Genomic DNA, 49216 nt, shown 5'->3' with positions numbered 1-49216 from the left:
GTCTAGGCCTTGTTCTTTGGCTTGGGTGATGAGGTTTTGGGCGAGTTGGTGTTCTGTTGTCATGGTGTTATTTTCTCATGTTGGGGTTGGGAGGGTTTACACCGTTTTCCTGACAGTCCCGCCACATCTTGCGCACACCATACACGCCATAATTCTCTTCATGGATTTTCACCAGTTCAGGAATCAGAAGTTGGTCCTTCAAAGTACGTGCTGCAGGAACACGAGCCTTAGCGGCGCGGTAGCCGCGTGAGGTGATGAAACCACCAGCGAGGTTTTCTTGTAGTGCGGTGCAGATGTTCTCAACCCCGAAACGGTTCCTATACCTATCGATATAGCGGATCATGATCGGGCTGGACGGTCGAGTTCTGCCGCGAAAAAAGCTGATGCTGTTCGTAGAATCTCGTTGGTTCGCTTGAGCTCGGCGTTTTCTTTGCGCAGGCGTCGGTTTTCGGCTGCCATATCAGTGGTGGTGCCGGGGGTGTTACCAGCATCGATTTCGGCTTGTTTGTGCCATTTTCGTAAGGTTTCAGGGCCGATGCCGAGGCGTTCTCCGATGTTTCGGCAGGCGGTGTAGATGCCTGTGTCGGGGTTGTTTTCGAGGTGGTCGGCCAGTAGGCGTAGGGCTCTTGTTTTGAGTTCTTGGGGGTATTTGGTGGGCATGGGTGAAGTTCCTTTGCTCTTTTTTGTTTGTTTCCAATGTACGGGGTCGGAACTAAACCCAGTACATATCAGTCGATTGAGAGACAGCAAAAAGTTCTGCGAGGAGTTCTTCGGTGAGGTTGTGGCGGTGGTAGAGCAGGGTGATTTTGAGGGCTTGGGTGAGGGTTAGCGCTGGTGGTCTTCCGCCTGGTTTTGACCAGGTGAGGTGATGGGTGAGGGCTGTGTGTAGTGTGGCGAATTGCGTGGCTGTGAGGCCGGTTGTACGCTGGTGTAGCAACGGTCTTGTCCGGTATGGCTTGAGGTTATTTGTAGAGATTTAACGCTCATATTTTTGCCGCGGGTGGGGCCGTTGTCTAGTTGGTGGGGTTGGGGTGCGTGCCTACTTTTGAATAAGCCTCATTGTTTGTGCTCAGTCGACTTTCCAGGGTTGGTCTCCCAGCCCTTTTTTATCTCTTCCATAATTTATTTGCTACCTCGCATAGAGAATCTGTTTCTAGTTACTATGAAAATACTGCTGGGCGGGCAGCAGCCCCTCTTTAATCAACATATCCGTGGCATCTGCTGCATTAGAAATGAAGAAAGGAAGATCCTTCTTCTCCGCTGTTGTGAAGGGCTTCAGCACAAAATCGGCGGTCTGCATCTGGCCCGGAGGGCGACCAATACCGGTACGCACCCGGTAGTAGTTCTTAGTCCCCAGAGCCTTGCTAATATCGCGCAAACCGTTATGGCCGCCCTCTCCCCCACCGATTTTCAGCTTGATGGAATCAAAGGGAATATCAAGCTCATCGTGCACCACGATGATTTTTTCGGGGTCGATGCCGTAGAACTGAGCAAGGGCAGAGACGGGCCCGCCCGATACGTTCATGTAGGTCAGGGGCTTTGCCAGCACAACCTTCGCGCCCCCCACGCCCAGGCGTCCTTCTAGGACCTGGGCACGGGCCTTGCTATGCTTCTTGAAATTACCGCCCACTGTGTTTGCGAGCTCATCGAGCACCATCTGCCCAATGTTGTGACGGGTTGCAGCGTACTCGGGGCCGGGGTTACCCAGACCAACGATAAGCCAAGCATCTGACATATTTTCGCCCTTCCTACGGCGCAAGAATGCGGTAAGCATGTAAAGAGTTTATCGAGTGAAGAAGGCCCGCACCGTCGTTGACTACGGTACGGGCCTTACAAAGAGGTGAGGTAGCTATAGAGCTTACTTAGCTTCGTCTACCTGAGCGTCAGCTTCTGCGCCCTCGGGAGCGTTCTCGCCTTCTTCGCCAACCTCGGGTACGTCGAGTTCCTCGGGCTCGGAGATGTTAACAACCAGCAGTTCTGCATCTGCTACGAGGGTAACGCCGGCGGGCAGTTCAACGTCGGAAGCGTGAACGTGGGCGCCTGCTTCGCGGCCTTCGATGTTAACAACGAGAGCTTCGGGAGCCTTCAGAGCGTCTGCTTCAACAAGCAGAGCGGTTTCTTCCTGGTTTGCAACAGCACCAACGGCGGGTTCACCCTCAACGTGTACGGGAACCTCGATCTCAACACGCTCGCCGCGCTTAACAGTCAGCAGGTCGATGTGCTGCAGTTCAGGGCGGATGGGGTGGCGCTGGATGTCCTTGATCATGGCCAGGTGTGAGTCACCTTCGATGTCGAGGTCGAGGATAGCGTTGGGGACGCGGGCTGCCAGGGTGGTTGCGTGGCCGGGCAGTACAACGTGCTTGGGCTCTTCACCGTGGCCGTAGATGACGGCGGGGATGTCGCCGGCCATGCGGATGCGACGGGCGTAGCCCTTACCGAAGTCGGTGCGGACGGTTGCGGCAATCTTGATGGTCTCTGACATGAGGGCCATCCTTTCTGTGGTTAGTTATCGATGCGCCAAGTGGTGTAGTGAACTGGCGCCAGAAATCGCTTTCTAACCAGCCACCGTCAGTTCCGGACCTACCGGGGTTTCCCACCGGCATTCCACTGCCTTGGCTAAAATTAATATTAACTCAGCCTGCACCCTAAACGCAAGAGTCTAGATATTTTTTCTCAAGAAAACTCTATCAAGATTTCATTTTGGTTGAATCCAATGCAAAAGAATAAGCCTCGTGAATTCCTCTAAACATTTTTGCAAACGAAAATTGATAAGTATAGTCCTCATATATCGCTGAAATCTTTCCATAATTATTATCGCTAACATAATTGGGAATTCCAAGCATGCATGCAAAAATATGACCATGAAGTCTATTGGTAACAATAGTATGAGACTTTTTATACATAAAAACAGCCGCCGACATATTCAAAATCCTAACAATCTCACTCTGAATATGATTTGTTAAAATCAATAATTTAGTTGGAATTTTGTCATTCCTGGTAAATCTGTTCATAAAAGATGGAAGTTTCTGCCATAAAATTGAATTCAGAGGTCCAAACTCCCAGTCACCTATAATGTCTTCAGATCGTCCGATAATTGGCTTATCACAACTTTCAATATCTTCCCTCTGGATTACACGAAGTTTCTTTTCCACGACAGGAATCAGAGCGCAAAAAGCTTTTAATTTTCGATAACTAATTCCTAGCGCACTATCCGGACAATAGATAATTTCATTGCTGGGAAACATATCTTGCACTTTATCTATTTGCCCAGAATCCCTAACCATAATAGTAACATTCGTATTTTTCGAATACACCTCTTGCGCTTTATTCTTATTGATTTCAGATTTAAAATAAATAGTTTGGGGAAGAATTATGATATGGCGATTAGGATAAAGCTCAACCACATCTTGGCGAAATTTTTCGTGCGCAGGCCAGAGGTCCCCCATATTGCCACCACCATGCAATAAAATAGGAATGTCAGGGCTCAAAGAATTAACAACCCTCTGCTCAATATAGGGCTGGCTTGATCTATATACAACTTTTACGCCCAAACGTTTCAGAGTATCCAGCTGCCCTTGCCAGATAAAAGTATCTCCCAAATTTCGATGGAAGGGCTGATCAAGAAGAATAACTTGAGTAGCCCCTTTGAGTGCTCTTCTATAAGAATCATCAATCTGTGATTGAATTATTTCGCAAACCGACATATCGTCTACCTATCTATTACTTTAGATTTTCGGAGGTGAAATTCTAAATAGTTCTATAAAGTTATAGCTACAGATTTTCTAAAATTAAATTTCTAAACCATCATAGACCGACAATCTAATTCTAATATAACCCACAACACACTCCATTCATACTGACAGAAAATAAGAAAATTAGATTAATATAAGCAGTTATGAGCGACCTTGGAAGAACATTTGCACCTCAAATAGTATAATAGAGGCTTATTCAAAAATCCAACCCACCAACTAGACAACCGCCCCACCACGCGGCAACCTAAAGGATAAAACGCCAGTAATATTCTCAGCACCGCACCGAAGGAACCGTTGCGCCACCACCGTACCACCGGCACAATCTCACCGAAGAACTTCTTGCCGAGCTATTCACTGCCTCCCAACCAACCATTTCACGGGCCATCAACACCATTGAAAAATCACTCGAAACAATCCTCAAGCCGCTCAACAAGCCCCTGAAAGAAAGCCTGAAAGCACCCGGGTCCTTAGTAATTGACGGGACTCTGATACCCACCTGGAACTGGCGCTTATTAGGTAAAACAAACTGAGGATTATTCATAAGGGGTACCCAGCCACAAAGAAAATCAACCCACGAACCACCGAAAACACCCGCGAATACGAACCCAACGGCCGCCTAAACCCCGTATGCAACACCCGCCAAGTCTTGATATTCCCAATCACCCGCTCAACCACTGACCGGAACCGGTTAATCACCCGATTATTTCGCTTTTGTTACATAGCTAACTTCTGACCAGGCTTACGCCTAGTTGGGGTAGCTAACCCCAGCCCCACATAGCCCTTATCAGCCAGAGTCGAAGAGTCCAGAAACCGACCCAGCTCATGCTTCCTAAAAGCATACGTATCATGCCGAGCAGCACCAGGCAACGGATCAGTGATAGCTAGAAGTTTCCCCTCAAGGGTGCAAATCACCTGGTGATTGAAACCAGTTCTCTTGTGCTTACCTGAATAGTTCGTTTTTTCTTGTGAGCGCCAATTCCAGGTGGGTATTATTGTTCCGTCGATTACAAGGGAACCTGGTGTCTTCAGGCTTTCAGTGAGGGGCCTGTTCAGTGGTTTGAGGACTTGGGTGAGTGCTTTTTCGATGGTGCTGATGGTTCGTGAAATGGTGGGCTGTGAGATGCCGAAGAGGTGGGCTAGGGTTTCTTGGGTGATGTTTTGTCGGTAGCTGAGCAGGGTGATTTTTAGGGCCTGGGGCAGGGTAAGTTTTCGGGGTTTTTCTGCTGGTTTGGCCCAGATGAGTTGTTCGGTGAGGGCTGTGAGGAGGGTGGCGAATTGCGTGTGGGTAAGGCCGGTTGTACGCTGGTGTGGCAACGGTTCGTCCTGGTGCGGTTTGAGTATATGTCTGGCGATTTATCCTCAAGGTTGCTGCTTTGGTGGGGCCGTTGTCTAGTTGGTGGGGGTGGGGTGTCGCCCCCCCCTTATGAATAACCCTCGCTATAGGAAGTACGCTTTAATTCATAGGAGTGGGTGAAACAGACTCGCAGTAAAGCTGTTGAGGGCTCGAGGGCTGATTATGAATCGCCTGTGGGCGAAACGAACCAGGGCAAGAAGACAGGCAGCAATCATGAACCTATGGGACTCCTTACAGATACCCTTCAGTATTTTTGAGAGTAGGACTCTACGTAGAGAACATATTTTTTCCTAACTATTTTCGGAGAATCTAGACACTAGGTGTTCCATACGAAGAGACACATTTTTAGAATATAGATTGTTAGACATATAATCTATTGCATTTCGAGAAGTATTCTCAAGAATTTTACGATTCTGATTAACCCAATATATCTTTCTAGCCAATGCTTCCGGATTTTTTCGCTCTACTGACCATCCACACTTCTGAGACACAAGATAATCCAGTGTAATATTAGAAAAACCTACCAGCGGCACCCCCCTCCCGAGAGATTCAAAATACGTCATCGATGGGTCACCTTGCACATACAAGAACGCCATAATATTAATATTTTTTTCTACGAAAGGTTCCCATTCTTCTTTATAAGGCATGAAACCTTTATATTTAACGTTCGGAGCCGATTCATTGATTATGAGTTCTCGATGCTCCCCATCTCCCATTATGTATATCTCAATTTCAGGATCTAATTCATAAAGAAATTTAGATAGTGCCGGTATATACTGAGCGCCTTTAATATCAATAAGGCGCCCCGAGATTCCAATCGAAAGACCTTTTGATAGAGATTTACTGGCAGTATTATTAGCCACACTTTCTACTCGATGGTCAAAAAATATAATCGATTTAAAACTATATTTCGAATACAGAGATTCACCTAGAACTCCATTAAATTGAATACCAGAGCATGCGCGCAAAGCTCGGCGAATCAGGAACTCATTTTTGGTCAATCCGACGATACTTCGTATTTTATTTATGCTACCTTTAGTTGCTGAAGACATCATCAAGAGTTTGTTTCGGAAATCATTCTCAACCAAGAATACTGTCTTAATCTTACCCTTTAGTTTCGCTTCAGATAAATAAAGTAAATCAGGGCGACATAGTGAGAGAATAACAATTTCCTCAGATGCATCCTTATCGATTATTTCATCTATCCAGGAAGATAGCGCATTTTCATTTATATTGATATCAGACGCTTTAAACTTGTATAAAGAATTTAAATTATTCAAACCTTTTTGGACGCCAGATACTGAAATAACTTCAAATTTTATATCGGGGTGATGTTTTTGAAGATAATCCTGGTATGCCTTGTATCCTAAAAAGCTTCGCTCTTCAATAAAATACTCATCTCCAGATTTAAAAAAAGATCCCGGCTCTACTGCTACAATTCTCTTATTGATTTTCACGATTTGCCTAATAAATAAAATTTCAGAGATTCTTGATACTCACGCGGTGTGAATCCTGCTTCACTAATTTTTAATAAGTCTAAAGCTGAATTAGCAGGGCGAGGAGAAAAAACTTCAGCATTTGAAAAGTATTCAGCCGTGGGCACCGGAGTCACTCGATCCGCTGAGTGGCCAGTACCTTCGAATACCATTTTCGCCAAGTCTGCCCAGGTCACTACCTCACCAGTATTTGAAATATGGTAAGTACCAAACTCACAGTTATTGTCCACCAGGTGCAGAATCGCTCCAGCAAGGTCCTCCGTGAAAGTGGGGCGTCCGTATTGGTCGTTAACTACGGTGGGATTCACTCCGCGCTCAGCCAGCGACTTCATAATCTCAATAAAGTTCTTGCCATCGCCCATAACCCATGAGGTTCGCACGATGTAGTGGCGCAGTACCGAGCGAACAGCCATCTCACCGGCAGCCTTTGACTGGCCATAAACTCCGAGGGGAGCCAGCGGGGCGTCCTCTGCATACTCTTCGCCTAACGGCAGGGAACCATCAAAAACGTAATCTGTCGAAACGTGGACCAACGGGATACCGGCTTCGTCCGCCACCCTGGCCAAAGCCGCAACGCCGGTCGCATTGACTGCCCAGGCGCCCGCGCGCCCTTCGGGCGTCTCAGCCTGATCAACCGCGGTGTAGGCTGCAGCGTTGATAATGCCGCGCAGCGAACGCCAACGGTAGGCAGAAGCCCAGCTATCAGGACGCGCCAGGTCAAGTTCTGCACGAGTAGCAGCAAGGTAGGGGGTACCGGATGCGTCAAGCTGCTTGACCAGCTCACGACCCAGTTGCCCGTTCGCACCGACCACCAGCAGGGGAGCTGGGGCCAGGGGCTCGACGTCAGCGAGACGGGGGTGGTTCTTATCCTTCTCAGAGAGTTCTGCCTGCTCCAGAGAAATCGGCCAGTCAATCGATACGGTCTCATCGGCGAGGTTAAGGAAGGAGTACTCCCCCTGGGCGTCCGCTGACCAGTGGTCATTGACCAGGTAGGTGTAGGCGGTGTTGTCTTCCAGGGTCTGGAAGGAGTTGCCCACACCGCGGGGAACAAAAACAGCGGTGTCGGGGCCAAGCTCGACAGTTACGGTCTTGCCGAAGGATTCTCCGGCTCGCAAATCAACCCAGGCTCCGAAGATACGGCCAGTGGCTACCGAGACGTACTTGTCCCAGGGTTCAGCGTGGATGCCGCGGGTCGTACCTGCGGTTGCGTTGAAAGAAATGTTGTTCTGTACAGGGCCGAAGTCTGGCAGACCCGCTGCAACCATTTTCTCGCGCTGCCAGTTTTCCTTGAACCAGCCGCGGTTATCGCCGTGCTGGGGAATATCAATAACAAGTAGACCGGGGATATCCGTTGCGTGAACAGCCAATTTTTTGGGCATTACTGGCCTGCCTTTGCGTACTTGGCTTCAACCTCTGCCTTGAGGGGCTCCCACCAGGCGCGGTTGTCGGTGTACCAGGCGATGGTGTCTGCCAGACCTGCCTCGAAGTTGGTGAACTGGGGTTCCCAGCCGAGCTCTTCACGCAGACGGGTGCCGTCGATGGCGTAGCGCAAGTCGTGACCAGGACGGTCTACGACGTGCTCAAAGGCGTCCTCGGGCTGACCCATAAGGCGCAGGATGGTGCGCAAAACGGTGATGTTATTTTCTTCCCCGTTAGCGCCGATCAGGTAGGTTTCACCGACCTTACCCTTTTCGAGGATGGTGTGCACCGCTGAAGAATGGTCAGAGGCGTGAATCCAGTCGCGCACATTCAGACCTTCGCCATAGAGCTTGGGCTTAATGCCGGCCAGGATATTGGTGATCTGGCGGGGAATGAACTTCTCAATGTGCTGGTAGGGGCCGTAGTTATTGGAGCAGTTAGAAATCGTTGCTTCAATACCGAAGGAACGAACCCAGGCACGAACCAGAAGGTCTGAGCCGGCCTTGGTTGAGGAGTAGGGAGAGGACGGGTTGTAGGGGGTAGTTTCGGTGAACTTAGCGGGATCGTCTAGCTCGAGATCACCAAACACCTCATCAGTTGAGATGTGATGGTAGCGAGTCTTATGCTTGCGCACAGCCTCAAGCAGAGTGAAAGTACCGATGAGGTTAGTATGGATGAAGGGGCTAGGGTCGTTAAGTGAGTTATCGTTGTGTGACTCAGCTGCATAGTGGACGACCGCATCTGCCTGTGCGACCAGGGGGTCGACGACGTCCATGTCAGCGATATCGCCCTTGACCAGTTCAAAACGGTCAGAAGGAAGCCCTGCGAGTGACATTTCATTGGCGGCGTAGGTCATCTTATCGAGCACTGTGACCTTATGGTCGGTGTTATCTACCAGGTAGTGGACGAAGTTAGAACCGATGAAGCCGGCACCGCCGGTAACAAGAATATTTCCCATATCTCTAACAGTAGTGGCAAATCACCTTATTTTGGGTTTCTACTAGCACCAAAAAATGTGGTGTTCATGCCAGAATGGGAGGTATGAAGGGAATTTTACTCGCAGGTGGCACAGGCTCACGCCTCCACCCCATCACACTCGGCATCAGTAAGCAGCTCACTCCGGTTTACGACAAACCGATGATTTACTACCCCATTTCAACCCTGATGTTGGCAGGTATCCAAGATATTCTGATTATCACCACGCCTCAAGACCAAGAGCAGTTCCAGCGGCTTCTTGGCGATGGATCTCAGTTTGGCGTTAACTTTACTTACAAAGTTCAGCCCTCCCCCGACGGCCTCGCACAGGCTTTTATCCTGGGTGAAGAACACATCGGAGATGATCCAGCGGCTCTTGTTTTGGGCGATAATATTTTCTATGGCCCGGGCCTCGGCAACCAGCTCCGTAAATATAATGACGTAGACGGAGCTGCTGTCTTTGGTTACCGAGTAGCAGATCCTACTGCCTACGGTGTTGTCGAGTTCGACGAAAGCTTTAAGGCTATCTCAATCGAGGAAAAACCGGCACACCCCAAGAGCGACTACGCGATTCCCGGCCTATACTTTTATGACAACGATGTGGTCGAATATGCGAAGGCTATCAAGCCTTCGCCCCGTGGTGAGCTTGAGATTACTGATCTTAACCGCGTCTACCTCGAGCAGGGGAAACTCCAGGTTGAAGTCCTTCCCCGTGGAACAGCTTGGCTGGATACTGGCACATTCGATTCGTTGGCTGATGCCACGAACTTTATTCGCACTGTACAGGCACGTCAGGGACTCTCCATTGGCTCGCCAGAAGAGATTGGGTGGCGTATGGGCTGGATAGACGATAGTCGCCTCGAAGAACTAGCTCAGCCCCTTGTCAAAAGTGGCTACGGAGCCTACCTGCTCGGCCTGCTTATATAGGGCCAACTTCAAGTGCGCTTAGACAAGCGTCAACAACACGACTTCTTCATTCTCTACCGCTGGTAGAATCATTCCGACTGTTGTCTCAGGAACAGTCTGGTTTTCACTTTTAACCTTTTAGGGCTTATATGACTATCCTTGACTTTTTGCGCATGCTCCGCGCCAACCTCAAGCTACTAATAATTGGCTTGGTCGTTGGTGCGCTCTTGGGCTTTGGCTATTCCCTTATGCAGCCTCGCGTCTATGCTTCTAGCTCTACGGGCTATGTAACTGTTGGTAACGGCGCAGGAATCGGTGACGTTATCTCCGGCTCAGCTGCTGCCAAAGAGAAGGCCGCAGCTTATCTAGCTCTAGTGAATTCGGCAGCAGTAGCCGATGAAATTATCGCAGCAAACCCAGAACTTAACATGAGCCGTGGGCAGGTACAGGGTAACCTCTCAGCCTCAGTTGATGCTAATTCTGCACTCATCAATGTTTCCGCACATGGTTCGACGCCTGAGCAAGCACAAGCTCTCGCAAACTCATCTCTAGAAGCCGTAGCTAAGGTAGTCAATGACCTTGAGGGGTCAAGCTCCGTACGAGTTATTCCGCTGGAAGACGCGACCCTGAACAACACTCCCATCAGCCCTGATGTGCAGAAGCTAGTTCTAATTGGTGCTGGTGCTGGTCTCGGTCTCGTACTTGCAGCAATCTTGCTTCGTCGCACTGTCGATACTAAGTTACGTACCCGTGACGATGCTACTAAAGCAACAGAAGCTGGAGTTCTTGGCGTCCTTCCTGTCTCTGACGAACTCACCGAAGAAAATATCCTTCGTACTAACAGCGACCACGTTGCACAAGAATCAATCCGTCAGATGCGTACCAATCTACGCTTCGTCAACGTTGATAACCCGCCTAAGTCGTTTATTGTTACTTCGGCTGAGCCTGGTGAAGGCAAATCAACAGTTTCAACTTCTATTGCGCGGGCGCTGGCAGATGCTGGTGAGCCGGTCATCATTATCGACGCGGACCTCCGCCGACCCACTATTGCTAAAAAGTTTAAGATTGATTCTAAGATTGGTCTGACTCAGGTACTCGCAGGTCAGGTTGAGCTTGCCGATGCTGTGCGGCAGTTCGAAGATACCCAACTCTTCATCCTGCCCGCCGGCCGTATTCCCCCTAACCCCTCAGAGCTTCTTGGGTCTGACAAAATGCGTCAACTTATTTCAGAGCTTTCCGGCGAGTTTACGGTTATCGTAGACGTCCCCCCGGTGCTTCCTGTCACTGACGCTGCTCTGCTATCTACTGCCGTCGACGGTGTTGTTCTCGTAGGTACCGTGGGGAAAACCCGAAAGGAAAACCTCGCTGAAGCTGCTACTAATCTACGCAAGGTAAGCGCCAACCTATTGGGTGTGGTCATCAACCGTGCACCTCGCACTGGTCTGGGTAACTCCTACTACGGCTTTGCCTATAGTTCTGCTGGTGGCTACACAAGCTACTACGGTCAAGACGATAAAAATACCAAAAAATCAAAGAAAAAGAAGAATACCAAAACTTCAGTTGAATAAACTAGTAGTTTGATGATTTATGCCAGTTCTGCTGCCTCGCAGAACTGGCATAAATTATCCTTACTTCACAAATCTTTTAGATTGGTACTATGACAGATTCAGTTTCGCAGCTTCAAGATGTTCCTCTTCCCATTCGAATCCAGCTGTCCCACGCCTATTTTCAACATCTTGCTCTTTCACACGGGTTAGATATCTTGCATATCAAAGGCTATGCTTTTGCCCAGGAGGTCTACCGTCTAGGGCGCACCAGTACCGATGTAGATATTGTTGTGCGTCCCAGCCATATAGACCGTTTAGTAAGTCTTGCGACATCAGATGGATGGGAAATCCTAGCTCATTTTGAAACCGGCTCAATTTTTGAACATGCGATGACCCTCTACCACAGTTCGTGGGGACTAGTTGATATCCACCGCTATTTCCCGGGGTTAGGCGATCCAGACGGGTCGGCTTTCGACACTCTCTGGAAGCAGCGCAGAACTAAACTCATCGCCAATTATCCATGTTTTGTCCCATCACTTATTGATTCCCGTATTACAGTAGTAGTACATGGAGCCCGATCAGTCGCTCGCCATAATCCTGATATCTCATATCTCCAAGAAACACTCCTCCCCAGTGATTGGGAAAAAATGCAGGCGAGAGTACCAGAACTACAGGCAGAAATAGCCTACGCTGCGGCGCTTGGTCATCTAGAACAATTTAAAGAACACCCTGACTACCTCCTCTGGAAGTCGATTTCAGAAGATACACCCGATTATCTACGGTGGAAAGCCCGGTTCGCCCATGCTCAGGGTTTACACCAAAAGTTTAAAGTAGCTCTAAGTATTTTGCTGGTCAACAAGGACCATCTTGCGATGGAGCTGGGGCATACTCCCAGCAAAACAGAAGTACGCGAGAAGTTTTTCAGTCGATTTACCCAGCTACCAGGGATAGGAAAAAAATAGGCATGAGTATCGTATATATGCGTGCGCCGCATACTGCTTTCGTCATGGGATTCGAGAGTGATGCTTCCCCCGATGATACTTCCTATATCGCCAACCTCAAAACCTCAGAAATAGCGGTTCTTAAGGGACCAAGCGCCGTTATCTGGGAAATTTTAGCACAACCGACAGGTTCTGAATCTCTGATTTCTGAGATAAAAGATATATATGGAGTCTCGCGAGAAACAGTAGCTCCTAGTGTTCTGGCTTTTCTTCAAGAGCTACAAGAGCAAGGGCTAATTCAGCTAGATACAACTACTATAGGTTAAGTTGCTCCCTAATCTGACCGATAAACCGTTCTTCGTTAAATTTTTGCACATGCGCTTTGATATCTGATGGGGTATAGTCATCAGTTCTAAAATGCACTACTGCATTTCGGATATCAGCAGCTCTCGGTGTTGTGATAAAAGTACCGTTCACGCCCTCAGAGATTGTGTCAAGGAAGCCACCAGCCTGTAGAGCGATAGTGGGTTTTCCGAATGCGCCAACTTCCAGAGGGGTAATTCCAAAGTCTTCATGGGATACGGCTAGCAAAGCTGTCGTACGGGCATATGCATACTGCATTTGTTCATCTGAGATATTAGAAGCAAAAGCTACATTTTCTGTGCTCATTGCTTTTAGCTCTTCCAGCATCGGCCCTGCACCAATGACCAGCAATTTCTGGTTCAAACCGGCAAAAGCTTCAATTGCATGCTGCACGTTCTTGTAAGGTAGTAGCCTTGAGACAATCATGAAATAGCCATCTTCCATGAACTTTTCTAAGCCTGGAAGAGGTTCTTGTTTACCGTGGTGGCCCACTGAGTATGGAGGGAAAACTACCTCCACTTTTTTCCCGTACACATCCAAAATCCGTTGCTGGATAGCGGTGGAGTTAGCTACATAGCGACTCTGTCGAGCTGCCGCCTTCTGATCCCAACGACGAAGAAAGGGACGCATACCTTTAAAGAGCCAGGCAACTATTTTACTGGCTCGCTTACCCAAGTATTGATCTGTCAGATATATCCAGCGAGCAGGTGAGTGACAGTAGATAAAACTATTTTGTGGAAGGTTAAAACCGTGAGCCCACCCGGTAGATGAAACAATTGCTTGTTCTGCCTCAACTTTTAGTCTGCTCGAGAAAAAGGGAAGCAGAGGTAGCGCCAGCCGATGATCTTTACGGAGCAGGGGTATGCGGTTGAGCGGAGATGTGATGATATTGCAGTTTTTAAATTCAGGGTAAGTTTTTTCGGGGTCGTATAGAGTAGTGTAGATGGGTGCATCCGGGAAAGCTTTGTGAAGGGACAGCACCACGCGCTCAGCACCACCACGTTGAGTGAGGTAATCGTGAGCTATGGCGATAGGGTAACGCTGTTTGGCCTGCGTAGTGTGGTTAAGAGGCATCTGTGCGACTCTTTCGACTAAAAGGTTTTCTGGGCGCGGTGCGGATACTTGATACCTGCATAGCTCGCTGATTCTACGACGAGAGAAATAAGCTTTTCTGCAATGGAAGCAGGAATTTTTTCAGCGACTGCATCTATCGTATTACCTATAGGTTGTATAGTCGTTTCAGTGCTTATCTGGGCTAGGGTTCGGACAGCGAAACCCCACAGCCCAACCGGCATCACTGGTACGAGATTTTCACCCCCGTGTTTTGCAGTAAAGATATTACGGGCAGCTCCAGAATACAGAGCTCGTTTAGCTCGGATTGCTGTTGTTGTTGCGGCTACATAATGGGAAGTAGCGAGTTGGGGGTCAATAATTATTTCGGCGCCGGCTTTATGCACCCTATAACCCATATCTACATCTTCCCAGCCATATAAACGATAACGGTCGTCATAACCATCTAGCTGGTTAAAGAGTTCCCTAGTCATTGAGACATTTCCTGCCCAGTATATCCACTGCTTGCTCTGTTCAGTAGCGTAGGCGTCCTCTCTGAACTTTTTGTCTCGGAAACGGCCATATACTCTCGCATATGGGGTTTCTGGAAGGATGTTGTTATAAATTCCGATAACTCCTACTTGCCTGCCGTCCTTGTAATGACTGAGATGTTGCTGCACATAGTGGGGAGCTGGTTGGAGATCGTCGTCGCATCTAATAAGCACATCTGCGTCTGCAGCCCGATGACCAGCGTTAAGGGCAGCAACCCGACCGCGATTCTCTTCAAAAACAATCATAGAGAGGTTAAGGAATCCGCGATTAATATAGCTTTGGATGACGTCCGTTGAATGATCGACATCGCCATCAACCACCACTATGACCTGAAAATCTTTCTCAGTCTGCCGTTCTAGTGCGTCGAGAGGATAGTGCAGTCTACCTGCACCGCCTCTGGTAGGTATAATGACAGCTGCAGAGTATTTTTTCATCTCCAGAATCTCCTAAACATTAATATCTTGTATTTTAAAGCGTTAGCTATGGTTATTTATAACGTTAGACAGAGAGGTATTAATAACTTCACCAACACCTTCCCAGGTATAATCACTTGCACGTTTAATACCCTTTTCCACAAGAGATTCACTAACAGAAGAATCGTATAAAACTGAATTTAGTTGGCATAGAGCTTCTTCCACGTCAGTAGGGTCGAACAGCAACCCTGCTCCATTCAATACTTCTGGGAGACTAGTAGTATTTGCTGCAAGTACTGGTGTCCCGCAAGCCATAGCTTCAAGAGCAGGCAAACCGAACCCTTCATAATGGGAGGGGATCACAAGCGCCTCCGCTCCTCGATATATAGTAGCTAAGTCAGCTTCTGAAACCGAGTCTTTGATGATACATCTACCGGTGAGGTCATGATGAGCAGTCATTCTGTTTATCTCATCAATAGATTTTGAGACAATCACTAGTTGAATATCACTAGAGAGCATGGTCATCAGTCTAATTACAAAATCAAAATTTTTATGAGGCTTCGTATTTCCCACATATAAAATATACGGCGCCTTGCTATTATATCGAGGTCCATCTAAAGAAAAAGCTTCACTTGGGGCATTTCCAGTGACCACTATTCTTTCCCTAGAGATACCCGCCCATTCAGAAATTTTATTCTTTGAAAACTCTGAAACTGTAAAAACAAGATCCGATTTTCTTATAACTGGACGAACAATATAATCATAGTAGTATCTTTTTGCTGGTGAGTTTTCAGCAGTAAAGTCGATGTGTATTAAATCATGGATTGTTATTGCCTGCCGGGAAGAATATACTGCAGCAGGTGTAAAGGATGGTGAATAATAAAAGTCTCTGTTCAGACCATAACTTAGATTTTTAATCTCCCAAGTTGAAATACCTACTGGCGACAGGGGCTTGTGACCAGATATTAAGTCCACTACTCCAGGAATTGCCAACCGTTTTCTAGTCTCGCGTGCGTAGCGTGCAATCCCGTAGTCACCGTCCCACCGTGCATCATAAATAATTCTATTCACGATTCACGACCTGTAGCATCAGTCATCATATCACTTAAATAAAGAGCGGAGCTTTTAGGTGAAATATTATATTTCATAATAGCAGGAAGCTTTATTAACTGACGATAAATCTTAGAATAATTTTTTGTTTTAGTGAAAGCGTATACCGCGCGGAATACATCAGTCATTATTAACATTGACCAACCGGGTGAATTCTGGCGCACAAATAAATCTGGGTGCCTCTTCCAAACCTCAATCTCTGCAATATTGGCTAAATATATCTTTTTTGTTTTGTTAAGGAAACCCGAAGTTTCCCTGAATTTTACTCCCATCTCAGGTTGATATTTGAAGGTGACACCATAATTATTGAGTCGAATAGCTAATTCGGTGTCTTCACTACCATAAGAAGGCAGACCCCAATCGAAACCGCCCACTTTGAAAAAAGTTTCTTTTTTTATAGCCAGATTACAACTAAGGAAAGTATATTTTTGCCTACTATTTTTATAAAGTGACGATCGCCCAAGGGGCCTTAGCATGTTTTCTGAATCAGTATGATATTCGTACAGAGGCCCTCCACAGACATCAGAATCTTGCATCCCATCCGATATGGCCTGAACCCAAGTATCGAGAACATAATCATCAGAATCACAGAAAGCTAAGATACTTCCAGATGCATGTAAAGCTCCGAAATTTCTAGCCCCGCTGGCACCTGGATAGTTAGATGAATCGACTATTTTCAAATTAACCGGAAAATTTTTCTTAGCTGCTTCTACAAAGCTGTACACAGGTTGGCTTGAACCATTATCTGAAATAATAACTTCCCATTGCGCGATAGTCTTTTGTTTAGCCAATGCATAAATTTGTTTTTCTAGGTGGGGCTGACCATTGAGGTTTGGGATAATTACACTGATATTTTCCATTGACCTGTACTTCTATTTAGAATTTATTAGAAGGAATATATTGATCGTAACCAAAAATTTGTTTATTTTCTATTTCAGGTTTACTAACAATCGAGGCTCTAATAACGAATCCCATACAAATTGCCCAAGGTAAAGTGTAGAACACCTCTCCCAGTCTCAAGGCACAAATCATTAATGCGATTCCAATTCCTTGCGCTATCAGCTCGTACGGTGTCCATTCCTTATTAATCGGGCTAATGGGGCGCACAGCCACAAAGAGCGTAATTGCAACAATGCACGTGGCCCATATCCATCCTCCTTCGACAAACGCTGACCAATAGGAATTATGGAAAAACCAGGTACGCTCTCCCTCAAAATCATACACATACGCCTCACCTAGCCCCTGCCCAAAGAAACCTGTTTGCTGGACCTTTGCCCATGCCATTTCATCAATACGGGCACGGAGAGCATCAGTGCCTGTTCTATCGCCAAATACACTCGCTTGGGAGAAGTCTTCAGTTATGAAATTAAGTAACCACCAGAATATTCCGAGTAAACCTATTTTCAGTATAGGTACCAGTTTTGGAGATATTATAATCCAGAGACACGCAAAGGCTAGTGCTGCCAATGAGGTTCTTGATCCCGTTGTCCACAATAAACCACAAGAGATAATAAATACAGTAATTTTTTGCCATCGTTTTTTAAAAACGGTCATTATTAGTAAAGCAAAAATAGCATGTACAAACCCTGCATAGTTTTTATCCCCTAGATAACCAGTCAGGTACCCACCGTAAGTATCCGGTGCTATACCAGCGTAGAACAGAAGCGCGTTAATCAAGAGACCTGTTGAAAAACCCAGTATTGCTGATCTTAGGTGAATTTGACCTACCGATATGACATATATTAAACCTGTTGTAGCAATAAGCCTTATCAAACGTCTGGTCCAGTCAGCAGCATACTCACTCGGATCAGCTAAAGCAGATACCACTGCAACATACGTTAGCAAAAATGCAAGTACGATAAAAAGTCTCGACCATTTTCCCAGTTCAAATGCAGGTTGCCTGGTTATTGCGTATGCTAGAGCCACAAATACCATACCCTGATCAAATGGAAGACCGACACCCGGTATTACATCTGAGTAGACCATTGCTGCAAACATCAAAAACTCAGGCATACGTATCTGCGAAGCCTGCACCCTAGCTTTTTCAGCCGCTTCTTGGGCAAGCTCCCCCATGGTTTTCTCGCCCATGGTGAGTTTCCCTTGCTCTGTTACACCAACATGTGCCACCTTAGCCTGCCTTCCGATACACTGCCACTATTTGTTGTCCCATATCTGATGTGCTTGCCCAGGTCAAAGATTTATAGGGAGTATTTGTAGCCACCATAATTTTCTGGGCAACAGTAGCAACCGCGCTCTCACGGTTGATCTGATTCAAGGAAGGCACCAGCTCAGATCCATCAAGAATCTCCGGGTTACCGCCCACAGCAGTTGCGACAACTGCCAGACCCCCTGCCTTAGCATCAAGTAAGGTGTAGGAGCAGTTTTCCCAGACAGAAAGCTGCACCAGTACGTCTGCCCGACCCATGGCCTCAATAGGGTCAACAAAACCGGGAAAAGTTACAGCTTGAGTAAGACCTAGATCAGAGACTTGCCGGACAAGAGCATCCTGCAGTTCACCGGCCCCGGCAATCTCCAAAGATGCCCCCGGTATTTTCTCCTGAACCTGTGAGAAGGCTTCAATCAGAATATCGATTCCTTTTTCAGGTGCTAGACGACATAGAGATAAAACTCTAAGATTCCCCTCTTTCGGCAATACCCGATGCGCGGCAACGGCGTCAAAGATTTCGCTAGCATTGATTCCGTTGTAAACCACCTCGATACCGCGAGCGCCCCACTTCCGCTTCATCTGGTCAGCGGTTGACTGCGACACAGCAATCTTGCCGTCGGTCCCCCACAGACGCACCCGGTGAACGGTTTCCATCAAACGCGAGCGCCAAGAGGTGCCGTGGTAGACCACGTCGTCACCGGCGATACCGTGCTCAGTGGTGAACAGGGTCGGCACGTAGGTTGCGCGGCGAACTAGTTTACGGGCCTTCCGCAGATTCACCGCGGCAGCCGCAACAACATCAGCGTAAGCCAGGTGGGAATGCACAATGGCCGGTTTAAGGTCATCGATGAGGGTATCAAGGGTACGCAAGGACGCCGCGAACCCGGCTCCCGTACCAAAATCGGCTTCGCGCACGTCCGCACCCATCTCTTTGAGACGAGCAGAGAGGGCGCCTGCGGGGCAGAGCACAACAAGGTGATAGCCGGGTAGCCCGGCCTCAGCGAGATCGCTGACGTGCCGGGCTACACCGCCAAATTCGGGTACCGGAACGCAGTGCAGTGCTACCGGCTGGCTGGAGTTTACAGCCACTTTTCGAGCCTATCGAGTGCGGTGAAGAAGCCTTCGCCGTTGTTGACGTGGCCCTGCCAGATTTCGGGGATGAAGGATGAGTTAGGGGTTAGCTCACGCAGCTGCTTGCCGAGGGCTGCCCAGTCCACGTCGCCTTCGCCGACCTGAACGCCTTCACCGTCCACACCGATGCCGTCTACCAGGTGCAGGTGGATGGAGCGGGGGGCCAAGAGCTCAACGGCCTCGGAAAGCGGAATCTTGAGGAAGTTGGCCGCCAGCATGGTGTGGGAGATGTCCAGGCAGAGGGCGGTGTTGTAGGTATCGGAGAAGTCAGCGGTGTCCTTGGGGTCAAGGAAGAGGTTGTGGTACTGCTGACCGCCCATAAGCCAGGGGTAGGGAGGCAGGGTCTGGGCCGCGATGCGCACGCCCGAGGTGTCGAGCTTGGCAAGTGCCTCGCCGATACGCTCGTACTTGTCTGCACGGGCGGACGGGGCGATGTGGCCGTCCTTGGTGAAGCCACCCATGGTAACAACCATGACCGGGTCATCGTCTACGGTGAAGTAACGGGTTAGGTCGCGGGTGATGTCGATGGTGCGCTGGACCTCTGCAATCGAGCGTTCCCAGATTTCCTGGTCACGAGAGGCCAGGTCTACCAGGAAGTCACCGGCGAAGAGGTCGGGCAGGTGGGTGGTAAAGGACATGTCGAGCTTGCGGTCGAAGACCTCGTCGATGTTGACTTCTAGGTCCTTGTAGGAGAAGTGGAACTCCAGGAAGTCGGGTTCGGCGTCCTCAATGAGGGGCTTGTAGTCATGGTAGCGGACGGGCAGACCCCAGGGGCGATCAAACTTGAAGTTGCGGCGGGTCACCAGGTCGTCCTTCAGGTCGCCCTCGAAGAAGAAGGATCCTGCCTCGACCTCACGCTGCATGGTGCGGCCCAGCAGCTGGGGCAGGTAGTTAGGCTGCAGACCGCGGCCGGGTGACTTGACCTCGACGTCCGCCTCGGTCACGACCTCGCCCTTAGCTATGGTACGGGTAGCAACCAGAGACTTAGCCAGGTTCACGCGGTTCATGAGCTCGCCGGTGGAGACCTCGCGGGGAGCAGAGGTGCCGATAGACTCCTCTACCTCGCGGATCTGCTGAACCATAGCCTTGAATTCCTCGGGCAGCAGAGAGACAGTGTGGTCGTTACCTTCAAGGGTTTTATCGACGGTGAAGTGCTTTTCAATAATCTTGGCACCGCGGGCAACAGCAGCGATAGGAACGTGGTAACCGCGTTCGTGGCCCGAGTAGCCCACTAGGCACTGGCCGATGTCAGCTAGACGATCCATGTAGGCCAGGTTGACGTCCTTGAAGGGAGCTGGGTAAGTGGACTGGCATTGCAGCAGGGCGTAGGAAGCACCCAGGGAACGCAGTAGATTGACCGACTCCCGGATTTCTTCTTCACGGCTCATACCGGTGGAGACCAGCATAGGCAGGCCGCGGGAGGCCATATCCCGCAGCAGATCGTGGTTGGTCAGGTCAGCTGAGGCGACCTTGAGACCCTGAATACCGTAGTCGACCAGGGCCTGCACCGACGGACCGTCCCAGGGGGTGCACATGATATCCATATCGTGCTGCTTAACGTGGTCAAAGACCTCGTACATCTGATCCACGGTAAAGGAGAAGCGGGAGAGTAGGTCGAGGGTGTACTGAACACCCAGGTCTTCACCTGCTGACTTTGAGCCCTTCTGCCGGTAGAGGGCATCCATGTCACGCAGCTGGAACTTAACAGCGTCCGCCCCGGTATCAACGGCTAGGTCAACCAGGCGCTTAGCCAGGTCCACGTCGCCCTGGTGGTTGTTACCGATTTCGGCAATGATGAAGGAGGGTGAATCCTCCGTGATTTCGGTGCGGCCAATGCGCAGCACGTTCTGCTCGTCCATGGCAATAGCAACCAGGTGGCCGCGCTCGTCCACCAGGGGAAGAAGGCTGATACCCTTGGCGAATTCGCCCTGCAGCTCTGCCGGTTCCGAACCGATAGGAGCTGTCTTGACACCCTGGTTAGCCACCTCAAGGGCACTGGTTTCAAGGGAGGCAGCGGGGTTGGCAATCAGCCAGCGGCGGAAGTCGCCGTCTGACAGGGAGCCCTTGAGCACACCTGACTCGTTGACCAGGAAGATAATGCGCTGCCCGTTAGCAGAAATCTTCTGCAGGGCGGTGAGTACCGGGTCCTCAGAGAAAACAATGTAGGGGGTGATATTGCGTTCGATAATCATAGTGTTTTAGCCTTCGTTTTCTTCTGATGCGAGTGTGGTGAGCAGTTGGTGCTCTGCGACGGAAAAGTCGATGGGAGCGTCAATGTCTACACCCTCAACCTCATCAAGCATGAAGAGCTCAATCTCGCCACCCAGTCGGTTGTGCAGGGTTTCGTAGAGCTCGGTCTTGGTGATGTACATGGAGCCGTTTTCGCGGTAACGGAAGGTCTCTCGGGTGAGCTCCTGACGGCGAGGGCGGGCCATGACCTCGTACTGGGCAGTCGGTGGCTCGGTGGCGGCCCAGATAAAGGGGCCGATGGGGATAACGCCCACCATGGAATCTGAGGAAGAGCCAGCAAACTGGCGGATAGCGCGTGCCAGGGTGCCGGGCAGTCGGACGGGCGAGGTCGCCTGAAGGAGCATAACGGCGTCCGGACGCTTGCCCGCAGCTGTGTAGAACTCAATAGCGTGCTCAATCACCGGCTCGGTGGCAGTGGTGTCTTCTGCCAAGTGAGCCGGGCGCATAAAAGGAACCTCTGCCCCGTACTGGCGGGCGATATCAGCCAATTCAGCGTCATCGGTTGAGACCAGCACATCAACCAGGTGCTCCCCTTCCAGCTCAGCCTTTGCGGCATGGGCCTGTTCAATAGTCCAGGCGACCAGGGGCTTACCAGCGATTGGTTTAAGGTTCTTTCGGGGAATTCCCTTGGACCCGCCGCGAACGGGTATCACGCAGAGAATGCGCATGCTCTTTAGTTCTCCAATGATCGAGTGAGGTATTCAGCTATCTGCTGTGCTGGTTCTTTGGTAGGCACCTGAGGAGCTGGGGTGGGTTCGCTCCCCCACTGGTTCATACCGTAACGTTCCCAGAACTCGGTTACCCAGGCTGGAGGGTTAGGATGATAAACCCAGGCAGGTACTCCGCGCAGTGCAGCTTCTAGCACACCAGTTGAGAATATCGACACTACCGGGCTGTTCACCTGGTTGAGTGGCTGCTCGGAGCGGTCAATATTGATTCCTAGTTTACTCATAAGAGAGTGGATTAAGCGGGAAAGTTTATCTTTCTCACTTGGATGAGGCCGGTAAATAGCTTTGTGCTCACGCGTGAATTTGATACTCGCAGCCGCAAAAGACGCTCGGGGGAGCTCGGCGCCGTGCATCTGCCCAAGGAATATCGGAGTTTCAGAGACGGTATCGGGGTCTACGCGAGGCTTCTGGGCAGCATCCCAGAAGAGCTGGGAACCGACCACATCATAGGTAACGTCGTCTCGACCAGATATCCAAAATTCAGCGTCTGCCTGGCTAAAGGCAAGGAGGTGGGTACCAGGGGCTAATGGGGGTGCGTAGGGGGTATGCAGACCGTGCTGGACGGTGATGAACCGGGCACCCACACGCTGGGCTAGCCGGTAGGCAGCAGCCCCCCAGGCCATGTAATGCCCGAGAGCCAGGACCTGCTGTACTTCGTTGAGCGCGTCATCAAGGTCGGTTTCGGCTAGTGCAGAAACATGCCATGGTTCATCAGGGAGATACTCGGTCACCTCTTCGGGGGCCCACACGGCGTATGAGCCAGCTATAAGCCAGCGAAGAGGTCTCACCAGAGATCCCAATGAAGTTGGCGATGTGGAATCGAGAGCGATTAAAGTGCTTGGGTTGCTGCCGAGCACATGAAGATAGCCGGTCACAGGCACTGGTGATGTGGTAGCAGTCTTGCCACCGCGAGCTTGCACGGAAATATTCTTGAGCTTGTTGTTAACCCGACGAAGCAGATGAGCGTTAGCCTGCCAGGTGCTCCAGGCCTCGAGATCTTCGGGATAAATTAGGCCCATAGGGTATCCATTTTCTGTGCGCGGTGGAAGAAAGTATGTTCTGCCTGGCTACGTTTGAGGCCGGCAGCGCGTATAGAGTCGCTCCAGCTAGGGTCAGCGATGATACGCTGACACAGTTCGATGAGTTCTTCTGTACTCTGATAAAGGAGAACCTCAGAGCCAACCTCGTAGAACTCCTCAACGTCAGGGCGGTCTATCAACTGGAGTCCATTCATACCGGGTACTTCAAAGGTGCGCATTGCTAAACCTGCCTGTAGCCCATGAACGTTCAGGGAGGCTGCAGCAGCAGCCTGTACTCGGTAGGCTTCAGCCAGCGGGATATCGCGTTCAGCAGGTAGGTCAGGGCGGGTAAGCTCCCAGGTTCGAAGGCGGTCAAAGGGGTGGTGTGACCAAGCCCGCCCATACACGCGTACCGGTACACCGGCGTCCTTCAGGGCTAGCATCATCTTCTCGCGATTCTCGTAACGGGACCCGACGAACACAATTTCAGGCACCCGGGTGTTAGGGAAATCTGCCAGTTTAGGGTCATAGCCATTAGCTACAAAGTGAGCGTTGATACCTTCCTCAGCAAACTCCTCAGCTTCAGACCTAGCGTAGCTGACCACCGTGGGGAGGCTTCTCAGAAAATCCCGAGTGTAACGGTGACGCTTAAGATCGTCGTAGAGCCAGAGAATGTAGGGGATTTTGCGGTCAGCGACGGCCTGCCAGAAGTTATCACCTAAGGTATCAGCTTTAATCACGATGAGTTTGTCGGGGTTCACCTCGCGAAGTACCTGGAGGGCTTTGACTGTAGCTGCTTTTTCGGCAGCCTTTTGCCCGTCGAAGCCAACTTTTGAGGGTAGCTCGTAGAAGGCTTTATTGCGGAGCTTGTCTTTGATCGTATCGAAGGCGTCGTAGCGATGCACAGTTACGTCGTAGCCTAGCTGGGTGAAGCCATCTGCGATGGAGTAGCAATAGCCGTGGAAAGCAGGGCTGATGATGAGGAGTTTCTCTGCCATTTATCGTTTGCTTTCTGCTTTCTTAATATAGGTCAGTTCTTCGCGAAGTGTGGCGTAAGGGGTAACATCCCGATTTCGAATTGCCCGTATGGAGTTAAAGAGGAAGTTTGCAATAGATACGGCTCTTAAGGCAGTACCTAGATGCTTGCCTTCGTTCCATTTCGAGTTATAGATAAAACGAGAGTCGAGTACCCATTGGCGACGTTGAGCAGAAGCTCCCGATGAGCCGCCGCCTATGTGTTCTACTACTATATCCCCCCGGAAGACACGTTTGATGCCGTGAGCAGCTAGCCGACGTTGCAGGTCTGTTTCTTCGCTGTTCATGAAGAAACGCTCGTCCATGCCGCCCACCGCATTAAAGTCTTCGCGGCGGAGCATCATGCAGGCACCCATGAGCCAGTCGGGTTCTGCCCGTTTACTGGTGGTGCAGGCTAGATCATGGCCAACCATTGCGTGCCAGAATCGTGTGGGTCGTAGACGTGCTGCTGGGGTGAACCATTCCCAGGCGTGGTGGCGGGTTTTGGGGAAGGCCCGGCCAACCCACTGTGACTCGCCATTATGACCTATAATGTGTGGGCTGAGCATAACACCTTGCCCAGCTCTTTGGACTTCTTCTTTTGCCGCTGAGAACATATCAGCAAGGAAGTTTTGGGGAAGTGTAAGGTCACTATTGAGGATGAGCACCCACTCGCCGGCTGCTGCGGCAACGCCGGTATTAACGTTAGAACCAAAGCCTCCATTTCGCGAACGTCTAACTACTTTAATATCTTTAATTTTTGGGAAAGGAGTAGGTGAATTATCATCAGACACTACTATTTCGTTTATAAAATTTTGCTTTTGTAATTTAATCGCTTCTAATAGTCTCACGGTTTCTGCCGTTTCCCCATAATGAGGAATTACAATTGACAGATGCATTTCACTCCTTCCAAAAAAATTGATTTATAGTGGAAATTCTAATACTCTCATTAAGATTTAAACCACACCTTAGGTATTATACATCCCCAGAGAGTGCGCAAAATAAATAATATTATATTTTTGAATCGATTTATTTATAAAATATAATTATTTTACTAGCGGTAAATATTTTTCACTCATTGAAGCCCACCCCAGTTCTCGGAAGAGGAGACCTTCGAAGCAACCGATAATTGATCCATCCGCTCATTATTCCGATATCAGTAGCCAGACGTGGAGTCCAACTTTTGATACGACTAGGATTCATAACGATTATGCGCACACCTGAAGCTAGGGTTTTCACAATAGCTAATAATGGGGAATGAGATGCGAAAGGACCATAGGACCATTTTTTATAACGTTCTGCAAGTAATGCTGTACTTTTAGCTCGTCTATAATATAAAGAGAGCGGACGGGGCTTCGTACTTATGCGATATGCGATAGTCGTACTCCTTTGAACTCGAAGATCGTACCCTGCTTCCAATAATCTAAAAGCTAAATCATTGTCTTCTGCGCCGGGTTCAGTCGAAATATCGAATCCACCCATATCAAACATCACAGAGCGTCTTGCTCCAAAACTACCGCCGGGGAGGATAGGCCAATTTGGATCTTCTTCGCCTGGAAGTGGAGGCCGGTACTCAAGAGATTTATGGGATATTAAACTGAGCACGTGCTGTAAACCTGCTGAAAACTCTAGGTCATCTACAGGATCAAATCCCATTACGCACAATGGATATTCCTCTAACGACCGCTGACAGTAACTTACGTATTCTGGAGGAACTACATCATCAGCATCAAGAAAAATTAACTTGTCGCCCTTTGCGAGAGAGATACCTCTATTTCGGGCGTAAGACACTCCCTGGTGCTTGAGAGCTTCTACAATCCTCAGGTCGAGGATATACATCCATTTCAGAGCAACCTTTTGTGTATCATCAGTTGAACAATTGTCAACTACCACCACCTCAAAAGGTTCGGCGTTTATTTGCCGAGATAGGCTTTCCAGTTGCATATCAAGAGTCTTCGCAGAATTATAACAAGGAATAATAATGCTGGTTGTAAATGTCCTAGTACTCATTTGCATCCTATTCAGGTAGCTGCCCCAGCTTAACAAGCCGTGCAAATTCAGAATTCTGAGCGACAACTTCTGAGAATGTACCTCTGGCTACGACTTCGCCCTGTGACATAAAGAGTAGCTGATCAACATCCCGCACAGTCGAGAGACGGTGGGCAACGATAAACACAGTCCGACCTTGCATCAATCTATTGATAGCTTTGGTAATTTTGTATTCAGTCTCATTATCAAGCGCAGAAGTAGCTTCATCTAATATTAGAACACTAGGATTACGATAAAAAGCCCTGGCCAGACCAACCCTCTGTCGCTGCCCCCCCGAGAGGCGAGTACCATTCTCGCCGATTTTGGTATCCAACCCCAGTTCGAGGCTCTTAACAACGTCCTCCAACTCAGCTAGTCGTACACATTCCCATACACGGTCCTCATTAATTTCCTCAGGTGTTAAGCCGTAGGCAATCTCCTCACGAATTGTTTTGCCTGAGATAAATACATCCTGGGGAACATAACCAATATTTTCATTCCACGCCCTGATGTCATCGTTAATGTCCTCCCCATTAACCAAAACCCTGCCCTGGCTTGGTTTTAATAGGCCAAGAATAAGGTCAATCAATGTAGTCTTGCCTGAACCTGAACCACCCACAAATGCGACTGAAGTTCCACTCGGTACACTAAAGTTAAGAGATCTCAGAACATCATGGTCACCATCGGGGTAACGAAAACTCAGATTCTCTACAGAAATATTAAATTGCCTGATGTTACTTTTAATTTGCGCAAACTCCCCAATTTCAGGTTCCTTTTCCAAAAAAGTAAAAGGACCAGCATTTATTTCTCGGATAGCTGTTTCATACTTCTCGAGATATGGCAAAGAGTTACGCACACCACCAAGCGTTGCAATTACACGCACAAAGTTTGGAAGGATACGAATACAAGCCGCAGCAAAAACAGCCATGTAAGCAACTTGCTGCATTCCACCACTCACAACCATAACGCCCATAATTATGGCGATACCACCAATGAATACAATTTCTAAAAGATATTTAGGGAGTTCGAAATAAAAACCTTTGCGGCGGCCAGCTTCGACGGCATCGATTCTAGCTTGCTGATAGTTAAAGAGGCTACGTTCAGTAATACCGTGGATAATATTTTCTCGAAAACCGTCGATAGCTGTTAATGTAGCACCTGAAGATTCTAGCTCCTTGGTCCATACAATATGACCCGCAGCAATATTCCTTTTCTTCAAAAACCTTTGTATCAGATAGGCAGCAAAACCGAAATAAAGAAAAGCAATCAGAGTTTCGAGAGGCATAACCGCCGCCAGCAAGCCCATCAGTAATATAATGGAGAGGCCCTCCCCGATTATTGACAGTATGCCCCCAACGTAACCACCGTAGACCTGTGCATTAGCGCTACCGGTAATCTGCAGAATCTCCGCAGTGGTTCGCTTCCGATGTTCTGTATAAGGCTCGCGTAGGTATGCTCCCAGAACTGCTACTGAGCTAGCTGTTTGTTGGCGAGCAATAAAGCCAGAGCTCCACCATTTAATTACTAGAGAGAAGATACCTTTAAAAACAAATGAGCCTACTAGAACACCACTCATCAATAAAATAAAGTCTTCACGTTCAGGACTTCCAAGAATGCTATGTATTTGCCCAAGATAGCCTGACGTATAATCATTTCCCATAGCTACCTGGATCACTGGCAAGATTACAGCTACTCCTAACAAATCTAGGAGCGATACCAGAAACAACAGGATTACATTTAGTATGAGTAGATAGAAGTTCTTACCTGGAAAAAGGTACTTCATTCTGGGTATCATGATGGCGTTTATTTCCCTACTATTGAGTGCAAGCGAGCCAAAGCTGAGTCCGTACAAAACTACGCTACAGCGAAACATAGCTTCGCGCTACCAGGCACGAAGCTATCTTCTAGTGATATTGATGATGTTAGTTAGCTCGTCCGTCGAATAGGCTTGTTACCGAGCCTTCATCGAACACTTCCTTGATCGCACGAGCCAGTAGAGGTGCAATCGACAGTACAGTCAGGTTGTCGAAAGTCTGCTCGGGCTTGAGCGGCAGTGTGTTGGTTACAACAACTTCGCTAGCACCGCAGTTGGCCAGACGCTCCGCAGCGGGGTCAGAGAAGACAGCGTGGGTGGCTGCGATGATGACGTCCTTAGCGCCGTTTTCCTTGAGCACGCGCACAGCACCGGCGATAGTACCACCGGTATCAATCATGTCGTCAATCAGCACGCAGGTGCGGCCCTCGATATCGCCCACCACGGTCTTAGATACAGCCTGGTTGGGGACGTTGACGTCGCGAGTCTTATGGACGAAGGCTAGGGGCGCACCATCGAGCAGCTCAGCCCACTGCTCTGCAACACGAACACGGCCAGTATCGGGCGATACAACGGTGACGTTTGAGGTATCGACCTTGCTTGCAACGTACTCTGCCAGCAGGGGAATAGCCATCAGGTGGTCAACCGGGCCATCGAAGAAGCCCTGAATCTGGGCGGTGTGCAGGTCAACGCTCATCAGGCGGTGGGCGCCAGCAGTCTTGTAGAGATCAGCAATCAGACGAGCAGAGATAGGCTCACGGCCCTTGTGCTTCTTATCCTGACGGGCGTAGGGGTAGAAAGGTGACACCACGGTGATGGAACGAGCTGATGCACGCTTGAGCGAGTCAACCATAATGAGCTGTTCCATGATGGCATCGTTAATCGGTGCCGGGTGTGACTGGATAACGAATGCGTCCTTCCCTCGCACCGATTCGTTGAAACGTACGTAGGTCTCACCGTTGGCGAAGGTGTAGGCGGATGAAGGAAGAACTTCATTCCCCAGTTCCGCTGCAATCTGTTCAGCGAGTTCGGGGTGGGCGCGGCCTGAGACCAGCGCCATCTTCTTTTCACCTGGATTCGTAATCTCAGTCATTACTGCTATTCGCTTTCCTTAACTGAGTCGGCTGACTCCGCATTGAGTGCAGCCTGAGCTGCCTCTGCGGCTTCGGTACCGGCTCGCTTTTCAATGACCCAACGTTCAATGTTGCGCTGGGGGGCTTCGTTAATTGCCAGGGCGCCTGCGGGGACGTCCTTGCGGATGACGGTTCCAGCTCCAGAATACGCGCCATCTCCGATATGTACGGGTGCGACATACATGTTGTCGGACCCCATTCGGACATTATTACCTACGGTGGAACGGTGCTTGTTCACGCCGTCGTAGTTCACAAAGATTGATGCTGCGCCAATATTAGAATTTTCCCCAATGGTGACATCCCCTGCATAGGAGAGGTGGGGCAGCTTTGAACCGGCACCGATTTCGGCGTTCTTGGTTTCAACAAAGGTACCGATTTTGCCCTTGGGGCCAAGCTTGGTGCCGGGGCGCAGGTAAGCAAAAGGTCCAACGGTAGCACCGTCCGCGATTTCTGAATCGGAGCCCTCGGTACGGGAGATAGTGACGCTCTCGCCTACCTTGACGTTGGTCAGAGTAGTATCGGGACCGATGACGGAGCCGGTCGCGATGTGGGTGGCGCCGCGCAGATGGGTGCCCGGCAGGATAGTAACGTCGTTCTCAATGGTGACGGTAACGTCAATCCAGGTAGATTCGGGGTCAACAATGGTGACACCAGCAACCATGTGAGCATGGGCCACACGGTCGTTGAGCTTGCGGCCCAGCTGGGCCAGCTGTACGCGGTCATTTGCGCCTTCAACTTCCCAGCGGTCTTCAATATCGAGTGCACTGGTGCGGTAGCCGTCCTCACGGGCGATGGAAAGAACGTCAGTGATGTACTTTTCGCCCTGGGCATTGTCGGTGGTGACGCGGGTCAGTGAGTCACGCAGTACCTTTGCGTCAAAAGCATAAATACCGGAGTTGATTTCGGTGATAGCAAGCTGCTCAGGGCTAGCGTCCTTGGCTTCGACAATGGCAGTTACTTCGCCGGCCTCGTTACGGACAATACGGCCGTAAGAACCCGGCTCGTCAATGTGGGTTGTCAGGACAGTAACAGCATTCTTGCCTTCTTCATGGAAGGCAATGAGTTTGCGCAGGGTCTCGGTCTTTAGCAGGGGAACGTCACCGTAGGTCACCACAACGGTACCTTCAACTTCCCCAGCTTCTGCGTCCAGCCCCAGCAGTCCAACCTCAACGGCGCGACCGGTACCGGGAATCTCGTCCTGATCCACAATCGTGACATTAGCGTCGAAAGCGGTGACGTGTGCCGCAACTTTGTCGCGCTGGTGGCGCACAACAACAGCCAGGTTCTTGGGGTTAAGTTCACGAGCCACAGCTACTGCGTGTTCTACCATAGAGCGCCCGCCGATGGGGTGCATGACCTTGGGGGTGGAGGACTTCATACGGGTTCCAGCTCCGGCGGCTAGAACAATAACAGCGGACGGAACTGAAGCAGTAGCAGTCACTAGTTGGTACTCCTTGAGCGAGTAAGACCCCGGTAGTTTGCGAGATGTATGGGGTGTTGAGCTCCGCCACAAGGACTCGAACCTTGAATAACGGCTCCAAAGGCCGCTGTGTTGCCAATTACACCATGGCGGATTACCGTCCCACCTACTTCAGTGAAGTAGCACGGACGAATCTAGATACTACCAAGTCTCATGCCCAGAATGAAACGCGTGGGGTGTGAGTCTTGGTAAAAGTTCATTTGGCAGTGGCCTAAGCCCCTAACCAGGGGATAATTTTCGTTAGGGCTAGCTCAACTTCCTCTACTGCAACTCGCGCGGCTTCTGCTCCCTTGCGGTAGGGGTCAGCGATTCTGTCTTCTTTAGCTGGAGGCTCATCGAGGGCATACATGAAGGCTACTGGATCAACGCGACGCCCAGCCTGTTCCTGAACTCGCGCCATATGTTTTAAAAGATGAATTTTTGAGCGGTGTTGGGGCCACTCACGCACAATCCAGTTAAGGTGTTCTTTCTCCATCACTAAAACTAGTGCAGATTCTTCCAATAACTGAGCAGTAATCTGTTTAGCCTGATGGCTGTGAAAGTTTACACCTCGCGATTCCAGCTCGGCGTCGATAAAAGGAGCCACACCTGAACCTACGACGGCTCCAGTCCCTACGCTATCAAAAGTCCACTCTGAATCGGAGCCTGAAAGTTGCTCAGCGATGTACTGGGCAGAGGCACTTCGGGCGATGTTACCTGTGCAGACAAAGAGAATCTTCTTGGACATCGGGGGATACTTGAGCTCTTCTTCCTCTACTCTTTTTCTTTTTTTAAGGAGAGCTCCTACGTTGAATTGTGTCATGTCTTTTATTTTACTCTGTGCAGAACTTGCAATGTTTAACACCATAGAAAATCGCTCAAGACCGCGAAACACAGTTTGTAGTTGGAATGCCTAACGTTTACCTAGTAGCCTAGAGGGGTGGCACATCTACTTGGCGGCGAAGACCTACACATTGAATTTCCCACACGCACCATTTTTGAGGGCATCACGGTTGGCCTAAATGAGGGTGATCGTATCGGCATCGTGGGTCGCAACGGTGACGGTAAGTCAACTCTTCTTTCTCTTCTCGGTGGGCGGCTCACCCCCGATTCAGGTAAGGTCACGGTGCGATCTGGCACCCGGATTGGCTTCCTCGATCAGGCAGATGTTCTCGACGATTCGCTGACCGTTGGCCAGGCTATCGTTGGTGATACCCCTGAATACGAGTGGGCTTCAGATTCTAAGATTCGCGACGTTATTTCAGGTTTAGTCTCGGATCTCGACTGGAACGCGTCCGTCTCTTCTCTCTCGGGCGGCCAGCGCCGCCGCGTTGCCCTTGCCGCTCTGCTGGCAGGTGACTGGGACGTCCTCATGCTTGACGAGCCTACCAACCATCTCGATGTTGAGGCTATTACGTGGTTAGCTAACCACCTTAAAATCCGCTGGTCTAAGAACGCGGGCGGTCTGCTCACCGTCACCCACGACCGTTGGTTCCTGGACGAAATTTGTACAGATACCTGGGAGGTCCACGACGGTATCGTTGAGCCTTTCGAGGGTGGATACGCTGCCTACATTCTGCAGCGCGTTGAGCGCGATCGCCAGGCAGCTGCAACCGAAGCAAAGCGCCAAAACCTCATGCGTAAGGAACTTGCCTGGCTGCGTCGAGGGGCCCCTGCCCGTACGTCCAAGCCTAAGTTCCGTATCGACGCCGCTAACGCTCTAATCGCCGACGTGCCCCCGGTGCGTAACAAGGTGGAACTATCGCAGATGGCTGTATCCCGCCTAGGTAAGGACGTGGTAGATATCGAGGACGTCGATGTCAGCTACCCCGATGCCAATGCACCCGGAGCTACGAAGGACGTGCTCAAAAAGGTTACCTGGCGCATCGCCCCGGGTGAGCGCACCGGCATTATGGGTGTGAACGGTGCTGGAAAATCAACCCTGCTAGGCCTTGTGACGGGCTCGGTACAGCCCACCCGCGGGCGGGTTAAGCACGGCAAGACCGTGAAGGTCGCTACGCTTACTCAGCAGCTCGATGAGCTGCGGGAAGTTGAGAATGACCGGGTATCAGATGTCATTGGTCGCAAGCGCACCTCTTATGTAGCTGGCGGTAAGGAGATGACCCCCGGGCAACTTCTGGAACGCCTAGGCTTTACATCGGCACAGTTATCTACCCCGGTGAAAGACCTCTCAGGCGGGCAGAAACGCCGGCTTCAGCTCCTGCTCATTCTCTTGGATGAGCCCAATGTTCTCATCTTGGACGAGCCCTCCAACGACCTTGATACCGACATGCTGGCTGCAATGGAGGACCTCCTCGATACCTGGCCGGGCACGCTGCTGGTGGTTTCGCACGACCGCTACCTGATGGAACGTGTGACCGACCAACAGTACGCACTGATTGATGGTACTTTTAGGCATCTGCCGGGTGGCGTTGACGAATACCTGCAGCTTTCAGCTTCTGCCGCTACGGCCCCGTCGACCAAGGCAGTTGATTCTTCGCCGCTCGGTAAGCAGGACGCCGGCAGCAGCTCGGTGGCTAAGGCTAGCGGAGCTGAAATCCGGGCAGCACAGAAGGAAATCAACCAGATTGACCGCAAACTCACTAAACTAGCTGACCAGAAAGCCAAGCTGGAAGAGGAGATGGCCAGCCATGACCCTTCAGATTATGAGAGATTGGTTGCTCTTTCTACTAGGCAACAGATCATCCAGAATGAAATTGATGAACTAGAAAAACGCTGGATAGATGCTAGTTTGCTTATTACATAATTGAAGCTAATAATTTATTAATTTCAACACTCAAGGATATTAAAATAAACCACAGGAAGGGCTTATAAGAATACTGATACATCTCCCATATTGTTCAACGTAAATAATTTCATAAAAACTAAATTAACCAAAGATTTATAAGGCGGATTTTAATGCTTAACGATAGCCAAAGAACTGCTAGTTATACCAAAAGGCAAGAAAGTAAACTTATTCGCTTCAAGCCCTTAATCAATAAATTCAGAAAAAATGTAATTAGTCCCGCAATATCTCACATTCGGACCGGCCCTGAGACTGTTATTGTCGTACCTGATATTGCGCGTGGAGGCAACTGGCTATATGAATGGATGCGGGCTGAATTACACTGGCACAAAAACCAAGCTCCCGCCTTCTTACTTCATACATCTGGCATGGATGCGTGGCTAGATGAATTCCCCAACCTTAATAAATATACACGCCCTGTAAGTGCCCAGCGATTCAGATCTCTAAGAGCTACTGGCTTCAGCCAAGATATTGAAGGTTTATTTTCACACTCAGATTTAAAGAATTTTATTGAGAATAATCTCATCTCCTTAAACTTTGAAGAAAGACGTACAAAAGCTAAGCAACTGGTGAATGAAAATACTCTTGTAATCAATGTACGTCGTGGTGATTACTACACTTCACCAACGATTCATAAAATGTTTGGCATTGACACTGTTACCTATATTCGCACCGCTGTTGCTCAGGCTATCGAGAAAAGTATACCTTCTAATATAATAATTGTTAGCGATGACCTAAATTGGTGTAATCAAAATCTAAATTTCTTGACTGATATTGCCCCTACACGATTTGATAAATTCGGTCATGATATGTTTGACGACTTGGCTTTAATATCAGTAGCTCGACGCCTAATTTTAACTAATACGACTTTTGGTTACTGGGGAGCTTACATAGCCAATATCAATTATGATGCAGAAATTTATGCACCTAGTCATCACGAAAATGCTAGATGGTCTAGCTATCATGCGCGTAAGATACCAATGCAACACCAAGATAATTGGATACAAATCAATCCACCACAAGGATGGTCAACTTGGTTAGAGATAGACAAGCCTGAGGAAAATATCTAATTTCAACCATTGAGGCTTATTCATACAGGGTAGCAACCACCAACTAGACAACGGCCCCACCCGGCAGGAAACCTTGAGGATAAATCGCCAGAAATATTCTCAAACCACACCAGGAAAGACCGTTGCCCAACCAGCGTACAACCGGGCTAACAGCCACGTAATTAGCCACACTCATCTCAGCTCTCGCCTGGACCAAACCAGACCAAAAACCCCGCAGGCTCACCCTAACCCAGGCCCTAAAAATCACGCTAATCAGCTACCGACAGAACCTCACCCAAGAGACTCTCGCCCACCTCTTCGGTATCTCACAGCCAACCATCTTGCGGACCATCAAAACCATCGAGAAGGCCCTAGAAAAGGCTCTCACTCCACTAGTCCCCAGCCTAGAAGAGAGCCTGAAAGCACCTGGCTCTCTTGTGATTGACGGAACCCTTGTACCCACCTAGAACTGTCGCTCACAAGGGAAAAGAAATTTCTCTGGTCAGCATAAAAGAGCAGGATTTAACCATCAAGTGATCTGCACCCTCGATGGCAGGGGCTTAGCTATCACAGACCTGCTACCTGGGGCTAGAGGTGATGCTTATGCCTTCAGAGCCCACGGGCTAGATCAGTTTCTTGATTCTTCGACTTTGGCTGATAAGGGCTACGTAGGTTTGGGACTGGCCACACCGACAAAGCGCAAGCCTGGGGTGAAGCTAACTAAGGAGCAGAAACGAAATAATCGGTTGCTCAATCGGCTACGGTCGGTGGTGGAGCGGGTCATCGCGCGGGTGTTGCACCTGGCGGGTTCTGCACACAGGCTTCAGACGTCCGTTGGACTCGTATGGGCGGGTGTTTCCAGTAGTTCGCGGGTTGCTCTTTTGGCTGCGGGGGTACCCCTTATGAATAACCCTCATTAATTAAAGTTTAAAATGTCTGCAAATAAGAGATTACTGTAATACCACAAAACTCTTTGCTTAGACCTATCTGTGGTTGCTAAGATTATTTATTTTACCAGGAATTGCTCTGATATGGTCAAAAAATTTAAGGTTAAGCGGAGAAAAGATTTGACCATGCAAAGCGTTCCAAGGGACAGGGTAATTATCATTATCACCCCATGGTTGTTCTGCGGGGTTTTCTTTCAAAAGATCTTCAAAATAGTCTAATCTTCGCTCAATCTCTCGATAGTGGGAAAAAGTAAACGGAGAATAAGGCTTACAAACGTATGCCGCAGGGTATAGAGTCTCACGATAATAAAGCTCTTGATCCTTTCCAAGTTTTCCGGCACCAGGAGCTTTTGCGACATTTTCAAAAGTTCTTTCAGAAGGTCCAATAGCATACAACTGTTCGTCAGAATTAAGCATTTCCAATAAGACATTCCAACGAATTGATATTGCTTTAATATCTGAGTAAACGCCCCCATAATGATGCATAAGGTAAGTTCGAATATAATCTGATTGGTGCACGTTACTCAGGTAAGGGAAAGCAGGATGCAGAGGGAAATCAGCTTTAATCCAATCACCCAGGTTTTCTTCAGTAATTAAGTGAAAATCTAAATCTGGGTTAGATTCTTTCAGGACTTTTATACCTCTTTTCCTATTCTTATTCATCTCATCTCCGAACCAAATAGTGAACATCTGCTTCGGGGCACCTTCTACGCTTTTTCCCACAAAACTAGATTCTTCGGTGAATAGTAGGTGATTCACTAGAAAGGTAGAAGAGGACGGCATCACTACAGGTCCAACCTTTACTCTATACCGATCAATATCATAAGAATAGGGACGTATGCCAGCAATATAAGGGTAAATCCTATTTTTCATAGTCGAAAATCCATTTTTCTTTACAAGAAATACTTGATGCTTTGCCAATTTAAAAGGTTTCAAAAAATTCATACTGCTTCCTTTAAAATTCAGTAATAATTTTGCTATAAATTAATTAGTTTATTAAAATTTATAGTGCCTGGTTTAAATATATGATAAGTTTGTTATTTGATCTTCTCTGATAAATCCAAAAAAGTAGCAGATATCACCCCTTTTGCCCTCCTCACTCTAGTCCTTAAAGCAATATTTGAACGTAATCTTTGGGTTACCCCCCCCCCGAGTGTTCCCTCTAATCCCGCGATTTTCCCCAAATTCCCCATTCCCAATTGAGCTCGGAGGAATCTCTCGGATCGAAGATACTTTCCTAAAACCACAGAGTGATGGTTGCAACACTTTAATGTTTATTGAAGCAGGCTTTTCAAAGTACCCCCACTGGTCAGTAGCCCAGTGGATATTTCCTACTCGCTGGATATAGTTCAGATAATTTAACGCAGCGGAACGCGTCATTATGTAAAGCCCTGCTTCCATCACAAGTCCCACAGGCTTTCCAAATCGATATTTTCTATTCTTTCCTTCGCCCACGACTGCAGACAATAAGCTTATTTGTATCAGATTTTCATCGCTACCAAAGAAATCATAAAAGCCCGGTTCAGTAGTATGAGCTAATCTGAGGATACCCACTTACCCTTCTTCGAAGATTTTTGCAACATTATCCACAACTTGAAATAATTTCTTGTCGAGTATTGCATCATCTTCTGCAATTAGTATAAAAGAATGAGTCAGAATTTTCAATCTCTAAAAACTCTTTTAATACTAGATAATGACTGAGCATACACCCAATTTCCCCTGGTTTTGGGCTATCTACATTCAAATTAGCGAATTCATCTTCATTAAATATTTTAAGGGTTTCATTCAATTCAGGCGTTGCTGCTTTAAAATAGTCAAAATATTCGGCACCTTCTTGGTCAAAAAATAATTTACGTCTTTCCTGGTCCTTTTCTAAAGAAATAACCTTGCATACGACTTTTTGTCCGTTGCTCAAAATAAACATAAATTTCTCCTAGATTAACTTGATTACTGCGATAGTAGGCCCTGAACCCGACACGAAACTTGCAACAGTTTCGGGCTGAGCATTGGTCTTTTCCAGCGTATCTGCCAGTTCAGGCAACAGCTCTACAGCAGGCGCAGCCAGGTCGTTGCGCAGCAGCCCGGCAATAGCTGGTAGACGCTTCTGTTGCGGGTCTGTCGAGGTCAGTAGGTCTAGCAGCTCCTGCGGAACTTGCAGGGTGGCCTCCGCAGCAGGGTAGCGCCCCGCCGCGCGGCCGGCGTCCAGCTCCCTAAACACGGCGGGGGTCGATAGCCCAGCCGTTGAAGGAACAAACCCAAACTTCAGCGGCTCAACGCCCTCAGGTACCTCAATCGGCGTGAGTTTGTCCCCCACCCCGGTGCCCACAGCCAGGCCACCCAAGAGGGCAAAGGGCACGTCGGCACCCAGCGGAGCAGCCAACTCCAGCAAACGCTCAAGCCCAAGAGGCTCAGCGGCCAGGCCTGCCTGCACCAGGTAGTCGTTCATGGCCTTCATAGCGGCGGCAGCATCAGCAGACCCTCCGCCCATCCCACCGGCGACCGGAACAGCCTTATCAATGTGAAGCTGAACGGCGACGTCCTGAATATCCAAGCCCTGGGCAGCTACCACCGCTGCTGCCCCGCGATAGGCCAGGTTAGATTCATCAAGCGGAACGACAGCCGGGTCAAAAGCCCCGGCAGCAACCTGCTCCGCAACCGGTGAACCTTCAGCAACACTCATAGACTGGGCGATACCGGGCTCATGGGCCGAAGAAATCGTGACGCGCTCTAACACATCGGTAGCGGCATAGAGCGAGGCGACCTCGTGGTAGCCGTCCTCCCGCAGGGGCCCCACCGCAAAATACAGGTTGACCTTGCCAGGGGCGGTAGCAGAAACACTGAGAGTCATGCGGACGCGCCCTCCCCGCTCTGGTCGGCAGGTGCAGGTACCTGCCGGGCGGCTTCGGCAATCTTGATGAAATCAAAAATATCGAGCTTCTCCCCGCGCAGCTGCGGGTCAATACCGGCAGCCTCAAGAATCTCACCGGCGCGGGCAGCAGAACCAGCCCAGCCAGCGAGCGCAGCCCGCAGGGTCTTACGACGCTGGGCAAAGGCGGCATCGACAATGGCAAAGACCTCTTCACGAGGCAGATCAGACAGTAGCTCCGGGCGGCGCTTAAAAGCCACCAGACCCGACTTGATCTTGGGGGCAGGCCAGAAAACGTTGGTACCGATAACCCCGGCCTTAGACACTTCGGCAAACCAGTTGGCCTTGACCGAGGGCACCCCGTAAATCTTTGAACCGGGCTTGGCTGAGAGACGGTCGGCGACCTCGTCCTGAACCATCACCAGGGCATGCTCAATGGAGGGGAAGGTTGCGAACATGTGCAGGAGCACCGGCACCGCCACGTTGTAGGGCAGGTTGGCGACCAGGGCGGACGGGGTACGCGGCAGCTCAGTGACCTTCATAGCATCGGAGAGCACCACGTCGATACGGTCTTCTGAGCCGGGGCGGAACTTGGCGATAGTAGCGGGCAACTGCTCGGCCAGGGGCGGATCAATCTCAACAGCAACCATGTCGCGGGCAGCGTCCAGAATACCCAGGGTTAGGGATCCCAGGCCCGGGCCGACCTCAACCACCGTCTCATCGGGGCTAATATCGGCGGCGGCGATAATACGACGAATCGTATTGGGATCAATCACGAAGTTCTGCCCCAGGGTCTTCGTGGGGCGGATACCCAGGGTGGCAGCTAGGTCACGGATTTCTTGGGGGCCAAGGAGGGCATCGGGTGCGGGAGATTGCTGTTCAGTCACGCTCCCTAGTCTACCGGGTCTGCCTCAGCACAGAAGGTCTCCCCGTAGTCAGAGCGCCACCGGTAGAATTACTGCTCGTACCCAGCCACCCAACCCCGGGGAGCCTATGCCTACCGCACCTGCCGCGCACCAGCGTCCGCCCATCACCGCCCTAACCAGGGCGCTCACCAGCACACCGGCCCTGGTCACAGCCCTAACGCTCACCGTCATCAGCGCCTACCCCTTCCTTTGGGACGAAAAAATGGTGGCTCGGGAATTCTTCGACCTACAGGTCTACTACGGTGGGGTGGCCCACTGGCTAGAAACCGGCCAGCTCTACAACTGGGCCCTGCCGCCCGAGGAAATCTACGGCTTTACCTACCCGCCTTTTGCAGCCCTGGTTTTCACTCCTTTTGTACTGCTCACCAGTGCAGATACGGCTGGGCCAATATTTCTGTTGCTCAATATTGCCGCGCTGGTAACTCTGGTCTATCTCTCCTGCCGAGGTATGGGGGTGGGCAAGCGCCCCGCCCTGGCAGCCGGGCTCTGGCTCACTCCCCTGCTGCTCAAGTTCTTCCCCATCAGCTTCAACATGGAACTGGGGCAGATCAACCTCTTTTTGGTACTGCTCATTCTCACCGACGTCATCTACCTCAAGAACACCCGCTGGCACGGGGTGCTCATTGCCCTGACAGCCTGTATCAAACTCACCCCGGCTATCTTCGGCCTGCTCTTTCTCGCCACCCGCGATTGGAAGTCCCTGGCCCGTTTCGTGGGCACCGGTCTGGCCTCTATCGCGCTGAGTTTTGCCGTCGATTTTGAGGTAGCCCGCGAATACTTCACCGAGAAAATCTTTGAATCCTCCCGCGTGGGGTCAATTACCGGGGCGCTGAACTATAACCTGCTCGGCACCTGGGCTATGCTCTTCCCCGCCTGGCTCACCGGCGTCCTCTTTGCTATCACCGCTCTGGGGTCGGTGGTGCTCACCTACCTGGCCGTGCGCAGGCTCGCCGGGCAGGACGTCCGTGGCGCCTACCTGGGGGCAGCCTCCTGCGTTGCGGTGCTGGGGCTGCTGCTCTCCCCCATCTCCTGGACCCACCACTGGGTCTGGTTCGTGACCTTCTTGGTCTTCGCGGGCCTCTACGGCTGGCGCAGCGCCCACACCGGCTACCTCTACCTGGCCGCCACCGGTATGCTCATCTTTGCCATGCCCTTTGCGGTCTGGTTTGGCGGGCACGACTGGGGCGGCAACGAGTGGCCCGAGCACCTGGCCCTCCTGCATGCCCTACCGGTGGCCTGGGCGGTCGCCTACCTGGCTCTAGGGGCTAGAAGCCCTCAATCCCCCAGCTCCCGTAAGCTGCCAGGGAGTTAGCACGGATATCCCGGCAGAGCTCTTCCAGGTCGGCACCCAGGTGGCCGGCCATAAAGCGGACGGTGTAGTTGGTCATGTAGCTGGCATTAGGACGGCCCCGGAAGGGGTGGGGGGTCAGGAAGGGCGCGTCGGTCTCAGCCAGAATCAGCTCCCGGCGGGCTAGCTTCAGGGACTCCTGAATACCGTGCGAGTTCTTGAAGGTCACGGTGCCGGCAAAGCTCATGTACCAGCCCTGCTCGTTACAAATCTCTGCCAGGTCAGGCCCGCCGGAGTAGCAGTGGAAAATCACGGTCTCGGGTGCGCCCTCATCGAGCAGAATGCGGACGACGTCCTCGTGCGCGTCGCGGTCGTGAATCTGCACGGCCTTACCGTGTTTCTTCGCCATACGGATATGGGCGCGGAAGGACTCCTCCTGGGCGTCCTTCCCCTCCTCACCGGTGCGGAAGTAGTCCAGACCGGTCTCGCCCAGGGCACGGACGCGCGGGTCAGCTGCCAGCGCATCGATAGCGGCCAGGGCTGCCTCTAGCTGGCCAGCCTCAGCCAGCTTGGGAGCCTCATTGGGGTGCAGGGCCACAGCGGCTAGGACGCGGGGGTCAGCCTGGGCTGCTCGCACGGCATAGAGGGAACTGGGCACGTCACAGCCCACCTGCACAATCGCACCGATTCCCAGGGCTTCGCCGGTATCGAGGGCATCGCGGGCGGTGACGGCGACCTCGCCGTCGAGCAGGTCCATGTGGGTGTGGTTATCGACGATGGCGTAGGGCAGGGGCGCGGGAGCGGGCGGGAAGACCAGGTTGCGGCGGCGCCCGTCCTCTCCCTTCTCACCGCGGCGGCGGGTGCCCTCCCCGCTGGGCTCGCCCGCGGTGTTGTAGCGGTCAGCCTGGTATGCCGGGGGTACCTCGCCCTCGAAAATCGGTTCGGGGGTCTCAAAGATGGTGGCGGTCTGCTCGGCCTCACTGGGCAGGTAGGAGGCAAAGCGCTCGGCAAGCTCGCGGAGTTCAGCGTCGGTCAGGGTGTGGTCGGTACACATAGGTTTAGCTTTCTGAATCTTTGACGGCCAGGGTTGCCTGGTAGAGGTCACGCTTAGACACCCCGTGGGCCTCGGCGACCTGGGCGCAGGCGGCTTTCAGGCGGACGCCACCGGCCACAAGCTCCAGGACGAGGTCGGTCAGGTTCTCTGCCTCTTCTGCCTCGGGTTCGGGGGCGCCCTCCACCACGATGGCGATTTCGCCCTTGATCTGCTTAGATTCGGCCCAGGTAATGAGTTCTTGCAGGCTGCCGCGGGCAACCTCTTCGTGCAGCTTGGTCAGTTCCCGGCAGACAGCAGCGCGACGTTCTGCCCCGAAGACTTCGGCAAAATCGTGCAGGGTCGCGGCCAGCCGGTGGGGGGACTCGTAGAAGACCATGGTGCGCTCTTCACTAGCGAGCGCGGCCAGGCGCCGGGCGCGGTCGGCTCCCTTCCGCGCAAGAAAACCCTCAAAGGTGAAACGCCCCGAGGGCAGGCCAGAAACAGCAATCGCGGTGACGACGGCTGAGGGGCCCGGCAGGGCGGTAACGGTCAGACCGGCGTTGGCCACAGCAGCTGCCGCGACATAGCCGGGATCGGAGACAGCGGGCATACCGGCATCCGACATGAGCAGGACGGTCTGCCCGGCTGCCACAGCCTCAACGATTTGCCCAGCCCGGTCAGCCTCGTTGTGGTCATGGTTGACCAGCACCCGCCCCCGGGTGGTGACGCCCAGCCCAGCGGCTAGTTTACGCAGGGTACGGCTGTCTTCAACGGCGAGGACGTCGGCGGACGCGAGCGCCTCGCGCAGGCGCGGGGAGGCATCGGCTAGGTTGCCGATGGGGGTTCCACCAAGGATGAGGGCGCCGCCTTCGGCCGGCGCAGCGGGCGTGGTGTGAGGGGAGGATTCCATAGGGTTAAACCCTACTACTTTTGTTCCCCTACAAGTAGGGACCAGATTCCTCCCGACGTCCTTGTCCACCACACATACAATCGTTACTTTTCTGGTCCATTGTTACCTGAGCGCTGCGATTCTGCTGCTCCCGTTTTTCCGTTGCATGGTGGCAAGAACTTCACGAACGATCCTCTGCGGATGGTTCACAACGGTAGACCAGTCATAGCGCAGCACATCCCACCCAGCGTTTTTCAGCAGCTTCTCGCGTCGTACCTCGCTGAAGAAAACCTCATCGCGGCTCTGGGAATCAAGGTATTTCACCCGCCCATCAAATTCGAGGGCAATCATTTCATCTTCGTAAGCAAAGTCGAGCCGGAAGTGTTCGTTATCAACCCAGACATCAACCTGCTGGGTTGGCAGGGGTAAGGGGCTCATGTGTAAGACCCATTTCAGTTTACTTTCACCAGCACTCTCGCTCGAAGAACTCATGAGGCCGGCGACCGTCCGCATTTTCTGAACTCCGCGCCCCCTCTGGCGCCCCAAATATTCCGCGACTTCCTCAACGGTGCATGCTCCCTGATAAAGCGCTGACTCAACCGTAACTAGCGCTGAGGACGGATGCAGGTAGCGGCAACAGTCAGCTAAAGTCCGCAGGCGGGTAGTGAGGTGAAATAAACCGTGCGATGACGTCGTATCGAGAGCTGTATACGAATAGTGCTTTGCAATACCTTGAGCACGCCCCCGTGAACTAGGGTGGCACTGTACATCTACCAGCTTCTGATCTACTACGGCAAAGCCGTGCAACCAGGCAGCGGTTTGGTGGGTAAAGATGGTTTGAGGGTTCTTCTTGTAAACAGCAGAAATAAAATAGGGGTACTGCTGATAGCGGGGAAGCTGACGAAAATTTGACTGGGTTGTATAAACGCCAGGGAGGAGACGAGTCAGCTCCTGTTGTCTAACCCGGCGAGCGATAACAGTAGAGCTCATGCCCAGCTGCTGCAGTTCCCTGTAGGTATAAACGGTTTGAAGGCTATCGAGAATATCCATGACAGCATTCTGTTGTGTATGAGCTAATTTTCTAGAACTGATGTTTTCTGTGGATAAAGTTTCTCCCAGTCTCAACGTATTGCGCCAAAAAAGATTTTTTATCGGTCGGGTTGTTACAGCGCATATACAGATATCCACAGGGTAGCTTCACCACCCAGTGGGTTAGACCCCGCCCCTCGTAGGGACCAGAAAAATACCGACTGTAGGTCATGGCATGAAGTATTTTGGGAGAAATCTGGTCCCTACTAAATAGGACCAGAGGAATCTGGTCCCCACGCGTCCGCGCGCATGATTCTGCTGCCCCGGGTAGCATATCTAGGGTGACATCTAACCCAACCTCTGCCGTCCTGACCCTCAAAGACGCTTTCACCGAGTCAGCCCTCCGGGCGCGGCTAGCTGTAACAGCGGTACCGCTGCCCCGCTACGGCTGGGTGGCGCCCCTGCTTGTGCTAGTACTTGCCGGGCTTATGCGTTTTGTAAACCTGGCTAACCCTAACGCCATCGTCTTTGACGAAACCTACTACGCTAAAGACGCCTACTCCCTGCTGCACTTTGGGTATGAGCGCAACTGGTCTGATACAGCCAACGAGACTTTCGTTGCCGGAGCCCCATCGGGCATCCTTGAAACCGCCGAATATGTGGTTCACCCGCCGGTTGGTAAGTGGATGATCGCCTTCGGCATGGCAATTTTTGGTGACGATAACCCCTTCGGCTGGCGCTTTGCCGCAGCACTCACCGGCACCCTGTCGGTGGGCCTGGTCATGCTGGCTGGTTGGTTACTCTTCCGCTCAGTGACGGTAGCAACCCTTGCTGGCTTGCTGATTTCTATCGACGGCCTGCACTTTGTGCAGTCCCGTTTTGCCCTACTCGATATCTTCCTCATGTTCTGGCTGATGGCCACCTTCGTGGCCCTGCTGCTTGACCGCTACCAGGGAAGGCGCCAGCTCGCTGCCCGGATCGCAGCTCACGCCCGCGAGCACAAGGGCGCCCCCACCGACGACTTCATGCGCTATGGCCCCTGGCTGGGCTTCCGCTACTGGCGGTTCATCGCAGGCATCTGTGCGGGTCTGGCGGTCGGCGTCAAATGGAACGCCCTCTTCTTCATCGCTATCTTCGGCCTGCTCACGGTCTTCTGGGACGCCAACGCCCGCCGTATAGCCGGCATCCGCCGCTGGTATGTCGCGGGCTTCCTGCGCGACGGCGTCCTCGCCTTCTTTGCTCTCATCGGTACCGGCCTGCTCACCTACCTGGCGACCTGGACCGGCTGGTTCCTTTCAGACTCAGCCTACGACCGCAACTGGGCAGCAGAGCACCCCGGCGAAGGAGTTCTCTGGTTGCCGGAGTCTCTGCGCTCGCTCTGGGAGTACCACCGCTCTGCCTATGCCTTCCATTCGGGGCTGGATTCTCCCCACACTTACGAGTCCCCGGCCTGGCAGTGGCTGATTTTGGGTCGCCCCACCAGCTACTACTATGAGTCCCCTGACCTGGGCGTGAACGGCTGTACGGTTGATTCCTGCTCTGAGGCGGTGCTGAATATCGGCAACCCGCTCATCTGGTGGTCCTTTATCATCGTTGCGACCCTGTCCCTGCTCATTGTGCTGCTGCGCCGCGACTGGCGTTTTGCAACCCTTTTCGCGGTCTTCGCGGTGGGCTATTTCCCCTGGTTTGCCTACCCCGAGCGCACCATGTTCTTCTTCTACGCTCTCTCCTTCGAGCCCTACCTGATTCTTATGCTGGCAGGTATTTTAGGGCTGGCGCTAGGACGCCCCGGCGACAGCGTACGCCGCCGCCGGGCCGGGCTACTGGTGGTAGGGCTCTTTGTGGTCTTCGCGCTACTGGTCTCTATCTACTACTGGCCTATTTGGACAGCCCAGACCGTCCCCTACACCGAGTGGCGCGAGCGCATGTGGTTTGACGCCTGGATTTAAGGGTTTACTTGGTCAGGAGTTCTTTGAGCTCCTGACGCTCTGCCCGGCGCTTGAGGGCTAGCTGCTTGCGGTAGCGGGTAGGCCAGGTCATAGCGAGGATGGCTGCCGTCATCAAGAGGGTGAGGGCACCTGCGGTGGCGGCGGCGTCCACCCAGAACTGGGGCGGGTAGAGACGGATGAGTGTATCGCTCATGCGGAACTGCCAGTTGCCCTGGGGGAAGAATACCTCGTGGAAGGTAGTGAAGAAGGCTTCCCAGCCGATAGCTCCGGCAACGCCCAGGCCAACAAGTAGGGCCAGGGTGAGCCAGGCACCGGTGAAGAGGGATGAGCGCAGGACGCCCGGGGCCCGCAGGCGCAGGGTTCGGGCTGAGAGCAGGGCCAGTACCAGCATGATGAGGGCAAACGTGATACTGATGAGCATGACCCGTTTGACGTCGGTCATGTGCTCAACTTCGCTGGCAAGGAAGGCAGCGTTACCGCCGGTGGTGATATCGGCCAGGTAGGTGTGGGGGGCAAAGTTCAAGATATAGTCCAGCCCGTAGGAGCCCAGACGCAGTCTTTCCTGGGTATCGAAGCCGTAGCTGTCTGCGGGGAAGCCGGGGCGGTGGTATTCGAGCCAGAGGAAGGCGGGGCTGGCAACCGCGCGCACAGCTACCATGGTGATGAGCACAGGGACGGCAAGAGCGATTAGGGCCCGGCGCAAGCCCAGCAGTCGGGGGGTATCGTCCACCGCAACTTCACGGGCTTCGGCCCGTTCTGACGCTGGTGTCCCCTCTGATTCTTCGCTGATAGTCTCAGCCTGGGCCGGATCCTCTGTTGAAGAGTCGGCCAGAGCCGCCTGCGGGGTATCAGCAGGGGGTGTGCTCTCTTCAGGGCTCTTTACCGTCGCCAGGGTTGAGGTCCATGGGGCGGTTTCAGGGGGAGTATCTTTCCCTGATTCTGCCTCTGTCTGGTTGGTTTCAGATGAGCTGGTGGAGGTACTAGCGGGGATGTGAATACCGCGTTCAGCCCAGCGGGCTGACAGTAAGCTATCGGCCTTGGGTGGGGTGAGAGCGGGACTGAGTTTCTTCCACTCCTGGTTCTGGTCAGGCTGTTGGGCCACGGCGGGTTTCCTCCCAAGATCTATACGGGGTGCATCTGCCTGTGTATTCTACGCGGTAGAAAGCAAAAACTCCCGCCTCAGCACCGGGGAACAGTGCTAAAGGGCGGGAGCTTTCTACACTATGACAGCAAGGGCACTGGTATTACCAGTTACCCTTCCAGTTAGAGTCATGATAGTTGGCAAAAGGAATATTCCAGTCGCCGTAGCCATCATCAGGGTCAGCCTGGGGGTAGCCGGTATTGACGGTCTCTACCACATCGCCCACTCCAAAGGTGTTATAGAAGAACTTGGCGTCTTCAGGTAGCAGACCAATGCAGCCGTGGGAGACGTTAACAACGCCCACCGAGGACCAGGCAGAAGGCAGAGCCTGATGAACAAAGACGCCGCCAGCGGTCAGGCGGGAGGTCCAAGAGGCCCAGAAAGGCTCATAGTAGTGAGGGTCGTTGACGGTTAGGTTCAGAGAGCCGGGGTTAAAGTAGTAGCTCTCAGCCTGCTCAATAATTACTAGCTGACCGACCACTGAGGGCCAGTCGGCGTTTCCTAAAGTAATGGGGGCTTCTCGCACCAGGGCGTCATCAACATACATTTTGATGGTCTTGGTGTTGTTATCGGCCAAGGCGTAGCGCTTGTTCCAGGTCTTGAAGGTATAGGTAGTAGTGTGGTTACCGATCATGCCGTTACCCACATCCAGACCAAAAATGTCTACGGTGATGGAGATAGTGGAGTTAGTGGCCCACTTGTCTTCGGGGCGGTAGCGCACCATGTAGTCGTTGTACCAGCGGAACTTGCCAGCCTGGTCGCCGCCGCCCTTAATGGTGATGCGCTTTTCGACCTCAGCCTTGTTAAGAATCGGCTCGGAGAAGTTGAACTGGATGATCTTACCAATACCGTAGCTGGCGCCCTCTTCGATGTTGAGGCGGGTGTCTACTTCGTAGGCGGCTGAGACGGTAGAGAAAGTGCTCTTGCCGCTGCCCTTAGTCCCTGCGGCATCTGTGGCTTCCCATCGTACGGTGTAGTCACGGTGAAAGAGCATGCGGTCGGTAGAAGCCCAACTCTTGCCATCTGCTGCCAGCTCACCGGCAAGTTCCTCGCCCTTTGCGGTGGTGACGGTGACCTTGGTGAGGGTTGAATCAGCGGTAGTGACGGTGACGGTTTCGAGAGGGTTAATCTCAATCTCATCGAGGGCGGGGGAGACCTCTATGGTACCGAGGAATTTGACGGTGGGCGTGGGGCTGGGTGTGGCGCTGGCGCTGCTGGTTTCGCTGCTGGGTCTGGCGCTCTCTGAGGTGGAGCAGGCGGCAAGTGCTACGGTGCCCAGGGCTCCGACGGTTACGAAAGACCGACGGGTGAAGGCCTCTCGGCTGGCTGTGTTGAGGGGGTTGACCACGAACTTTTCTTCCTTATATCACGTACTACAGGCGCAAGTGTGTTGTGTGCTCGTCAAAGTTTATCGGATAGGGGCTGTTTTTGATACAGCAATTACAAAAACCCGTTGGTCAGGGGCCAACGGGTTGTGCTGGTTCAGTTTTTAGACTGACCGCAGCGGTGGGTAGGAGGCATCTTCCTGCTGCTCTTCCTCAGAGCTGGTGGCAGGGGCGTCCAAGCGCACCACCTCCCAGCCTTGCGGGGCGGTGAGACGGTCAGCATGAAATTCGCACAAGTCGTAGGCGTGGGGCTCTCTGTGGACTGAGAGCGGGCCAATCACAGCGGTGGACTGGGCATAGGCGTAGGTGAGCGTGAAAACAGCCTCACGCTGGCAGGTTTGGCGTGAGCACTGGCGGGAGGTTGCCATGAATCAAGCCCTTCTTTCTTAGATAGCTTGCTTGCGGAGGCGGCGGCGTTCACGCTCTGATAAGCCACCCCAGATACCGAAGCGCTCATCATTTTCCATGGCGTATTCTAGGCAGGCCTGACGAACGGGGCATTCGCTGCATACACGTTTAGCGTCGCGGGTGGATCCGCCCTTTTCAGGGAAGAAAGCCTCGGGGTCGGTCTGGGCGCAGAGAGCATCTGCCTGCCAGGATAGTTCACCGTCATCCCCATCGGTGCTGTAGATACCGGCGGCCTGCTGCCAGAGGGAGAGGTTATCGGAATCAGCAGCTGAGACGTCGGTCGATGACGCACCAGCGGGTGAGGCATCGGTAGCTGAGCTAGAGGCAAGCGTGCTTGCGCAACCGTGGCTTTTGGGGGCGGTGTCATTGAGCAAGGCAGTAGCCTGGTCTTCTAAATACTGGGCAAAGTGCATAGTGTGGTGCTGGGCCACATCAGGCGTGCGCCCTGCAGCGCCCTGAGGCAGGCGGCTGTGGAGGCCCATATTCTTCCCTTTCATATCCCAAACAGAGGACAGAATAAAAATTTCCCTGCACCTAATTACACGCGTGTAAAGGCCTATTCGTCAAGCTGAGATTAAAAAATCTTCATTACACGAGATTTTCTCACAAAAATTTGCGTTTCACTGTGGTATATGCATTTACCCCCGCCGAGCTGGCCGCTAGCCCTAGAACAGATGCTGCCCTAGAGTAAGGAGAATGACAGCAGCATCTACCTACACCGGCTCTTCCTTCCCCCAATTCATGGCCCATTTAGCTCAGCGGCAACACCCCACCCTGCTCTGGTACTCGACCCCCGGCGAACGCATCGAACTTTCAGGGCGGGTCTTTGATAACTGGGTGGCCAAGACCGCTAACTTTTGGGTGGACGAGTGCGAGGTTG

The 49216-nt window shown here is 51.5% G+C and carries 48 protein-coding genes, 1 tRNA gene and 2 pseudogenes (1 of these 51 cut by a window edge); 12 read left to right on the top strand and 39 right to left on the bottom strand.

The window, feature by feature from the left end; genetic code table 11:
- Positions 1-67 precede the first annotated feature (67 nt).
- The 6 genes from ACEE09_RS03720 to ACEE09_RS03695 all read right to left on the bottom strand — a co-directional run bounded on the left by ACEE09_RS03720 (position 68) and on the right by ACEE09_RS03695 (position 3704).
- Entirely contained in the window at positions 68-343 is a 276-nt protein-coding gene (locus tag ACEE09_RS03720; RefSeq protein WP_449082178.1) for a hypothetical protein, read from the bottom strand.
- Positions 340-660, bottom strand: coding sequence for a transposase (locus ACEE09_RS03715; protein WP_431465090.1), 321 nt, complete (start codon positions 658-660; stop codon positions 340-342). The genes ACEE09_RS03720 and ACEE09_RS03715 overlap by 4 nt, the downstream gene beginning before the upstream one ends.
- A gap of 52 nt (positions 661-712) precedes the next feature.
- On the bottom strand, positions 713-937 hold the full coding sequence (locus ACEE09_RS03710) for a transposase family protein (protein WP_449082176.1): 225 nt from the start codon (positions 935-937) through the stop codon (positions 713-715).
- 216 nt (positions 938-1153) lie between these two features.
- Positions 1154-1735 carry an aminoacyl-tRNA hydrolase gene (gene pth / locus ACEE09_RS03705; protein WP_449082174.1) on the bottom strand — a complete coding sequence of 194 codons (582 nt, stop codon included), beginning with the start codon at positions 1733-1735 and terminating at the stop codon, positions 1154-1156.
- A 123-nt stretch (positions 1736-1858) separates the two neighbouring features.
- Positions 1859-2482, bottom strand: coding sequence for a 50S ribosomal protein L25/general stress protein Ctc (locus ACEE09_RS03700; RefSeq protein WP_449082172.1), 624 nt, complete (start codon positions 2480-2482; stop codon positions 1859-1861).
- Positions 2483-2687: 205 nt separating this feature from the next.
- Positions 2688-3704, bottom strand: coding sequence for a polysaccharide pyruvyl transferase family protein (locus ACEE09_RS03695; protein ID WP_449082171.1), 1017 nt, complete (start codon positions 3702-3704; stop codon positions 2688-2690).
- Positions 3705-4075: 371 nt separating this feature from the next.
- On the opposite strand from ACEE09_RS03695, the pseudogene ACEE09_RS03690 reads away from it, so the two are divergent.
- Positions 4076-4282: pseudogene (locus ACEE09_RS03690) on the top strand (hypothetical protein); the annotation flags it as partial.
- Between the two features lie 184 nt (positions 4283-4466).
- On the opposite strand, the gene ACEE09_RS03685 reads toward ACEE09_RS03690, so the two are convergent.
- From ACEE09_RS03685 to rfbB, 4 genes are all read right to left on the bottom strand, one after another.
- Positions 4467-5066, bottom strand: a complete 600-nt coding sequence (locus tag ACEE09_RS03685) for a transposase family protein (RefSeq protein ID WP_449082169.1) — start codon at positions 5064-5066, stop codon at positions 4467-4469.
- A 330-nt stretch (positions 5067-5396) separates the two neighbouring features.
- The gene (locus ACEE09_RS03680) at positions 5397-6563 is read right to left on the bottom strand and encodes a glycosyltransferase family 4 protein (protein WP_449082167.1); all 1167 of its coding nucleotides are present in this window, start codon (positions 6561-6563) and stop codon (positions 5397-5399) included.
- Positions 6560-7981: a dTDP-4-dehydrorhamnose reductase gene (gene rfbD, locus ACEE09_RS03675; RefSeq protein ID WP_449082165.1), complete on the bottom strand. Its 1422-nt coding sequence runs from the start codon at positions 7979-7981 to the stop codon at positions 6560-6562. Before rfbD ends, ACEE09_RS03680 begins: the two co-directional genes overlap by 4 nt.
- Positions 7981-8979, bottom strand: coding sequence for a dTDP-glucose 4,6-dehydratase (gene rfbB, locus ACEE09_RS03670; RefSeq protein WP_449082163.1), 999 nt, complete (start codon positions 8977-8979; stop codon positions 7981-7983). The genes rfbD and rfbB overlap by 1 nt, the downstream gene beginning before the upstream one ends.
- Positions 8980-9062: 83 nt before the next feature.
- On the opposite strand from rfbB, the gene rfbA reads away from it, so the two are divergent.
- From rfbA to ACEE09_RS03650, 4 genes are all read left to right on the top strand, one after another.
- Positions 9063-9923 carry a glucose-1-phosphate thymidylyltransferase RfbA gene (gene rfbA / locus ACEE09_RS03665; RefSeq protein WP_449082161.1) on the top strand — a complete coding sequence of 287 codons (861 nt, stop codon included), beginning with the start codon at positions 9063-9065 and terminating at the stop codon, positions 9921-9923.
- A 128-nt stretch (positions 9924-10051) separates the two neighbouring features.
- Positions 10052-11470 carry a polysaccharide biosynthesis tyrosine autokinase gene (locus ACEE09_RS03660; RefSeq protein ID WP_449082160.1) on the top strand — a complete coding sequence of 473 codons (1419 nt, stop codon included), beginning with the start codon at positions 10052-10054 and terminating at the stop codon, positions 11468-11470.
- A gap of 89 nt (positions 11471-11559) precedes the next feature.
- Positions 11560-12411: a nucleotidyltransferase family protein gene (locus tag ACEE09_RS03655; RefSeq protein ID WP_449082158.1), complete on the top strand. Its 852-nt coding sequence runs from the start codon at positions 11560-11562 to the stop codon at positions 12409-12411.
- 2 nt (positions 12412-12413) lie between these two features.
- Positions 12414-12716 (top strand): PqqD family protein, encoded by a 303-nt coding sequence (locus ACEE09_RS03650; RefSeq protein ID WP_449082156.1) that lies wholly within the window; start codon positions 12414-12416, stop codon positions 12714-12716.
- Here ACEE09_RS03650 and ACEE09_RS03645 read toward each other — a convergent pair.
- The 17 genes from ACEE09_RS03645 to ACEE09_RS03565 form a co-directional block, all read right to left on the bottom strand.
- Entirely contained in the window at positions 12706-13827 is a 1122-nt protein-coding gene (locus ACEE09_RS03645) for a glycosyltransferase (RefSeq protein ID WP_449082155.1), read from the bottom strand. The genes ACEE09_RS03650 and ACEE09_RS03645 overlap by 11 nt on opposite strands.
- A gap of 17 nt (positions 13828-13844) precedes the next feature.
- The gene (locus ACEE09_RS03640; RefSeq protein WP_449082153.1) at positions 13845-14789 is read right to left on the bottom strand and encodes a glycosyltransferase family 2 protein; all 945 of its coding nucleotides are present in this window, start codon (positions 14787-14789) and stop codon (positions 13845-13847) included.
- Between the two features lie 42 nt (positions 14790-14831).
- Positions 14832-15839 (bottom strand): glycosyltransferase family 4 protein, encoded by a 1008-nt coding sequence (locus tag ACEE09_RS03635; protein WP_449082151.1) that lies wholly within the window; start codon positions 15837-15839, stop codon positions 14832-14834.
- A complete protein-coding gene (locus ACEE09_RS03630) occupies positions 15836-16738 on the bottom strand; it encodes a glycosyltransferase family 2 protein (protein WP_449082150.1) in 903 nt (300 codons plus the stop codon). Before ACEE09_RS03630 ends, ACEE09_RS03635 begins: the two co-directional genes overlap by 4 nt.
- Positions 16739-16754: 16 nt before the next feature.
- The gene (locus tag ACEE09_RS03625) at positions 16755-18005 is read right to left on the bottom strand and encodes an O-antigen ligase family protein (RefSeq protein WP_449082149.1); all 1251 of its coding nucleotides are present in this window, start codon (positions 18003-18005) and stop codon (positions 16755-16757) included.
- A 1-nt stretch (position 18006) separates the two neighbouring features.
- On the bottom strand, positions 18007-19134 hold the full coding sequence (locus tag ACEE09_RS03620; RefSeq protein ID WP_449082148.1) for a glycosyltransferase family 4 protein: 1128 nt from the start codon (positions 19132-19134) through the stop codon (positions 18007-18009).
- Positions 19125-21368, bottom strand: coding sequence for an N-acetylneuraminate synthase family protein (locus ACEE09_RS03615; protein WP_449082146.1), 2244 nt, complete (start codon positions 21366-21368; stop codon positions 19125-19127). Before ACEE09_RS03615 ends, ACEE09_RS03620 begins: the two co-directional genes overlap by 10 nt.
- A 6-nt stretch (positions 21369-21374) precedes the next feature.
- Complete coding sequence (locus tag ACEE09_RS03610; RefSeq protein WP_449082144.1) at positions 21375-22094, bottom strand: acylneuraminate cytidylyltransferase family protein; 720 nt, start codon at positions 22092-22094, stop codon at positions 21375-21377.
- Between the two features lie 5 nt (positions 22095-22099).
- Entirely contained in the window at positions 22100-22885 is a 786-nt protein-coding gene (locus ACEE09_RS03605; RefSeq protein ID WP_449082142.1) for an RNA-binding protein, read from the bottom strand.
- Between the two features lie 278 nt (positions 22886-23163).
- Positions 23164-24171: a CgeB family protein gene (locus ACEE09_RS03600; protein ID WP_449082141.1), complete on the bottom strand. Its 1008-nt coding sequence runs from the start codon at positions 24169-24171 to the stop codon at positions 23164-23166.
- The gene (locus ACEE09_RS03595) at positions 24172-25086 is read right to left on the bottom strand and encodes a glycosyltransferase family 2 protein (protein ID WP_449082140.1); all 915 of its coding nucleotides are present in this window, start codon (positions 25084-25086) and stop codon (positions 24172-24174) included.
- A gap of 172 nt (positions 25087-25258) precedes the next feature.
- Entirely contained in the window at positions 25259-26197 is a 939-nt protein-coding gene (locus ACEE09_RS03590; protein WP_449082138.1) for a glycosyltransferase family 2 protein, read from the bottom strand.
- Positions 26198-26204: 7 nt separating this feature from the next.
- Positions 26205-27890: an ABC transporter ATP-binding protein gene (locus ACEE09_RS03585; RefSeq protein ID WP_449082190.1), complete on the bottom strand. Its 1686-nt coding sequence runs from the start codon at positions 27888-27890 to the stop codon at positions 26205-26207.
- A 247-nt stretch (positions 27891-28137) separates the two neighbouring features.
- Entirely contained in the window at positions 28138-29121 is a 984-nt protein-coding gene (locus ACEE09_RS03580; protein WP_449082136.1) for a ribose-phosphate diphosphokinase, read from the bottom strand.
- Between the two features lie 5 nt (positions 29122-29126).
- Positions 29127-30602 carry a bifunctional UDP-N-acetylglucosamine diphosphorylase/glucosamine-1-phosphate N-acetyltransferase GlmU gene (glmU, locus tag ACEE09_RS03575; protein WP_449082134.1) on the bottom strand — a complete coding sequence of 492 codons (1476 nt, stop codon included), beginning with the start codon at positions 30600-30602 and terminating at the stop codon, positions 29127-29129.
- Positions 30603-30663: 61 nt separating this feature from the next.
- A tRNA-Gln gene (locus tag ACEE09_RS03570) sits at positions 30664-30735 on the bottom strand.
- A 117-nt stretch (positions 30736-30852) separates the two neighbouring features.
- Positions 30853-31368: an arsenate reductase/protein-tyrosine-phosphatase family protein gene (locus ACEE09_RS03565; RefSeq protein WP_449082133.1), complete on the bottom strand. Its 516-nt coding sequence runs from the start codon at positions 31366-31368 to the stop codon at positions 30853-30855.
- Positions 31369-31560: 192 nt separating this feature from the next.
- On the opposite strand from ACEE09_RS03565, the gene ACEE09_RS03560 reads away from it, so the two are divergent.
- From ACEE09_RS03560 to ACEE09_RS03545, 4 genes and pseudogenes are all read left to right on the top strand, one after another.
- Positions 31561-33387, top strand: a complete 1827-nt coding sequence (locus ACEE09_RS03560; protein WP_449082132.1) for an ABC-F family ATP-binding cassette domain-containing protein — start codon at positions 31561-31563, stop codon at positions 33385-33387.
- Between the two features lie 152 nt (positions 33388-33539).
- A complete protein-coding gene (locus ACEE09_RS03555; protein WP_449082130.1) occupies positions 33540-34496 on the top strand; it encodes an alpha-1,2-fucosyltransferase in 957 nt (318 codons plus the stop codon).
- A gap of 173 nt (positions 34497-34669) precedes the next feature.
- Positions 34670-34942 (top strand): helix-turn-helix domain-containing protein, encoded by a 273-nt coding sequence (locus ACEE09_RS03550; RefSeq protein WP_449082188.1) that lies wholly within the window; start codon positions 34670-34672, stop codon positions 34940-34942.
- A gap of 21 nt (positions 34943-34963) precedes the next feature.
- A pseudogene (locus ACEE09_RS03545) lies at positions 34964-35395 on the top strand (transposase family protein); the annotation flags it as partial.
- Positions 35396-35458: 63 nt separating this feature from the next.
- Here ACEE09_RS03545 and ACEE09_RS03540 read toward each other — a convergent pair.
- From ACEE09_RS03540 to rsmA, 5 genes are all read right to left on the bottom strand, one after another.
- On the bottom strand, positions 35459-36367 hold the full coding sequence (locus ACEE09_RS03540) for a capsular polysaccharide synthesis protein (protein WP_449082128.1): 909 nt from the start codon (positions 36365-36367) through the stop codon (positions 35459-35461).
- Between the two features lie 156 nt (positions 36368-36523).
- A complete protein-coding gene (locus ACEE09_RS03535; RefSeq protein ID WP_449082126.1) occupies positions 36524-36976 on the bottom strand; it encodes a hypothetical protein in 453 nt (150 codons plus the stop codon).
- 67 nt (positions 36977-37043) lie between these two features.
- A complete protein-coding gene (locus ACEE09_RS03530) occupies positions 37044-37346 on the bottom strand; it encodes a glycosyltransferase family 25 protein (RefSeq protein WP_449082124.1) in 303 nt (100 codons plus the stop codon).
- Positions 37347-37355: 9 nt separating this feature from the next.
- Positions 37356-38270: a GHMP family kinase ATP-binding protein gene (locus tag ACEE09_RS03525; RefSeq protein WP_449082122.1), complete on the bottom strand. Its 915-nt coding sequence runs from the start codon at positions 38268-38270 to the stop codon at positions 37356-37358.
- A complete protein-coding gene (rsmA, locus tag ACEE09_RS03520) occupies positions 38267-39175 on the bottom strand; it encodes a 16S rRNA (adenine(1518)-N(6)/adenine(1519)-N(6))-dimethyltransferase RsmA (RefSeq protein WP_449082121.1) in 909 nt (302 codons plus the stop codon). The genes ACEE09_RS03525 and rsmA overlap by 4 nt, the downstream gene beginning before the upstream one ends.
- Positions 39176-39281: 106 nt before the next feature.
- On the opposite strand from rsmA, the gene ACEE09_RS03515 reads away from it, so the two are divergent.
- A complete protein-coding gene (locus ACEE09_RS03515) occupies positions 39282-40526 on the top strand; it encodes a glycosyltransferase 87 family protein (RefSeq protein WP_449082119.1) in 1245 nt (414 codons plus the stop codon).
- Here the strand turns inward: ACEE09_RS03515 and ACEE09_RS03510 are convergent.
- The 3 genes from ACEE09_RS03510 to ACEE09_RS03500 form a co-directional block, all read right to left on the bottom strand.
- Positions 40480-41556, bottom strand: coding sequence for a TatD family hydrolase (locus ACEE09_RS03510; protein WP_449082117.1), 1077 nt, complete (start codon positions 41554-41556; stop codon positions 40480-40482). The two genes, ACEE09_RS03515 and ACEE09_RS03510, sit on opposite strands and share 47 nt — an antisense overlap.
- A 4-nt stretch (positions 41557-41560) precedes the next feature.
- The gene (rsmI, locus tag ACEE09_RS03505; RefSeq protein ID WP_449082116.1) at positions 41561-42445 is read right to left on the bottom strand and encodes a 16S rRNA (cytidine(1402)-2'-O)-methyltransferase; all 885 of its coding nucleotides are present in this window, start codon (positions 42443-42445) and stop codon (positions 41561-41563) included.
- A 102-nt stretch (positions 42446-42547) separates the two neighbouring features.
- Positions 42548-43474 carry a hypothetical protein gene (locus tag ACEE09_RS03500; RefSeq protein WP_449082114.1) on the bottom strand — a complete coding sequence of 309 codons (927 nt, stop codon included), beginning with the start codon at positions 43472-43474 and terminating at the stop codon, positions 42548-42550.
- Positions 43475-43794: 320 nt separating this feature from the next.
- Between ACEE09_RS03500 and ACEE09_RS03495 the strand changes: the two genes are divergently transcribed.
- Positions 43795-45402 (top strand): dolichyl-phosphate-mannose--protein mannosyltransferase, encoded by a 1608-nt coding sequence (locus ACEE09_RS03495; RefSeq protein WP_449082112.1) that lies wholly within the window; start codon positions 43795-43797, stop codon positions 45400-45402.
- Positions 45403-45406: 4 nt separating this feature from the next.
- On the opposite strand, the gene ACEE09_RS03490 is transcribed toward ACEE09_RS03495, so the two are convergent.
- The 4 genes from ACEE09_RS03490 to ACEE09_RS03475 form a co-directional block, all read right to left on the bottom strand.
- A complete protein-coding gene (locus ACEE09_RS03490) occupies positions 45407-46504 on the bottom strand; it encodes a TIGR01906 family membrane protein (protein ID WP_449082110.1) in 1098 nt (365 codons plus the stop codon).
- 142 nt (positions 46505-46646) lie between these two features.
- Positions 46647-47891, bottom strand: a complete 1245-nt coding sequence (locus ACEE09_RS03485) for an Ig-like domain-containing protein (protein WP_449082108.1) — start codon at positions 47889-47891, stop codon at positions 46647-46649.
- Positions 47892-48032: 141 nt separating this feature from the next.
- Complete coding sequence (locus ACEE09_RS03480) at positions 48033-48296, bottom strand: DUF3499 domain-containing protein (protein WP_449082106.1); 264 nt, start codon at positions 48294-48296, stop codon at positions 48033-48035.
- An 18-nt stretch (positions 48297-48314) separates the two neighbouring features.
- Positions 48315-48818, bottom strand: a complete 504-nt coding sequence (locus tag ACEE09_RS03475; protein ID WP_449082104.1) for a WhiB family transcriptional regulator — start codon at positions 48816-48818, stop codon at positions 48315-48317.
- A 214-nt stretch (positions 48819-49032) separates the two neighbouring features.
- Between ACEE09_RS03475 and ACEE09_RS03470 the strand changes: the two genes are divergently transcribed.
- On the top strand, positions 49033-49216 hold the 5' portion of the coding sequence (locus ACEE09_RS03470) for a TIGR03089 family protein (protein ID WP_449082102.1). Its footprint extends 566 nt past the window's final position; 184 of the gene's 750 nt are visible here — the first part of the coding sequence; the start codon lies at positions 49033-49035; the stop codon falls past the right edge of the window.

The sequence above is a fragment of the Rothia sp. 88186D007BW genome (genome assembly GCF_053544215.1).
This window is presented reverse-complemented; position numbering and strand designations above follow the sequence as displayed.

Bases quoted from the DNA above. Each gene is read 5' to 3' on its own strand.
- ACEE09_RS03630 (WP_449082150.1), bottom strand. From the start codon at position 16,738: ATGGAAAATATCAGTGTAATTATCCCAAACCTCAATGGTCAGCCCCAC.
- rfbD (WP_449082165.1), bottom strand. From the start codon at position 7,981: ATGCCCAAAAAATTGGCTGTTCACGCAACGGATATCCCCGGTCTACTT.
- pth (WP_449082174.1), bottom strand. From the start codon at position 1,735: ATGTCAGATGCTTGGCTTATCGTTGGTCTGGGTAACCCCGGCCCCGAG.
- ACEE09_RS03540 (WP_449082128.1), bottom strand. From the start codon at position 36,367: ATGAATTTTTTGAAACCTTTTAAATTGGCAAAGCATCAAGTATTTCTT.
- rsmI (WP_449082116.1), bottom strand. From the start codon at position 42,445: ATGGAATCCTCCCCTCACACCACGCCCGCTGCGCCGGCCGAAGGCGGC.
- rfbA (WP_449082161.1), top strand. From the start codon at position 9,063: ATGAAGGGAATTTTACTCGCAGGTGGCACAGGCTCACGCCTCCACCCC.
- ACEE09_RS03515 (WP_449082119.1), top strand. From the start codon at position 39,282: ATGCCTACCGCACCTGCCGCGCACCAGCGTCCGCCCATCACCGCCCTA.
- ACEE09_RS03640 (WP_449082153.1), bottom strand. From the start codon at position 14,789: ATGAAAAAATACTCTGCAGCTGTCATTATACCTACCAGAGGCGGTGCA.
- ACEE09_RS03565 (WP_449082133.1), bottom strand. From the start codon at position 31,368: ATGTCCAAGAAGATTCTCTTTGTCTGCACAGGTAACATCGCCCGAAGT.
- ACEE09_RS03715 (WP_431465090.1), bottom strand. From the start codon at position 660: ATGCCCACCAAATACCCCCAAGAACTCAAAACAAGAGCCCTACGCCTA.
- ACEE09_RS03660 (WP_449082160.1), top strand. From the start codon at position 10,052: ATGACTATCCTTGACTTTTTGCGCATGCTCCGCGCCAACCTCAAGCTA.
- rfbB (WP_449082163.1), bottom strand. From the start codon at position 8,979: ATGGGAAATATTCTTGTTACCGGCGGTGCCGGCTTCATCGGTTCTAAC.
- ACEE09_RS03600 (WP_449082141.1), bottom strand. From the start codon at position 24,171: ATGGCAGAGAAACTCCTCATCATCAGCCCTGCTTTCCACGGCTATTGC.
- ACEE09_RS03530 (WP_449082124.1), bottom strand. From the start codon at position 37,346: ATGTTTATTTTGAGCAACGGACAAAAAGTCGTATGCAAGGTTATTTCT.
- ACEE09_RS03525 (WP_449082122.1), bottom strand. From the start codon at position 38,270: ATGACTCTCAGTGTTTCTGCTACCGCCCCTGGCAAGGTCAACCTGTAT.
- ACEE09_RS03475 (WP_449082104.1), bottom strand. From the start codon at position 48,818: ATGGGCCTCCACAGCCGCCTGCCTCAGGGCGCTGCAGGGCGCACGCCT.
- ACEE09_RS03610 (WP_449082144.1), bottom strand. From the start codon at position 22,094: ATGCGCATTCTCTGCGTGATACCCGTTCGCGGCGGGTCCAAGGGAATT.
- ACEE09_RS03580 (WP_449082136.1), bottom strand. From the start codon at position 29,121: ATGACTGAGATTACGAATCCAGGTGAAAAGAAGATGGCGCTGGTCTCA.
- ACEE09_RS03510 (WP_449082117.1), bottom strand. From the start codon at position 41,556: ATGTGTACCGACCACACCCTGACCGACGCTGAACTCCGCGAGCTTGCC.
- ACEE09_RS03695 (WP_449082171.1), bottom strand. From the start codon at position 3,704: ATGTCGGTTTGCGAAATAATTCAATCACAGATTGATGATTCTTATAGA.
- ACEE09_RS03655 (WP_449082158.1), top strand. From the start codon at position 11,560: ATGACAGATTCAGTTTCGCAGCTTCAAGATGTTCCTCTTCCCATTCGA.
- ACEE09_RS03720 (WP_449082178.1), bottom strand. From the start codon at position 343: ATGATCCGCTATATCGATAGGTATAGGAACCGTTTCGGGGTTGAGAAC.
- ACEE09_RS03500 (WP_449082114.1), bottom strand. From the start codon at position 43,474: ATGGATATTCTCGATAGCCTTCAAACCGTTTATACCTACAGGGAACTG.
- ACEE09_RS03650 (WP_449082156.1), top strand. From the start codon at position 12,414: ATGAGTATCGTATATATGCGTGCGCCGCATACTGCTTTCGTCATGGGA.
- ACEE09_RS03595 (WP_449082140.1), bottom strand. From the start codon at position 25,086: ATGCATCTGTCAATTGTAATTCCTCATTATGGGGAAACGGCAGAAACC.
- ACEE09_RS03480 (WP_449082106.1), bottom strand. From the start codon at position 48,296: ATGGCAACCTCCCGCCAGTGCTCACGCCAAACCTGCCAGCGTGAGGCT.
- ACEE09_RS03615 (WP_449082146.1), bottom strand. From the start codon at position 21,368: ATGATTATCGAACGCAATATCACCCCCTACATTGTTTTCTCTGAGGAC.
- ACEE09_RS03555 (WP_449082130.1), top strand. From the start codon at position 33,540: ATGCTTAACGATAGCCAAAGAACTGCTAGTTATACCAAAAGGCAAGAA.
- ACEE09_RS03590 (WP_449082138.1), bottom strand. From the start codon at position 26,197: ATGAGTACTAGGACATTTACAACCAGCATTATTATTCCTTGTTATAAT.
- ACEE09_RS03645 (WP_449082155.1), bottom strand. From the start codon at position 13,827: ATGCCTCTTAACCACACTACGCAGGCCAAACAGCGTTACCCTATCGCC.
- ACEE09_RS03700 (WP_449082172.1), bottom strand. From the start codon at position 2,482: ATGTCAGAGACCATCAAGATTGCCGCAACCGTCCGCACCGACTTCGGT.